This is a genomic window from Vibrio sp. Y51_MX_L26 (genome assembly GCF_024181935.1).
GTDB classification, from domain to species: domain Bacteria; phylum Pseudomonadota; class Gammaproteobacteria; order Enterobacterales; family Vibrionaceae; genus Vibrio; species Vibrio diabolicus.
Window position 1 is genome coordinate 1,284,155 of sequence record NZ_JAMZAS010000001.1, and the last position, 57,671, is coordinate 1,341,825.

At 44.7% G+C, this 57,671-nt stretch carries 60 protein-coding genes (2 of these 60 running past the window's edge); 29 read left to right on the plus strand and 31 right to left on the minus strand.

Features of this window, described 5'->3' with window-relative positions; genetic code table 11:
• The 6 genes in view from flgG to flgB are tightly spaced (at most 27 nt apart) and all read right to left on the minus strand, a layout consistent with a single transcriptional unit that may run on beyond the window.
• Window positions 1–518, minus strand: partial view of a flagellar basal-body rod protein FlgG gene (flgG, locus tag NL645_RS05580; RefSeq protein ID WP_005395297.1) — the 5' portion only. Its footprint begins 268 nt before the window's first position; only the first 518 of its 786 coding nucleotides appear in the window; the start codon lies at window positions 516–518; its stop codon lies beyond the left edge, outside the window.
• 27 nt (window positions 519–545) lie between these two features.
• Entirely contained in the window at window positions 546–1,277 is a 732-nt protein-coding gene (gene flgF / locus NL645_RS05585) for a flagellar basal-body rod protein FlgF (protein ID WP_253651367.1), read from the minus strand.
• Between the two features lie 12 nt (window positions 1,278–1,289).
• Entirely contained in the window at window positions 1,290–2,486 is a 1,197-nt protein-coding gene (gene flgE, locus NL645_RS05590; RefSeq protein ID WP_046873843.1) for a flagellar hook protein FlgE, read from the minus strand.
• 27 nt (window positions 2,487–2,513) lie between these two features.
• Window positions 2,514–3,197, minus strand: coding sequence for a flagellar hook assembly protein FlgD (gene flgD, locus NL645_RS05595; protein ID WP_005395303.1), 684 nt, complete (start codon window positions 3,195–3,197; stop codon window positions 2,514–2,516).
• Entirely contained in the window at window positions 3,197–3,631 is a 435-nt protein-coding gene (flgC, locus tag NL645_RS05600) for a flagellar basal body rod protein FlgC (protein ID WP_005395305.1), read from the minus strand. The genes flgD and flgC overlap by 1 nt, the downstream gene beginning before the upstream one ends.
• 2 nt (window positions 3,632–3,633) lie before the next feature.
• Window positions 3,634–3,996 carry a flagellar basal body rod protein FlgB gene (gene flgB, locus NL645_RS05605; protein ID WP_005395306.1) on the minus strand — a complete coding sequence of 121 codons (363 nt, stop codon included), beginning with the start codon at window positions 3,994–3,996 and terminating at the stop codon, window positions 3,634–3,636.
• A 77-nt stretch (window positions 3,997–4,073) separates the two neighbouring features.
• Between flgB and flgA the strand changes: the two genes are divergently transcribed.
• From flgA to NL645_RS05625, 4 genes are all read left to right on the plus strand, one after another.
• Complete coding sequence (gene flgA, locus NL645_RS05610; protein ID WP_006741306.1) at window positions 4,074–4,871, plus strand: flagellar basal body P-ring formation chaperone FlgA; 798 nt, start codon at window positions 4,074–4,076, stop codon at window positions 4,869–4,871.
• 135 nt (window positions 4,872–5,006) lie between these two features.
• A complete protein-coding gene (gene flgM / locus NL645_RS05615) occupies window positions 5,007–5,288 on the plus strand; it encodes a flagellar biosynthesis anti-sigma factor FlgM (protein ID WP_134645399.1) in 282 nt (93 codons plus the stop codon).
• A gap of 20 nt (window positions 5,289–5,308) precedes the next feature.
• Window positions 5,309–5,746: a flagellar export chaperone FlgN gene (gene flgN, locus NL645_RS05620; protein ID WP_006741304.1), complete on the plus strand. Its 438-nt coding sequence runs from the start codon at window positions 5,309–5,311 to the stop codon at window positions 5,744–5,746.
• Window positions 5,727–6,473, plus strand: a complete 747-nt coding sequence (locus NL645_RS05625; protein ID WP_104970254.1) for a lytic transglycosylase domain-containing protein — start codon at window positions 5,727–5,729, stop codon at window positions 6,471–6,473. The genes flgN and NL645_RS05625 overlap by 20 nt, the downstream gene beginning before the upstream one ends.
• A 436-nt stretch (window positions 6,474–6,909) precedes the next feature.
• On the opposite strand, the gene NL645_RS05630 is transcribed toward NL645_RS05625, so the two are convergent.
• Complete coding sequence (locus NL645_RS05630) at window positions 6,910–7,428, minus strand: NUDIX hydrolase (RefSeq protein WP_005395311.1); 519 nt, start codon at window positions 7,426–7,428, stop codon at window positions 6,910–6,912.
• A 278-nt stretch (window positions 7,429–7,706) separates the two neighbouring features.
• Between NL645_RS05630 and NL645_RS05635 the strand changes: the two genes are divergently transcribed.
• Window positions 7,707–7,973, plus strand: a complete 267-nt coding sequence (locus NL645_RS05635; RefSeq protein WP_005395313.1) for a DUF333 domain-containing protein — start codon at window positions 7,707–7,709, stop codon at window positions 7,971–7,973.
• A gap of 249 nt (window positions 7,974–8,222) precedes the next feature.
• Entirely contained in the window at window positions 8,223–8,879 is a 657-nt protein-coding gene (locus NL645_RS05640; protein ID WP_048624711.1) for a hypothetical protein, read from the plus strand.
• Here the strand turns inward: NL645_RS05640 and NL645_RS05645 are convergent.
• Window positions 8,869–9,711 (minus strand): YdcF family protein, encoded by an 843-nt coding sequence (locus NL645_RS05645; protein ID WP_253651368.1) that lies wholly within the window; start codon window positions 9,709–9,711, stop codon window positions 8,869–8,871. The two genes, NL645_RS05640 and NL645_RS05645, sit on opposite strands and share 11 nt — an antisense overlap.
• 131 nt (window positions 9,712–9,842) lie before the next feature.
• Between NL645_RS05645 and NL645_RS05650 the strand changes: the two genes are divergently transcribed.
• On the plus strand, window positions 9,843–11,213 hold the full coding sequence (locus NL645_RS05650; RefSeq protein WP_005395319.1) for an L-serine ammonia-lyase: 1,371 nt from the start codon (window positions 9,843–9,845) through the stop codon (window positions 11,211–11,213).
• A 332-nt stretch (window positions 11,214–11,545) separates the two neighbouring features.
• The gene (locus NL645_RS05655; RefSeq protein WP_005395321.1) at window positions 11,546–13,042 is read left to right on the plus strand and encodes a peptide MFS transporter; all 1,497 of its coding nucleotides are present in this window, start codon (window positions 11,546–11,548) and stop codon (window positions 13,040–13,042) included.
• A 77-nt stretch (window positions 13,043–13,119) separates the two neighbouring features.
• Here NL645_RS05655 and NL645_RS05660 read toward each other — a convergent pair whose 3' ends face one another.
• Window positions 13,120–13,356, minus strand: a complete 237-nt coding sequence (locus NL645_RS05660) for a hypothetical protein (RefSeq protein WP_005395322.1) — start codon at window positions 13,354–13,356, stop codon at window positions 13,120–13,122.
• Between the two features lie 256 nt (window positions 13,357–13,612).
• Between NL645_RS05660 and NL645_RS05665 the strand changes: the two genes are divergently transcribed.
• Window positions 13,613–14,488 (plus strand): LysR family transcriptional regulator, encoded by an 876-nt coding sequence (locus tag NL645_RS05665; RefSeq protein WP_167427235.1) that lies wholly within the window; start codon window positions 13,613–13,615, stop codon window positions 14,486–14,488.
• Here the strand turns inward: NL645_RS05665 and NL645_RS05670 are convergent.
• The 6 genes from NL645_RS05670 to NL645_RS05695 all read right to left on the minus strand — a co-directional run bounded on the left by NL645_RS05670 (window position 14,485) and on the right by NL645_RS05695 (window position 21,079).
• Window positions 14,485–15,258 (minus strand): phosphotransferase enzyme family protein, encoded by a 774-nt coding sequence (locus NL645_RS05670; RefSeq protein ID WP_253651369.1) that lies wholly within the window; start codon window positions 15,256–15,258, stop codon window positions 14,485–14,487. The two genes, NL645_RS05665 and NL645_RS05670, sit on opposite strands and share 4 nt — an antisense overlap.
• Window positions 15,259–15,419: 161 nt before the next feature.
• Window positions 15,420–16,289, minus strand: a complete 870-nt coding sequence (locus tag NL645_RS05675) for a LysR substrate-binding domain-containing protein (RefSeq protein WP_109168868.1) — start codon at window positions 16,287–16,289, stop codon at window positions 15,420–15,422.
• Window positions 16,290–16,425: 136 nt separating this feature from the next.
• On the minus strand, window positions 16,426–17,406 hold the full coding sequence (locus NL645_RS05680) for an OmpA family protein (protein WP_253651370.1): 981 nt from the start codon (window positions 17,404–17,406) through the stop codon (window positions 16,426–16,428).
• 457 nt (window positions 17,407–17,863) lie between these two features.
• Complete coding sequence (locus tag NL645_RS05685; RefSeq protein WP_005395332.1) at window positions 17,864–18,988, minus strand: M14-type cytosolic carboxypeptidase; 1,125 nt, start codon at window positions 18,986–18,988, stop codon at window positions 17,864–17,866.
• A gap of 113 nt (window positions 18,989–19,101) precedes the next feature.
• Window positions 19,102–20,502, minus strand: a complete 1,401-nt coding sequence (locus NL645_RS05690; RefSeq protein WP_253651371.1) for an FAD-dependent oxidoreductase — start codon at window positions 20,500–20,502, stop codon at window positions 19,102–19,104.
• 217 nt (window positions 20,503–20,719) lie between these two features.
• The gene (locus tag NL645_RS05695; RefSeq protein ID WP_005395335.1) at window positions 20,720–21,079 is read right to left on the minus strand and encodes a DUF3316 domain-containing protein; all 360 of its coding nucleotides are present in this window, start codon (window positions 21,077–21,079) and stop codon (window positions 20,720–20,722) included.
• Between the two features lie 423 nt (window positions 21,080–21,502).
• Between NL645_RS05695 and NL645_RS05700 the strand changes: the two genes are divergently transcribed.
• Both NL645_RS05700 and NL645_RS05705 read left to right on the plus strand, forming a co-directional pair.
• Window positions 21,503–22,411 carry a VirK/YbjX family protein gene (locus NL645_RS05700; RefSeq protein WP_253651372.1) on the plus strand — a complete coding sequence of 303 codons (909 nt, stop codon included), beginning with the start codon at window positions 21,503–21,505 and terminating at the stop codon, window positions 22,409–22,411.
• A 51-nt stretch (window positions 22,412–22,462) separates the two neighbouring features.
• The gene (locus tag NL645_RS05705; RefSeq protein ID WP_047008000.1) at window positions 22,463–23,014 is read left to right on the plus strand and encodes a porin family protein; all 552 of its coding nucleotides are present in this window, start codon (window positions 22,463–22,465) and stop codon (window positions 23,012–23,014) included.
• Window positions 23,015–23,061: 47 nt separating this feature from the next.
• Here the strand turns inward: NL645_RS05705 and NL645_RS05710 are convergent, their stop codons facing one another.
• The 5 genes from NL645_RS05710 to NL645_RS05730 form a co-directional block, all read right to left on the minus strand.
• Complete coding sequence (locus NL645_RS05710) at window positions 23,062–23,970, minus strand: EamA family transporter (protein ID WP_253651373.1); 909 nt, start codon at window positions 23,968–23,970, stop codon at window positions 23,062–23,064.
• Between the two features lie 131 nt (window positions 23,971–24,101).
• Complete coding sequence (gene phnR / locus NL645_RS05715; RefSeq protein ID WP_053808131.1) at window positions 24,102–24,803, minus strand: phosphonate utilization transcriptional regulator PhnR; 702 nt, start codon at window positions 24,801–24,803, stop codon at window positions 24,102–24,104.
• 9 nt (window positions 24,804–24,812) lie between these two features.
• Window positions 24,813–26,537 (minus strand): putative 2-aminoethylphosphonate ABC transporter permease subunit, encoded by a 1,725-nt coding sequence (locus NL645_RS05720; RefSeq protein WP_253651374.1) that lies wholly within the window; start codon window positions 26,535–26,537, stop codon window positions 24,813–24,815.
• Between the two features lie 8 nt (window positions 26,538–26,545).
• Complete coding sequence (locus NL645_RS05725; RefSeq protein WP_237309356.1) at window positions 26,546–27,652, minus strand: putative 2-aminoethylphosphonate ABC transporter ATP-binding protein; 1,107 nt, start codon at window positions 27,650–27,652, stop codon at window positions 26,546–26,548.
• Window positions 27,653–27,978: 326 nt separating this feature from the next.
• Complete coding sequence (locus NL645_RS05730; protein ID WP_253651375.1) at window positions 27,979–28,989, minus strand: putative 2-aminoethylphosphonate ABC transporter substrate-binding protein; 1,011 nt, start codon at window positions 28,987–28,989, stop codon at window positions 27,979–27,981.
• 266 nt (window positions 28,990–29,255) lie between these two features.
• Between NL645_RS05730 and phnW the strand changes: the two genes are divergently transcribed.
• From phnW to phnX, 3 genes are all read left to right on the plus strand, one after another.
• Window positions 29,256–30,359 (plus strand): 2-aminoethylphosphonate--pyruvate transaminase, encoded by a 1,104-nt coding sequence (gene phnW / locus NL645_RS05735; RefSeq protein ID WP_182034448.1) that lies wholly within the window; start codon window positions 29,256–29,258, stop codon window positions 30,357–30,359.
• Between the two features lie 26 nt (window positions 30,360–30,385).
• A complete protein-coding gene (locus NL645_RS05740) occupies window positions 30,386–31,765 on the plus strand; it encodes an aspartate aminotransferase family protein (protein ID WP_152164059.1) in 1,380 nt (459 codons plus the stop codon).
• Between the two features lie 80 nt (window positions 31,766–31,845).
• The gene (gene phnX, locus NL645_RS05745; RefSeq protein WP_152164058.1) at window positions 31,846–32,661 is read left to right on the plus strand and encodes a phosphonoacetaldehyde hydrolase; all 816 of its coding nucleotides are present in this window, start codon (window positions 31,846–31,848) and stop codon (window positions 32,659–32,661) included.
• A gap of 72 nt (window positions 32,662–32,733) precedes the next feature.
• On the opposite strand, the gene NL645_RS05750 is transcribed toward phnX, so the two are convergent.
• A complete protein-coding gene (locus NL645_RS05750) occupies window positions 32,734–33,081 on the minus strand; it encodes an ATPase (protein ID WP_253651376.1) in 348 nt (115 codons plus the stop codon).
• Between the two features lie 9 nt (window positions 33,082–33,090).
• Window positions 33,091–35,124, minus strand: a complete 2,034-nt coding sequence (locus tag NL645_RS05755) for a S8 family serine peptidase (protein WP_046873865.1) — start codon at window positions 35,122–35,124, stop codon at window positions 33,091–33,093.
• Window positions 35,125–35,590: 466 nt separating this feature from the next.
• On the opposite strand from NL645_RS05755, the gene NL645_RS05760 reads away from it, so the two are divergent.
• From NL645_RS05760 to NL645_RS05780, 5 genes are all read left to right on the plus strand, one after another.
• Window positions 35,591–36,847 (plus strand): type 2 secretion system lipase, encoded by a 1,257-nt coding sequence (locus NL645_RS05760; protein WP_145534286.1) that lies wholly within the window; start codon window positions 35,591–35,593, stop codon window positions 36,845–36,847.
• A 717-nt stretch (window positions 36,848–37,564) separates the two neighbouring features.
• Entirely contained in the window at window positions 37,565–38,908 is a 1,344-nt protein-coding gene (locus NL645_RS05765; RefSeq protein WP_253651377.1) for an OmpP1/FadL family transporter, read from the plus strand.
• Window positions 38,909–38,986: 78 nt separating this feature from the next.
• Window positions 38,987–39,706 (plus strand): carbonic anhydrase, encoded by a 720-nt coding sequence (locus tag NL645_RS05770; RefSeq protein WP_253651378.1) that lies wholly within the window; start codon window positions 38,987–38,989, stop codon window positions 39,704–39,706.
• A gap of 79 nt (window positions 39,707–39,785) precedes the next feature.
• Window positions 39,786–40,337, plus strand: a complete 552-nt coding sequence (locus NL645_RS05775; protein WP_253651379.1) for a YtfJ family protein — start codon at window positions 39,786–39,788, stop codon at window positions 40,335–40,337.
• Between the two features lie 20 nt (window positions 40,338–40,357).
• Window positions 40,358–40,792: a hypothetical protein gene (locus tag NL645_RS05780; RefSeq protein WP_253651380.1), complete on the plus strand. Its 435-nt coding sequence runs from the start codon at window positions 40,358–40,360 to the stop codon at window positions 40,790–40,792.
• Window positions 40,793–40,871: 79 nt separating this feature from the next.
• Here the strand turns inward: NL645_RS05780 and NL645_RS05785 are convergent, their stop codons facing one another.
• Entirely contained in the window at window positions 40,872–41,411 is a 540-nt protein-coding gene (locus tag NL645_RS05785; protein ID WP_020834877.1) for an NUDIX hydrolase, read from the minus strand.
• Between the two features lie 51 nt (window positions 41,412–41,462).
• Entirely contained in the window at window positions 41,463–42,137 is a 675-nt protein-coding gene (gene yjjG, locus NL645_RS05790; RefSeq protein ID WP_029800868.1) for a pyrimidine 5'-nucleotidase, read from the minus strand.
• Between the two features lie 138 nt (window positions 42,138–42,275).
• Here yjjG and NL645_RS05795 point away from each other — a divergent pair, with 138 nt between their 5' ends.
• From NL645_RS05795 to NL645_RS05820, 6 genes are all read left to right on the plus strand, one after another.
• The gene (locus NL645_RS05795; protein ID WP_025500680.1) at window positions 42,276–43,199 is read left to right on the plus strand and encodes a LysR family transcriptional regulator; all 924 of its coding nucleotides are present in this window, start codon (window positions 42,276–42,278) and stop codon (window positions 43,197–43,199) included.
• A gap of 115 nt (window positions 43,200–43,314) precedes the next feature.
• Complete coding sequence (locus tag NL645_RS05800) at window positions 43,315–43,629, plus strand: hypothetical protein (protein ID WP_021452372.1); 315 nt, start codon at window positions 43,315–43,317, stop codon at window positions 43,627–43,629.
• A gap of 47 nt (window positions 43,630–43,676) precedes the next feature.
• Window positions 43,677–44,363 carry a YafY family protein gene (locus tag NL645_RS05805; RefSeq protein ID WP_253651381.1) on the plus strand — a complete coding sequence of 229 codons (687 nt, stop codon included), beginning with the start codon at window positions 43,677–43,679 and terminating at the stop codon, window positions 44,361–44,363.
• 164 nt (window positions 44,364–44,527) lie between these two features.
• On the plus strand, window positions 44,528–44,710 hold the full coding sequence (locus tag NL645_RS05810; RefSeq protein ID WP_047008158.1) for a hypothetical protein: 183 nt from the start codon (window positions 44,528–44,530) through the stop codon (window positions 44,708–44,710).
• Window positions 44,711–45,577: 867 nt separating this feature from the next.
• On the plus strand, window positions 45,578–46,639 hold the full coding sequence (locus NL645_RS05815) for a glycine zipper family protein (RefSeq protein ID WP_253651382.1): 1,062 nt from the start codon (window positions 45,578–45,580) through the stop codon (window positions 46,637–46,639).
• Complete coding sequence (locus NL645_RS05820; protein WP_047008157.1) at window positions 46,627–47,007, plus strand: hypothetical protein; 381 nt, start codon at window positions 46,627–46,629, stop codon at window positions 47,005–47,007. Before NL645_RS05815 ends, NL645_RS05820 begins: the two co-directional genes overlap by 13 nt.
• Window positions 47,008–47,093: 86 nt before the next feature.
• Here NL645_RS05820 and NL645_RS05825 read toward each other — a convergent pair whose 3' ends face one another.
• A complete protein-coding gene (locus NL645_RS05825; protein ID WP_005393677.1) occupies window positions 47,094–47,648 on the minus strand; it encodes a sugar O-acetyltransferase in 555 nt (184 codons plus the stop codon).
• A 129-nt stretch (window positions 47,649–47,777) separates the two neighbouring features.
• Entirely contained in the window at window positions 47,778–48,176 is a 399-nt protein-coding gene (locus tag NL645_RS05830; protein ID WP_005393675.1) for an OsmC family protein, read from the minus strand.
• A 203-nt stretch (window positions 48,177–48,379) separates the two neighbouring features.
• Here NL645_RS05830 and msrB point away from each other — a divergent pair, with 203 nt between their 5' ends.
• Both msrB and NL645_RS05840 read left to right on the plus strand, forming a co-directional pair.
• Window positions 48,380–49,522 carry a peptide-methionine (R)-S-oxide reductase MsrB gene (gene msrB / locus NL645_RS05835; protein ID WP_253651383.1) on the plus strand — a complete coding sequence of 381 codons (1,143 nt, stop codon included), beginning with the start codon at window positions 48,380–48,382 and terminating at the stop codon, window positions 49,520–49,522.
• A 51-nt stretch (window positions 49,523–49,573) separates the two neighbouring features.
• Window positions 49,574–49,720, plus strand: a complete 147-nt coding sequence (locus NL645_RS05840; protein ID WP_074189751.1) for a DUF2256 domain-containing protein — start codon at window positions 49,574–49,576, stop codon at window positions 49,718–49,720.
• Between the two features lie 71 nt (window positions 49,721–49,791).
• Here the strand turns inward: NL645_RS05840 and NL645_RS05845 are convergent, their stop codons facing one another.
• Genes NL645_RS05845 through NL645_RS05855 form a run of 3 tightly spaced genes read right to left on the minus strand, consistent with a single transcriptional unit; the run spans window position 49,792 to window position 53,381 of the window.
• Entirely contained in the window at window positions 49,792–50,499 is a 708-nt protein-coding gene (locus tag NL645_RS05845) for an SDR family oxidoreductase (protein ID WP_253651384.1), read from the minus strand.
• Window positions 50,499–52,043 carry a cryptochrome/photolyase family protein gene (locus NL645_RS05850; RefSeq protein WP_253651385.1) on the minus strand — a complete coding sequence of 515 codons (1,545 nt, stop codon included), beginning with the start codon at window positions 52,041–52,043 and terminating at the stop codon, window positions 50,499–50,501. Before NL645_RS05850 ends, NL645_RS05845 begins: the two co-directional genes overlap by 1 nt.
• A 3-nt stretch (window positions 52,044–52,046) precedes the next feature.
• A complete protein-coding gene (locus tag NL645_RS05855) occupies window positions 52,047–53,381 on the minus strand; it encodes a DASH family cryptochrome (RefSeq protein WP_253651386.1) in 1,335 nt (444 codons plus the stop codon).
• 366 nt (window positions 53,382–53,747) lie between these two features.
• Here NL645_RS05855 and NL645_RS05860 point away from each other — a divergent pair, with 366 nt between their 5' ends.
• A complete protein-coding gene (locus NL645_RS05860) occupies window positions 53,748–54,761 on the plus strand; it encodes a GGDEF domain-containing protein (RefSeq protein WP_005393654.1) in 1,014 nt (337 codons plus the stop codon).
• Between the two features lie 104 nt (window positions 54,762–54,865).
• Here NL645_RS05860 and NL645_RS05865 read toward each other — a convergent pair whose 3' ends face one another.
• Window positions 54,866–55,444 (minus strand): malate synthase, encoded by a 579-nt coding sequence (locus tag NL645_RS05865; protein WP_005393653.1) that lies wholly within the window; start codon window positions 55,442–55,444, stop codon window positions 54,866–54,868.
• Between the two features lie 175 nt (window positions 55,445–55,619).
• On the opposite strand from NL645_RS05865, the gene NL645_RS05870 reads away from it, so the two are divergent.
• Complete coding sequence (locus NL645_RS05870; RefSeq protein ID WP_104973366.1) at window positions 55,620–57,176, plus strand: DUF3612 domain-containing protein; 1,557 nt, start codon at window positions 55,620–55,622, stop codon at window positions 57,174–57,176.
• A 388-nt stretch (window positions 57,177–57,564) separates the two neighbouring features.
• Here NL645_RS05870 and NL645_RS05875 read toward each other — a convergent pair whose 3' ends face one another.
• A protein-coding gene (locus NL645_RS05875; RefSeq protein ID WP_006741266.1) for a diguanylate cyclase crosses the window boundary here: on the minus strand, window positions 57,565–57,671 show its 3' end. The gene runs 1,249 nt beyond the window's last position; only the last 107 of its 1,356 coding nucleotides appear in the window; the start codon falls outside the window, past its right edge — the gene reads right to left on this strand; its stop codon occupies window positions 57,565–57,567.

Sequence of the window (57,671 nt, forward strand, 5' to 3'; positions counted from 1 at the left end):
ATTTGACCAAGCTGCTGTGGCGTTGGATCGTCCGCCGTCGTTGTTGTTACCGTGCCATCAACACCAACAGAGAATGAAGAGGCATTATCTGGGATCTGAATTTGTGGCTCTAACGGCAAGCCTTGGCTGTTAACCATCAAGCCTTCAGAGTTGACATGGAACTGACCATTACGTGTGTACATGATCTGTCCATCCGAGTTTTCGATTTGAAAGAAACCCTGTCCCATAACGGCAAGGTCCAACTCTTGTGTTGTATTTTGAGTGTTACCTTGCGTAAACACTTTTTGCGTGCCAACTACGCGAACACCGCTACCTAGCTGAATACCACTTGGCAACTCGTTAACTTGGTCTACTTGAGCACCAGGTTGACGCTGAATGCTGTAGAAAAGGTCTTCGAATACAACTCGGTCACGCTTAAAGCCAACTGTATTTACGTTCGCTAGGTTGTTAGAAATGGCAGTCATCTTCGTGTCCTGCGCTGCCATGCCTGTTTTACTTACCCATAATGCTGAATGCATTTTTTATTACTCCTTGCGGGGCGAGACTTATCTCGCCGCCATTAATTTATTACCAGCTTGTGCCAACGTCTCGGCCGTTTTCATCATGCGAACTTGCATCTCGAAGTTACGCGTTAACGACATCACGCTAATCAACTCATCAATGGCAGATACGTTACTGCCCTCAATGTGCTCAGGAGAAAGTTGCACGGTTTCATCGGCAGCGAATGGCACGCCATCTACACTGTGCAGTAGGCTGTCACTCTCTTTTTGAAGTTGGTTCATTTCTGGTTTAACCAACTTCAACGTTCCCGCGACGATTTCTGCGCTACCACCTGGCGGAATCACGGATACTTGACCACGCTCGCTGATTTCAATCTTTTGATAATCAGGCACAACCAAAGGCCCATTTTCACCAAGAACAGGAAAACCGTTGATGGTCATGGCACCAAAAGTGTCGACTTGGATATTGCCCGCTCGCGTGTACGCTTCGTTACCCGCAGGAGTTTCAACAGCAAGATAACCCTCACCCATGATGGCGACATCCAACGGGCGTCCCGTTTTCATAATGTCGCCAGAATCAAAACGCGTTGAGGCAGAGTTGGTCACAACCATAGTGCGACCATCAAAACCTGGGCCTTGCATTTCTACACTGCGCACGCGCTCCATATCCGCTCGAAAGCCAGCAGTATCAGCGTTTGATAAGTTGTTTGAACGCACGTGCTGAGCCTTAAGAACTCGACTCGCACCTGACGTTGCAGTAAATAACAAGCTATCCATGCAAAACTCCCATTACACCGCGTTAAACAAAGCTTGAGTTAGCTTGTCGCTGGTAGAGATGGTTTTCGCGTTTGCTTGGTAGTTACGCTGTGCGGTCATAAGCGCCACAAGCTCACTGGTTAGGTCAACGTTAGAACCTTCTAGCGCACCTGGGGTTAAATCACCCAACGTACCTGAACCAGGGACACCCATGATCGGCGCACCAGAGCTAAAGCTTTGAGTCCACGCCGTACCACTCACTTTTGCTAAACCTTGTGTGTTGGCGAAGTCTGCAAGTACAACTTGACCTTGCAGCTGTGATTGGCCGTTAGTGTAGGTCGCGTAAACCATGCCATTACCTTCAACGCGTACACCTGCAAGCTCACCGGATGTGTAACCATTCGGGCTGTTAGTACTTACGCCGAATTTCGCACCAAACTGCGTGCTGCCTTTCAAGTTAATGTCGACACTCATCGCGTTTGCGCCTGCCGCAGGGAATGAAACATTAAACGGAGCCGTCGGTGAAGAAAGCGAACCGTCTTTGTCAAACGTTACTGGTACCGTTGTCACTGGTGTTGCGCCACCATCCACTTGAACATTCACTTCCCAAGAGTTAGAAGCGGTCTTAGTGAAGTACTGGGTTACCGTGTGCGAGTTACCCAGCGAGTCATAGACTTTTGTGGTGTAAGACGAATTGAATGAGTTTGGATCGTCCGGATTAAACGGCGTTACCGTTTTATCAATGGCAGACGCACTTGCATCAAAGTTTGCAACAAAATCAAGACCGTCTGTCGCTTTTGCATTCAGTGATGACGTAGATACTTGGATATTGCCCACAGAGCCTGTCATCAGGTTGTTGTTGCTATCCACACTGTAACCTTGCAGTTTTGCGCCACTGTTAGCGGTAACAAAGTTATCTTTATCTGTCGCGAATACACCTGAACGCGTGTATAGCGTTTGACCCATATTGTCTTTAGTGACAAAGAATCCGCCACCGTTGATCGCCAAGTCCATCGCACGGCCAGTTCCTGAGATACTGCCGTCTTTGTCGAAGTTCTGTGAAATTGACGCGACTTCTACACCACCAGGTTGCATGCCGTTATATACTGCGGAGAATTCTGTGCGGCCACCTTTAAAACCATACGTTGATGCGTTGGCAATGTTGTGACTGATTGTGTTTAGCTCTGTGTTGGTCGCGTCCAGACCACTTAGTGCGATGTTAAAACTCATAAAAAGACCTCTGATTTCCCTATTTGGTTAAGCACCAAACTGAGTGATTTGATAGAAAGGAACGTTGCCAACGCCATGGACATTGACTAATGCTGCGCCGCCAGTATTTGGAATACGCACTTGCTCAACAGTGCCAGCCATGAGCACATTTGGACTTGCTTGCCCTTCTTGCACTTCTACTGCCACTGAGTATTTGCCTGGTTTAAGACCAAGTTCTTCAGGATTAATTGAAAAGTCGACGTCACCTTTGCCGTGAGCACCTAATGGCACTTTAGTGGATTGACCAAACTCATCTTTCACAACTAACGTCACTTGGTTTGAGCTATGAGCGAGTTCGATTTTTCCGTTCTGTACGCCTTCACCAAGCTCAAATTCTTTGGAGTTGACGTAAACAGTTTGTCCGACGAGCCCCGCTGTCGATAGCACTTGCATGTTGTCAAGGAGAATCATGCTCTGTTGCATTGTCTTGGACATATTCTCGGTACTTTGAACTTGAGAGAATTGAGCCAACTGACCAACGTATTCCGTGCCATCAAGTGGGTTAAGTGGATCTTGGTTTTGGATCTGCGCCACCATCAAAGAAATGAATTCGTTCTCTAATGAAGAAGCACTGTTCATATCTTTAGGATTTGGTGCAATGCCATTGTTCTCTTTTGCTTTAGTGCTCACAGGAGCATCAGACGATAAAGGTGTATATTGTGCGAGACTCATTAACTGCCCTGCCCTAATCTAAGCAGACCTTGCTGCATACTTTTCACATTTGATAACACTTCAACATTGGTTTCGAAGCTACGTGTCGCTGACATCATGTCTGCCATTTCAGCCACGACATCGATATCTGGGTAATACACATAACCTTCACCATTGGCCAACGGGTTGTTTGGCTCAAAGCGTTTCTCGGCTTCTCCCGCATTTTTCACAACGTCAACAATGCGAACTTCAGCATTGGGATAAACCCCGTTTTCCGTTGTCAGCTGCGCTTTTTGGTACACAGTCGCGAATACGGGCTTCAGCGCTTTATAAGCGTCATCTGGATTTGCAGACACCGCGTCCGCGTTAGCTAAGTTACTGGCGACCGTGTTAAGACGCACAGTTTGTGCTGTCATCGCGGATCCAGTGATCGAGTAAATATCAGTGAATGACATAATTAACGTCCCTCAATCGCTTTCGTTAAGCCATTAAATTTCATGTTGAGAAACGTCAGGCTAGTTTGAAAGTCCATGTTGTTTTGCGTGAATTTCGCTTGTTCAACACCCAGTTCTACAGTGTTGCCATCTTTGCTGTTCTGGTAAGGCACCGAGTATTGGGCCTGAACCTGAAACTTAGGCACTGGTTTGTTCACACCGCCTGCAGCCACCTGGTTCATTACGGTGGTGAAACTTAGGTCTTTCGCCAAATACCCAGGGGTGTCAACATTTGCTAGGTTACTGGCAAGGACTTTGGTACGCTGAACGCGAAAATTAAGTGCCTCTGGATGTACACCTAAAGCATTTTCAAATGTGATCGCCATGCATCTTCCTTACAGTTGGCTCGAATACGCCAACATACAAACAAGATGCGTGCCATAAAAAATAGCCATATATATCAATGATTTACAAACAAGGATGGAAGCCAAACTTCCGGCTCACGGAAAGCATTAAAAGCAAGGGGAAAGTGCTTACTTCCTCAACATTAATGCTAACTCTGCTTGCTCTAATACCAGGACAAACTTTCGCCAACACCTCTGGCAGAACCCTAAGCGTTGAGGAGATAAAATCCGTTGTAGCAGAGCATTTCAAACAAGAAGTGGCCCAAAATGCTCACTCTAACCAGTGGGGAGAATACCAACTGGATTTCGACATGTGGGTACCAGGCTCGGCGAATCACCTACCTGAGTGTGAGTCGCCTCTGGTCATCACTGGTCGCGACAATCAAGCGTTGCCAGTTGGAAACCTTAAGCGCTCAGTAAGTTGCGATGACATCGCTTCACCCTGGCGAATTAACGTCACGATAAAATCTTCTCTGACACTGCCTGTCTTGGTTGCCACAACCACGGTCGGTCGAAATGAAGTTGTGACTGCCAAGCACGTTAAACTGGAAACGCGCACCATCTCGCGACAAGACGATTTTTATACTCGCCCAGGACAAGCAATAGGCTTAGAAACCTCTCGCCGTTTACGTGCAGGGCAAGTGGTCAACCCATCCAATTTATCGGCTCCACCTTTAATCGAAAAAGGCAATGAAGTCATAGTGATTGCGAGCAAAAATGGATTTAGCGCCAGCACGAAAGGAGTCGCCTTAGAAGATGGTGCGAAAGGGCAACAAATTGAAGTAGAAAACCTAAGTTCTGGCAAGGTCATTAGAGCTGTCGTAACCGGGTTAAACCAGGTTCATACTCAATTTTGATTTTGGACTCAGAGTAACATTTTTTAATTTTGGCTCTCGTCAGTAACGCTGAATTTCGAGTACAAAAAAAATATTTAATGTTTATCACATCCTAACCGCCTACTTAATTTAGAACATGATGATGAGGACCACAGCATGAAAATCGACAAAGTCGCGGGCGGTCATGTCCCACAAACAAAATTACAGCAAGCAAGCAAACAGCCTGTCGACGTCGTCGAACAGAGCAAAGTACACGAGCCTGCATTTCAAGCGAATACCGTAGCGATAGATCGCGCTCAAGCTGAAATGGCATCACTACCTGATGTTGATATGGACAAAGTAGAACAAGTACGTAACGCATTAGCGCGTGGCGAACTTAGCCTAGATACAAAAGCACTATCAAAGGCGATCATGCAATTCCATACAGGTCACGAGTAATAACACACTAGGAAGAGATCATGGCAAGCGCAGTATCGCAGCGAATTCAACAATTTATTCGCTCAATACCTGAGGATATCAAGCTCTATCAACAACTTATCCCTTTGCTTCAACAGCAAAAAACGTTGTACTTAAAGTTTGATGGTGAGGCACTGAGCAACAATGTTCAGAAACAAATGCCAATACTCAATAAACTTAGCCGCTCAGCCAGTGATAGAAGCCAGTGTATGCGAGAGCTGGGGTTAGCGTGTAATGACGCCAGCGTAAAACGAATTTTCAATGCTTTGCCTGCCCAAATAGGTATGCAAGCTAGAAAACAATGGGCGCTATTGGAAACGTTGGTAAGTCAGTGCCAACAATACAATCAGAGCAATGGCCACAGCTCTGCGGCGTTCCATGAGTTGGTCAGTCAACTCAAACAACCTGTGCAACACACTTATGAAGATAAATCGTTCTAAACGATGTTCGTCTTGCCTACAGATTCAGTCGCCATCTCGGCTGAGTACTGTAGGCCTTTTTATTTTTATCGCCTTACTATCCTGCCTTTCAATCACCAGTCAGGCGAAACCAAGCCCAGCTGATATTCAAACGCAATATCAAGTTTTAGCCCCATACAAGCCACAAATTGCCAAACGTCTCGATTCATCCAGCCTGGTAATTCATCACATTTTCAAACAACTGCAAAGCCACTCTTTACCAAAGAGTCTAGCCTTAGTGCCAATGTTGGAATCCTCTTACAACCCCAAAGCCGTTTCTCATGCCAACGCCGCCGGACTTTGGCAACTGATACCAGCAACAGCTCAACGATTCGGGTTGACTGTAGATACAAAACAAGACGATCGCTTTGATACAGAAGCAAGCACAGCTGCAGCACTCAAGTATCTGACGTTTTTATACAACAAATTCGATCAAAACATGGCGCTGACATTAGCGGCCTACAATGCAGGCGAAGGGCGTGTCGCACGCGCTATTCAGCGAGCAGGCAGTAACGACTTTCAGAAGCTCACACTACCTAAAGAGACTCGCCAATACGTTAGTCGATTCTTCGCGCTGGAAAAGTTGATAGATATCGGTCAGTTACAATCCTCATCATTTCAACCTTTACTCTTATTTGCTTCAGATGCTCCGATGGTTTCGCAACCGCTGATCGACTTTAGTCCACTACCTCCGTTGGTCAATTTGTGATAAAAATCACGACAAAATCCAATGTCAGAAAAACGTAAAATTACAAGATCGTGTTCGGCCAATTTGAAAACTCGTGATCTCTATGCAAACGTGTGCAAAAAAGTTGAGGTAAGGTATCTCAAAGATAAGAAAGAGTAGTGGTTTATTAAAAGGTACCCAAATTGCGCTTGCCAATTGGGTAGATATGCGTCACATTGCGTTTGCAAAAAACATGAAAACCAATGGTTGGACCTAATAATTATTTACACACTAAATGTAAAACAGCTATTGTTTTCATAGTTCGAAACAAATTTAAAATATCAAGATGACGCTTCGCTTGCGCGTCTGGAATAAGTCCGGGTTCCGGGGGGGAGTCCGGACTTTTTTTATCGATTTAAAAGCTGACCTATCAACAGAACAATGAGTGGGTAAGTCACTATGAGGCAAGCTAAGTTATTTATAGTAATTCTTTAGAAATCAACTGAAGCAAAAACGTTTCGCGCTCGATGCTCATGCCTTTTTTCGGGCTTTCTGCCATGGTCTTTTCATTGTGCGCTATCGCTTCGTGAATGTTCATCCATACTGGACGCATTCCATTTTTAACTTCATAGTCTTCATAAGCCGTTTCGCCTAGCTCACGATCAATTTTACATGTATAGCAATACGACACCATGTGCATTACGTCAGCGTCGTCTTTGTACCAAGGACGAAATTCCTCAAAGATTCCGAAAGGCTTAATACCATGGATATTCTGCGCGCCGGTTTCCTCTTCTAGTTCACGAACTAGTCCAGCAATCACATCTTCACCATCATCAATACCACCACCTGGCAAAGTGTAGTCATGGTAACGCTCTGTATAGAGCAACAACACATCTTCACCATCTAGTACGATGGCGCGTGCCGCATTGCGCTGGAAAATAATTTTGTCGTCCAAGTGCTCAATGTCCGGATGAACGGTCGATTTTAAGTGTCTCATCGAAAATACCACTGTCATGTTTTGCGCGCATATTACCGAACTTCACGCTTTAAATCATCGTTGTCGGTCCAAATGCGTTCAAGACATTGGTTTGAACGAAACGGTTCTAACCTTCGTAACAATCCGCAACAAATAGAAGTGTGACGTGATAACCAGTAAAAGATGAGAATATCTAAATTCTTATACGTCCCTCTTACTTTTAACATCGATAAGACAATAATCTCTGAAAGTTGCCTATAATCAATATAATACTCGCCCACCCCATGCGGAGATAAAGAATGAAAAAGACAAATTTAATGATGGCTATGGCTGCAACGTTGGTACTGGCTGGTTGTTCAACTTACGAAGGTGCCACTCGCTCGACTGAGTATACCTCCGTCGCAAATCCTGCAGCCGTTTACTGTGTTCAGCAAGGTGGTGAGTTGGATACCGTTTCGGAAAATGGCGAACGTGTGACTTACTGCGTGCTGTCTGACGATAATCGTGTCGAGCAATGGGAATACTATCGCGACAATCATAAAGAAAGTGAGAGTGGCGACTACTAAATTTTTTTGTCGACACGTCAGATTCCCTCTATCACTTAGGAGCCTTTAGGCTCCTTTTTTATTTGATTTATCAAAACTTTCTCACTTCATTTTTACATACCTCTGACTTTACCGCACATCGATACTATATCGAACAGTGTTCTATTCTTGACATTCCTCTGACATAACTTTCCACTTGGACAATAAAATCCCAAACACAGATCACACTAATTCACATTTCTTCCACATTTTCTGGAACAGGTGAGCAAGATGAAAACACAAATAGTAAAAGAAGCCGAGTCAGCCCCAAGCAACGTTGTTACTGAAGAGTCAAAGCGCATCATTTATAAATCGAGTTTAAGCGCATTGATGATTGTCGCTATCAGTATTCTCGTTAACCTCAGTCTTCGCCTTGATTATGTCGTGTTGGGTTCAAGCCTTGGTGAGCTTTCCATAACAGAAACACTCCAGCTTGTGATGCTCGCGATTGCATCGTGGTCATTTTTTAGCCTATCTAAACAACAGCCTCAGCTAAAGCATGCGGCCATTTTGATTGCCGGCTTTTTCGCGGTGCTCATTATTCGTGAAACAGACTATTGGACAGACATGATTCGTCATGGTTCTTGGGTTTTCCCTGCGCTCGCTGTCACCGCACTGGCTTGCGCCAAAGCTTACCAAGGTGGTAAAGGTACCATGAACGAAATGGCGACCATCTTAACGGTGCCCCACATGAAACTGTTAATTGGTGCCGTGATGCTATTGTTGGTCTTCTCTCGCTTGTATGGCATGGGCAGTTTTTGGCAACAAGTGATGGACGAGAACTACATCCGTGATGTTAAAAATATTTCGGAAGAAGGCATGGAACTCCTTTGCTACTGTTTGATCGCATTGAGCGCAGTCCGCACAAAACGCGAACTTAATGAATAGACTCAGGATCCAAGCGGCGGTTCAATGCAGTTAATATCGGATGAACGATCCTTAACGCTTGTTCCGCAGCTCCTACAGATTCATCCAAGGCCGTCATTTCGATGGCCTTTTTCATATCTTCAATCTGTTGCAAACTATCTTTATCGAGTGGTAAAGCGAGCAATTGCTGAATGGCATGTCTCGCGATCATAAGCGGCTTCTTTCGGACAACCGATAAGTCTCGTAAAAATGCTCCCTGCTTGACCCCTTCTAAATAAACTCGGTAAGTCGTGAGTTCATCCAGTAATAAAAATGCCGCTGCCATAGGCCCTTTATGTGGGTATGGTACGCTGATATGTTTGTTGATATCTAATGGTAAGTTGAGAGTAACGCCCATGGATGCGCACTCAGATTTTAGTACTCGTAATAGTCCCTGCTCATCCATCAAGGTTTGGATTTCTATGATTCGCTCAAGGTGGTAGTCATTCGACAACAAGGTGACCTCAACCGGACGCGCTGACCATAACTGGAACAAACCACTATCACACAAAACACGAGAAGCGTAACGCATGTTCTGAAACGTATTCAAAGAGCGATTTTCTAAAAGTACTTGATGTTCAGGGAACGGATGCACAGCGACCGCATTTAGAGATTTAAAATAACTGTACATTGCATCTGCTTCAGAAATGCGTTGACCTTGCGTTAATCCACCACAAAAAATAATCGCCGTTCGCTCTGTCGGCAATGACGCAATCGCATTAGATAACGCTTCGACTCTTGTTACCCCTTCAACGGTCAATCTGCTATTGACGAGGCGTTTACCTAAAACAATGACCACATTGTCTAACTTCATTTCAAAATCTCGCGCTTAGTTGGCAGTGTTACAAAAATCTTCTTTCACTCCCGGCCTACAGGCTTTAACATCTAGTTAACAACACTGTTCTAGAGACCTTTATAAAGGTTCACTGCTAAAGGAAGTCAATTATGCTGTCGATTTTCGATATATTTAAGATTGGTGTCGGGCCTTCTAGCTCCCACACTAATGGTCCTATGCTTGCCGGATTCCATTTCACTCAACTAGTTAGCGACTCTATGGCGAAAGTGCATCGGGTGCAAGTGGACCTTTATGGCTCATTATCGCTCACTGGTAGAGGGCACCACACAGACCGAGCCACTGTCCTTGGTTTGATGGGAAATAAACCCGATACCATCAAAATGAGTAGCGCTAAAAGTGCGCTACAAAATACTATAGACAACAACACGCTGCTGCTCGCTGGTACGCACCAGATTGAGTTTAGCTACGATCATGACATCGTCTTTCATAGTGACAACCTTCCCCTGCATGAAAACGGAATGACGATTACCGCACTAGACGCTGCGGGAGACCAAGTGGCGTTTGAAATTTATTATTCCATCGGAGGCGGATTCATCGCCACCGCTGACGAACTAGAAAACGGCACGCAACAAGATGAAGTCGCGGTACCATTTCCTTTCACATCAGCGGATGAGATGCTGGAAAAAGCCGAGACTAACGGTTTTAGTTTGGGAGGTATGATTCTACAAAACGAACTGGCATTCCGCTCAGATGAAGAAATTAGCCAAAGAGCAGAACAAATTTGGAAAGTGATGTCGCTCTGCATGCAACGTGGTTTCGATACGGAAGGGATTTTAGAAGGTGGTCTCAATGTCACTCGTCGTGCACCAAACCTTTTGAAAAAGCTCGAAGCCAACGCTGCAGTTGAGAATGATCCAATGGAGATCATGGATTGGATTAATCTCTTTGCCTTTGCGGTTAGCGAAGAAAATGCAGCTGGAGGACAAGTCGTTACTTCTCCAACTAATGGCGCTGCTGGGGTGATTCCGGCAGTATTGATGTACTACCATCGCTTCATCAAAGAGCTTGATATTAAACAACTGAAAGACTTTCTCGCAGTCGCTGGCGCTATCGGCATCTTATATAAAACTAACGCGTCAATTTCCGGCGCCGAAGTGGGTTGTCAGGGAGAGGTCGGGGTTTCTTCATCCATGGCAGCCGCTGGTTTAACGGCACTCAGAGGCGGCAGTAACGAGCAGATTTGTATTGCTGCGGAAATTGCGATGGAGCATTCATTAGGAATGACTTGTGACCCGATCGGCGGCTTGGTTCAAGTACCTTGCATTGAAAGAAATGCCATGGGCGCAATGAAAGCCATTAATGCCTCACGTATGGCATTAAAGCGCACGAGCAAATGCCTTATTTCATTAGATAAAGTTATCGAAACCATGTATCAAACTGGTAAAGATATGAACAAAAAATACCGTGAAACTTCCTTAGGTGGCTTGGCCGTCATTCATATGGCACCGCCATGCGAATAGTCAAATAAGCCCGCTATATCATTGCTGGCGATGCACTTCGTCAGCAATTTCCTTTCTCGCAAGACCTCTTTTTATTTGCCGTAATCCTATAAAACCCCATTAGCTCCAATCAGTAACAAATACAACAAAATTAAACAAAAATAGAATTAAGCACTGCTTTATTAAAATTGATCTAGAACAACACATTAGCATTAAGCTGCCTAAGCATTAGAAAATATAGTGCAGCATTTCCACGTTATACGACAATTATTTCAATACTCAATCTTTCGTTTCATTACTATTTAATAGAAATAACAATACCTACCTTTCTCCGCTAATGTGAGTACAAAATTATGTGGAATAAACTCAATAAATCCATGATGTTCTGCCAAATGATGTTTGGCTTATCATTTTACGGTGTATTAGTAAGTCTAACTCGATTTTTTCTAGAGGATCTAAATTACAACGAAGCCGATACGATGATGATCGTTGGTGCTTTTTCGGCGATCGGGCCACTTTTCGCGATTGCGGGCGGCTTTATTGCAGATAAGTTTTTAGGAGCTTATCGCTCACTTTCTATCGCATATTTCGCTTTTGCATCCGGTTACGTATTACTCGTGTTGGGGGCTTCTGCTTCTAACGTTCCACTTTCAATGTGTGGTATTGCGCTCGCCAGTTACGGCCGCGGCCTGATGTCACCCTCTTACCCTAGCCTCTATAAACGAACGTTCAAATCACAAGAAGATTTTGAAAAAGGATACCCAATCAATTATTCAGTGAATAATGTTGGCGCCTTTTTAGGTCAATATTTGTTCCCAATGATTGTCCTTGTGATCGGCTTTAATGGCGGTTTTACCATCTCTGCTGTTATGGCAGCAGCGGCATTGATCATGCTATTGGTATTCCGCAAAGATCTTGTTGGCGTAGCCTCTGAGCTTGATCAAAAAACCGTAAGTTTAAAAAACTGGGTACTTTTTGCATTGATTTCATTGGCAATGATCGCGTTGGTATTTTTCATGTTTTCAAACATGGATATTGGCCAAAATATCGTATACGCCATCGGAGGGGCGGCGATCGCATACTTCATATCTCTGATGCTTAAAGCAAGCAAAGCTGAGTCTTTGAAGATGGGGACCATCTTAATTGTGACCTTGCTGACAACCTGTTTCTTTGTTTACTACGGACAAATGATGACCTCGATGAACATGGTTGCTATCAACACATTAAAAGGCTCTCTATTTGGTTTTATTCCGCTCGAACCAGAAGCAGCAATGGCAATGAACCCGCTTTGGTGTATGGTTGGTGGTCCTATCGTAGCTGGCTTTTTTGGGTTGTTGGAAAAGCGCGATATCTACCTCTCTACCGCGACAAAAATCGCCTTGGCATTTGTACTGACCGCGATAGCGTTTGGTATCTTGACGTTTGCCGTGACTACCGTGGGTGAAGATGTCGTGATCATGCCAGAAATCTTTCTCGCTATTCACTTCTTCCAGGCGATTGCAGAAGTCATCGTGGGTTCGATGGTCGTAGCGTTTATTCTTTCCGTCGCGCCGAAGCACATCGAAAACTTCTCTGTTAGCCTATTTTCTGTGGCAATCGCATTGAGCGGTATTATTGGTGCTGCATTTTCAACCTCTATCGCGTTAGAGAAAGGACAGACCATCACACAAGACATTGTACAAAACGTATATGGTGATTATTTCCAATTACTCACTGTCCTTGCTGTCGTGATGGTCGCTATCGCAATGGCAGCGTCACTCATTATTCGCAAGATGCTTGATGCGGCGAAAGAAAGCGATACTCAAGCGCAACCAGTCGAGATCGAAGCTGGGGTTGAAGTTCAAAGCTGAGTTTGATGATTTACCTATCTCAAAATATAAAAAATGCCGCGATATTCGCGGCATTTTCTTAACAACAACATGTTCGATTAATCACGTCGACCACGAAGTTCAATTTTTTGTGTAGCAGCATCCGTTTGGATGATTACCCCGCCATAAGCCGTTTCATTTCGACCTTTCAGCGTCAGTTGAGAATCTGCGCGCTCGACGTCGACCTGATTTTTCGTAGCCATCGTCATATCAATCGTGCCCGTGTATGACCCATCGCCAGCTAATGCTATGTTTGTTGAGCAAACCATCAAACCAAGTGCGATTAATTTTTTCATACGTCACCTCTGTTTTTGTTCTTACTTTCTTTCGATGAAAAAACTGTAACAACAGAAACATGTTCATACGAGGAAAGTCATCATTTACCAAATGGAAATCCAAACCACTAAATTGATATGACCAAGCCTATTTGCTGTCCACCGTCGCCTTCAATAAACCATAAGATACGACAGCATGCTTAAATTGACCGAACGTTGTCTTTTATTCAGAAATTCAGAGATATGATTTCTCGGCAGAAGATAAATGAGACGATGTATGAGCATTAATCTGGACATTCAAAACGTATTGGTACTAAAACGGATGTATGAGTTACGTAGCGTCCGATTGGTGGCAGATTCACTCGGAAAGACATCCGGATCAATCAGCAAAAACCTGACAAAAATGAAAGCGCAGCTCGATGATCCTTTGTTCATTCAGACTAAAAATGGCTTTGAACCGACCGCTTTTGTCGAAGCGAACATGCCACATTTTGAACAAATCCTCACCAGTATTGATTCCATCAAACCACAGAGTTTTTCACCCGCTCATTTTGACGGCTCGATCACTATTTATGCGAATACATTGTTTTGGGATTACTTTGGTGACAAGTTTTACTTAGAATTACTAAAACACGCCCCAAAAGCAAAGTTCGCTTGTTTACGTTGGGGGAGCGACGCGAAAAAGCGATTAACTGAGGGTGAAAACGCTATTGCGATTCATTATTTTGATGAGGATCTTCCGCAATCAATTATTCAAAACGAACTAGGTCGAGGAAAAGCAGTATTTTTTGTTCGAGATAAGCATCCCGCTCAACATTTCCAAGAGCTAGAAAACTACCCCTTTTTACTTTTCAAAACGCCGGGATGGAACGACTACCGATACCCGTTGTTGGAAAGGCTCAATCATATGGGGTTCAGAACCACACCTAAGGTAGAAATTGAACACCCAGCGATGATTCAAAAAGTGCTCCTACAAACGGATCATTTTGGTATAACCATGAGTGGACATGTGCCTAAGGGCTGCCGAAGTATCGCGCTTCCTGGCGGGTTAGAGCTTGATGTTCGCTACGTGATGAGCTGTCGTCGATCACAACAGCAAGCCCCGATAAACCAGTGGCTATTCAATGTCATTAAAGATATCACCCAGCCCTAACCTAAAAGTCCTAGGGTGATGACTTGTCTATGTTTTCTTAGGTACTCGATATCGTTGAGGTAAGCGGTATGATGGCAATCTTCTAGGTTCGCTTGAAACCTATCATCACCTTGAGCTGCGACCCCTCTCATATAATCAACTAACGCGGAGAGTCGATGTGTCATCACCTCCACCAGCTCTTCCCGTTCCAATCTCGAACACCCATAAGCGTCACAGAAGAGTTTTGCACGCTGAATTTGTTGCTCCAAACAGCCCATTTTATCGTGCTCATCGGTTTTAAATGGTGCCCAACCATAGACCGAAAAAGCGACATCCCAAACTCTTGGTGCCGGATGCGCCGTATCAAAATCAAACACACCAACGACAAACTCTCCATGGAGTGCCACGTTATATGGCATGAAATCACCATGACAAATCACCTCTTGTGGTGTTCGTGGTGGCAGCATCCAGTGCAGCGTTTCATTTTGATATTGCTTAAGGAAACCCTCAGATGCATCGTGCATATCGCGTAACATTTTTGCCGCAGATTGGAGCGCGGAAACAGAAGCAATGTTGCCAATCAATGGATAGTTGTAAGTCTCTCCTTCGACATAGCTAACCCACTCTTTTCCTTTTTCAATACCAACCGCTTTAGGGCATGCCGTAAAGCCTCGTGAATGAAGATAGGTAAGTAGCTGATGGATAGTCATCGTCCAATAACTGGCAGGACGAGATATCAAATTCCCTTTTCGATAGATGGCATTTTCTCTACCGCCTTGCATTGTTTCCATAACAGTATCCTGTGTGGATTAAGCGCGCATCAGATAACGTAAAGTTAGATCATCATACACTCAAAGCTTTTAGAGAAGGTTGACTGACCCTATAAGAAACCGCGCATTTTGTTAGGTAAATCGCAAGAATAAGTACCGCTGTAAAAATAGACCGTAAAACATCAAAGGCTTTGTATTAACCATTGGGCAAAGGTGTTTACGTGTGACTTTTCTGATGCTCTAACCATCATATAGTGTGCGCCGGAGCTGGGCATACCCCAATCTCCGATTTGCACTAATATCCCCTGTTGCAGCTCATCCTCAACAAGAAAGTCTCTCACCAGCAAGACACCAAGTTGATTGGTTGCAGCTTGAATAGCAAGCAATGAATGTTCAAATTCGGCTATCACTTTGCTCACCTTGCCTTGATAACCTTGGTACGCAAACCATACCTGCCAAGATTCATGATAACCCCCGGTGCAAATTTTAGGTGTTTGAGACAACTTCGTGAGGTCATCAATCGGATTTAACTGAATAAAGCCGGGGCTTGCTACAACGATCCAGTTTTCTAGGGTAAGCTGAATAGCTTGTTGCTCTTGCCAATCGCCATCTCCGTTAATAATTTCTATATCTGCAATCGCACTGGCGTTTGGAACCGTATTCGCGGTTGTCGAGATCTTAAAGGAAACATCTGGAAATTGACGCTGAAAATCGGCCAGCCTTGGCATTAGCCATTGCGAGCAAAAACTGTGGGCGACATGTAAGGTAATTTGCTTGTTCTGTGGGCGAGTAAATAAATGATGGGTAGAGGTTGATAAGGTTTGAAGCACATGGTTAACCACCGGCCAGTATTCTTTTGCTGAGCTGGTCAGCGTAAGGTGCGTACCCTTGCGCTCGAATAATGTTGCATTTAACTGCAGTTCTAGCGATTTCACCTGCTGACTGACGGCCGCACGGGTCACATTTAGCTCCTCTGCGGCTTTAGTGAAGCTCTGTAATCGCGCCGTGGCTTCAAACGCTCGGAGCAAATTAAGCGGCGGTAAACTTTGCATAACACTCTCCCAAATACTCAGTAGCCATGGTATGAACTGGTGATGACAAATTGATGAAAGTGCTGAGTTTGTTAAGCGGGATCAAAAAAGCCAGCGTGATACACGCTGGCTTTTGGAACTGTCTCTTAAGCAGGAATTATTCTGCTTTCTCAGTGGTTTGGTATTCAAACGCAGGGACAACTACTTCAACACGACGGTTCATTTGACGACCTTGACGTGTTTCGTTGCTTGCTACTGGGTTAGCTTCACCCATGCCTTTCACTGTCATACGCTCAGCCGCAATACCTTTTGCTTGGAACTCGTCAGCAACGGCTTTCGCGCGTTTTTCTGTAAGTTGCTGGTTGTACGCAGCAGAACCCGTCGTATCACTGTAACCCGTGATCTCAACTTGAGCTTGTGGGTAAGTGTTCATCAGATCAACGGTACCAGAAAGAGTCGATACATCTTTCACTTCTGCACTTTCTAGGTCGAATTGTACTGTCGCTGTTGTTTGAGCAGGGTAAACATGCTCAACAATACGTGTTGCAGGGCGTGTTTCTACTACTTCCTCAACCACTTCTTCTTGAACTACTGGCTCAGAGCCGAACTTGTAGTTAAAACCAATACCGAAGAAATCTGAATCCATATCTTCAATCACGTCATCAGACATATCTTGGTAACGTTGGTATTCAGCACGTAGGCTCCAGTTGTAGTTGATTTTGTACTCAGCACCTAGAGAGCCTGTTGGTACGAAATCTTTTTCGTCACCTGCCATCATGTATGCAGCACCAACTTTCGCGAATAGATTCCAAGAATCCGTTAGCGGTAGGTTGAATTTAGGAGCAAGAGTCAACGCCCAAAGATCACCGTCAACGGTGTTTAGGCCCGGCTTTTTGAAGTTTGCAGTGAAGTCACCAAGGTAATCAACACCGTACTCTGCTGCAACGTACTCGTTGAAGCTGTAGCCCAGGTGCATAGATGCTGCAAAACTGTCGTCGTCACAAGGTTCGTTTAGGTAACACGCATCATTTAGAGAGTTGTAACCTACTTTACCGCCCATGTAAGTGTCAGCAAGTGCAACGTTTGAGATCACACCACCAGCAAGTACAGTAGCCACTGCTATAGCGATTTTTTTCATTATTCTTTTCCTTTTTCTTGTACACAAAGCAACACATCGAGGCAGCATACTGCCGTAAAATATGAAGCCGTAACTTTCTCTTTTCTTCGAACAGAAATAGCTAAATAGCGTAGGAAAGAATCAAAAAATGATATTCAAACGCCAATGACGTAAAACGGAGAAAGATAACCTCAAGACCATCTATTCATGAGCTTCATCCGCATACCCAACCGAGAAATAAAGTCTCGTTGCGTTGGTTTAGCCATAGTCAATTCGTTGCGGAGAATATCACAAAACAGCCAGTTTTCTGTGACGCAAATCACCATAAAAAGCCACTTTCTCAAATTTAAGAATCGACATTTAAGCCTGTGAATGGCAAAAAATTTTTACAGGAGAGAATGGATATCGAAGGCATAAAAAAACAGCTCATTTAAAATGAGCTGTTTTCGAAATAATGAACAGACGTTAAGTTATCGAACTAGATTTTATCCGCCACGGTAAGCGTTGCAGCTAAGACATCTTGCCCAAATAATACACTGCGTTCTGGTGACCAACCATAAAGCGGATCTGGGTGATTGTTGTTGTCTTTAAATGGCATCTCGATCGTGTACGACAGGCATTTGAACTGCTCCGCGACCCAGTTTGAGCCTACCGTCAAATTCGCTTTACCCGGCTCATCTTTATCATAACCAATCTCATCTTGGAACTCAGGTGTAATAGTCAGTAACGCTTGCTTAAATGATGCCTCTAAAGCGGCAAGATTTTCATCGTAAGAAGGAATACCTTCTGAGCCAGCGACGAAGTTATACGGTATCGCTTCATCACCATGGATATCTAAAAACATGTCAACACCCGTTTCCAGCATGCGCTGACGCACAAGGTAGACTTCTGGGCTCTTTTCCATTGATGGCGTTTGCCATTCACGATTCAAGTTCACGCCTACCGCGTTCGTACGCAAGTGGCCGCGAATACCACCGTCTGGGTTCATGTTTGGTACCACGTAAAGCACTGCTTTTTCCAGTAATGCACGCGCAACCGTGTCATTTTCGTCCAGTAGACGTTGGATCATGCCTTCCATGAACCATTCAGCCATGGTTTCACCCGGATGTTGGCGTGCAATCATCCAGATTTTCTTTTTGCCTTCTTCCGGCTCACCAAACGTTAGCAAGCTCATGTCATTGCCGTCTAATGTGTGGCCTAATGTTTCTAGTTGGCAGTGGTGCGCGCTTTGTGCCATGTGTAACAAGTCTAAATGACGATCGTATGTGTAAGGCGCAAAGTACGCGAAGTAAATTGAGCTACGCTCAGGGATAACAGTGAAAGTCAGCGTGTCGCCATCGAACTCTGCTGGTATACGGAACCATTCTTCACGGTCGTAAGACGCTACGACATCATAACCTTGCCACCCTTCTGGATAAGCCGACTTAGCCAAATCAAGCAGTTTGATCGTGTGCGACTGCTCGGCTTCGGTTTCTAGACGGAAATGGAACCACTGGTAGAATTCCGACATATTGTCATTAGGGATTTTAAGTTGGATGTCATTTTTGTCGTCCGCTTTCACTACGTGAATGCTGCCGCTATCGAAGTTGCTGAATACTTTCATTATATTACTCACCTTTTAAATCTGAGCTTGAAAGACAGAGGCTAACACAAGGCTACATCGCCCCCCAATGACTTTTACTGCAAACTGTCTCGTTTGTGGCTAAAGTCTTCAGTTTAGTCGAGCTTATCCGCTTTGCCTGCTGGTCCTGCGAGTTTCGCTAGCCATTTATCCCAAACAAACGGATGTTTCTCATTGTCTTCCGCTTCCTCTTTTCGGCGAACAGCATTTCGTACCATCATTGCTCCCAGCCAACGTATTGGTTCTGGTGGAAAATACCCAAGCGGTCCTTGCGCTAAACCACCTCGCGTCCACTCGTTATCTAGCCCTAACACCAACGACGATAAAATCTTTCCACCCATTCGAGTTTGGGCAACGCCGTTACCTGAATAACCAAACCCGTAAAAGACATTACTTTGCTCATCCAATTGGCCAAAAAAAGGAAACCCAGTTGCGGAACGATCCGAACCGCCAGTCCAAGAGTACTCAAATTCAGTCCCTTTTAAGCGAGGAAAAAGGTTGTCGAATGATTTTTTTAGTAGCGTTTGATAACGCGTCGGCTTGTTAAACATCGCATCAACTTGGTTGTTGAAAGAGAACTGATTACCGCCTTTACCTAGCATCAAACGGCCATCTGGCGTATCTCGGTAATAATGTACGAAGATGCGTGAGTCCAAGACACTCGAACCCGCTTGCCAACCAGATTGAGACAAAGTATCACCAAGCGGTTTGGTAATAACCATATCCGAAGACACCACCACGATACTGTTTTTGAACTGCTTAAATTGCTCCACCATCCATGCATTTAATGCCAACACCACCTGCTGCGCTTGAATGTTTCCTTTAGGTGTACAGACGGTGGCAGGTTTTCCATAATCTAGACGCGTCATTGGCGTGTTCTCATAAACTTCTACACCCAGATCAATAGCAATACGGCGTAACCCTCGCGCAAGTAAGGCGGGTTGTACGTTAGCAGCAACCGGAGAGTGGTAGCCTTCAATATGGCGAGGTGAACCCGCATTGGCACGCAGTTCCTCCACCGAGCAACGACGCCAACTGTTCACATCTAGCCGTTGTAACTCGTCGACAACTGGCTGCATTCCACCTTTCTGAGCCTGATTGGTTGCGGTGTAATAAACCCCTTTTAACGATAATTGCGCATCGATATTGTATTGCTGACAAAAGTCGTCAATCTCCAACACCGCTTGTTCCGACTCTTTTACCAACCAAACAGCATGTTCTTCACCGAATAACCGTTTCAACGTCGGGAACTTGGTAGACCATGTCAGCATACAGCCGCCATTCGCGCCAGATGCCCCACTGCCACACAAGCCCTTTTCGATAACAACCACCTGTTTTTCAGGAGATTGCTGCTTAATCATAATCGCTGTCCAAAGTCCGGTGTAGCCACCACCGACAATAGCAACATCGGTATCAATATTTTGATGTAATGGTTGCGGCGTTTCTGGCTGTTCAGCTTCAATGGCCTGCTTGAACCAGTATGAACTGTGTGTCATCGGGTATCCTCGTTAGTGCGTTACATCCATTTCCGCAAACACTTTACAAACGATGAGCACAATCAACGAGCAAGAATATCTAACGCTGAGCGATAGCAAATGTTGCGCTGAGAGAGTGGAAGTTTCTGCTATCAATGAATACAAAAATGGGGAGCAGCGCTCCCCAAAACAAACAGCAAGGATATAAATTATCGGAAAATCGAGGCCGTCTTACTGGTTAGTATTTACCGGTTTCACGCATGCGGTACTCGTATTGAACATTGAGAATAGGCTGGTATACAACTTGCCCGTCACTTTGCAAGAACTCATTCACCATGACTTTTGAGTCGGTGATAGAAAACGACTGGCGATCAACATACTCTGTAAGGCTTGTAAACTCGTCACGAAGCTGACCTGGTGATTTGCTTTGATAGTTCTGAATCATGTCACGACCCATTTCATAAGCCGCTTGTTTGCTATCCATAACATCACCATGGATCGTTTCGGTATCGTTTGTCCACTGATAGCCACCAGCAAAAACAACAGAAGGTGCAGCAGTCAGAGCAATCATACTTGCTAAAGTCATTAAGCGTTTCATAAACCTCTCCTTACTTACCTTTATATCGGGCCTAAATTGGCTCGATATTTATAAGGTACGTATAAAGACCAGAAACACGTCAAAATAATTTCAAATAACGTTCAATTCTTGTTCAACTCATTTCACTTTAACTTAGCAACACGGCATCATACTCTGCCAACACGAGCATTTTTCCACCTCGTAATCACAACGTTCAAAGTGGCTTCCAAACTGACATTTCCTTACCAACCCATACAATACCTAAGGTCAATTTTCTCTTAGAATCCCAACAAAAGAACAGTGTTCAAAACCTTATATAAACGTCGGACACAGCAAAACCTCCCCTTTTAGTAGTGCTTTGTATTTCCCCTTTTTCGGGTTCTTCGCTGCTCGTCCGTCGGTTCTTAATTGTGGCTGTTGAGCACACGTTAATCTGGAGTGAAAATGACCGCGAACAAATCCATTTTTTACCATAGCAAATCAATTTACTCAGATGATTATGCTGATGTCTATAAGCCAATTTGGACCTACAGAGCTAAGTTCATCTTGCGCGCACTTTACTACAAACGAGCGTTTAAGCACCTGTCAGATAATATTGAATCGTCATTGCTAGAGATGCTTTGTGCACGTACGCACCGATTTTTAGAAAAACCATTTCGTCCCTACATCATCAAAAATAACTCAGCGTTCGATCGTTCAAACCTAGTGGTTGATCACTACAAAACCATTTCAGAGCTGTTTTCTAAACAGACCATTGAAGAGATCTATACCGATTCGACTGGCTTAACATTAACATCATTTGAAATCGACGAGACATTGTACTCTGTGCGATTGGTGTACGAAGCGCGCTACCAAAAAGAAGGCGACATGAGCCTAGTGCTACACAGCGCGGAGGATGGTAACTTCTATACGCTCTCATTTACTCTCGGCCACATAGAATCTGGACGCAGCATTATGATTGGCGGCTTGCAAGGGCCACGCAGCAGTGAAGAGAACAACGCGAAAATTAAAAAGTTAACTCGTAAACTTTACGGGCAAAGACCAAAAAGCTTGATGGTGAGTTTGCTTACTTTACTCGCGCAAATTTGGGAAGTGAATACGATTCTAGCGGTAAAAACACAATCCCATACTTATGCTGCACGACGCTACAGTAAAGGACGAATCAAAACGGACTACGATGCACTCTGGCAAGAATTGGGCGGCACCGAATACAACCGTCATTTCTACTCACTCGATGTGAATGCCCCGCGTCGTGATATCGAAGGCATGTCGCGTTCTAAGCGTTCGATGTATCGACGTCGTTACGAATGGTTAGACAATACCAAAGCGGAGTTCATAACAAGGCTACGTTAACCCAACGCAGCACATGACGCTTTGTTTTTCATTTTATGATTCGGAGTTTTTATGTCTTACAAGTACGCCGTTGCATGCTTACTGTCCGCACTTTCCTTAACGGCTCATGCACAACCAACCCAACATGTTGTTGGAGCAAATTTAGGCTACGGTAATGTTAGTTACGATGTGAACAATAGCCATGATGAAGGTGACATGTTCCTTGGTGATGTATATTACCGTTACATGTTCGATCACAACTTTGGTATTGAAGCCGGCTATAAGGGCGCATTTAACGGCATTGGCTCCGTACTTATCAGTCCCTTAACAGAAATCACCGATGTCAGTTATGGCGGGCCTCGACTCAGCGGTTACGCAAGTTACCCTCTGGGAGCTGGCTTTGAGCTTTACGGGAAAGGTGGTATCACTTACTACACGTTAAGTTACACGCTTAAAAACAATGGTCAGAATAAAGAATATGACGAGTCTAGTCTTGGCGGAGAAGCCGCTGCTGGTGTCGCTTGGGCCTATAAACACTTTGGTTTGAACTTAGAGTACAACTACGCCAAGAATAGCGATTTTGATTCTGGCGGTGTGATGTTTGGTGCACAATTGCGATTTTAAAAATTTAGCTGTGCCAAGGCACCGAATCGACATCGGTGCCTTATACCTCAAGCAGAGCTCAATGACATAATGATTCCGCTCAGGATCAACAGCACCCCGACGCCTCGCGTGAAATACCATTTTTCAGCCAACAACCACACGCCCATTAATAAACCAAATACAATGCTGATTTGTCGCAAAGCCACAACAAGGCTGACGTTATCAGTCATAGTCATCGCAAACAGCACCAAGCCGTAGGTGGATGCCATCATGATGCCAGCCATGCTCGCACTTTTGCGAATCATCCAAGCGGTTTGTAGTTCTTGCTGACTCCCCGAAACAATACACCACAATAAAACCGGTACTCCCATAACCCAAAACTGCACGCCTAGATAAAAAATCGCGCTATAGTGGTCGTTAAGAATGGTCGATGTTTGTTGAGTTAGCAGATTCAGTGCTTGCTTGTCCACAACGGAGTAACCCGTCGTGCCAAACGCCGCAATCAAGGCCCAAAACACACCAACATTCAGGTACTCCCCAAGAGTAATTTGACGAAAACTGGTCACTGGAACTAGGACACAACCTAAAGTAATAAGCAGGAAACCCAACCACTGCTGAGCATTCAACTCATAACCTAAGGCGACGGTGAGTGCGCCCACCATCATTACAGGAAGTGCTCTCGCAATCGGATAAATCACTCCCACATCGGCGTGCTTGTAGGCCACGATCAAACCAACCAAATAGACGATTTGAGATAAACCACTGATAAACAGCATTCCCCAAAACACGCTGGGCAACGTCGTCCAGCCAATGTTAAAGAGATACCAAATAAGATAAGGCGTGAGCAGAAGGCATGCAGATAAACTTGCCGCCATCGTAAACGCGAGCCCTGAACCAGCATTGCTTTTACCAAGAATATTCCAGCCAGCATGCATAACTGCAGACAATACAACGAGTGCGATTGCCAAGAGATCCATTCCGTTTTCCTGTTTATGATATTTAGATGCCCTCAAGGTGCTTGGGTACAACAAAGGCCCCAATATGGAGCCTTTGAATTTGAGATATAAATTGCTCGCCGCCAACTAGACAGATGCCCAGCAAACAGAGATTAATTCAGCTCCGCGACAGACTCGATGCTGATGGCATCATGACGCCAGTATTCGATGTCACAGTCAATCAACTCGCCATGTTGGTTGTAGTTGATACGTTCAACCACCATTGCAGGCGTACCAGAAGTCGCGCGCAATGCCTGTGCCACCTCACCCAACAAAGTACTAGTCGAAATTCGGTAACGAATTTTTTGATACGTCACACCGTAGTGTTCACGATAAATGTCGGTTAACGAGTTTGATAAATCATAAGACAATAAGTTGGGAAATATGTCTGGTCGAATGTAGTTCGTAACATAAACCACCGGACGCTCTTCTAGGTAACGAACGCGGTCGACACGAAATACGTCTGAAAACGGCTGAAGGTCCAACAAACGAGCGGCCAATTTATTAGCCAAGGTGCCTTTTGCGGCTATCACTTCTGTTTTTGGCACGCGATTTTGCGCTTTCGCCATGTTCGGGAAGTTTAGCGTTTGGGTAGGGTCGTAACGCAATGGCTCAGGTGAGATAAACCAACCTCGGCGATCTTCGCGATAGATTCGACCTTCCGCTTCGAGCAGTGATAAAGCTTCACGCAGAGTGACACGTGTAGTATCGAACGACTCCGCCAACTTACGCTCTGCTGGCAGTTTTTGACGCGGCGATAGCATGCCCGCTTCAATCTGTTCAACAATCGAATCTTTAATTTTTACGTATTGCACGAAGTGTCCTTATCTTTTGCGCCAAGCTTGTGTGCGATTCTCTAACAATTTACCCAAAGTCATCTGAACAATCTTCGCAATTGCGGCAGCAATCATGATCATCACAGCCATTGCCGCTGCAGCGCCAGTTTGACCTGCATCGTCCATATTCAGAATCGAGACCGAAGCCGGAATCGTATCGGTTGAGTAAAGGAATACTACCGCAGAAGTGGTGGTCAATGCATTAACAAACAAGTAAGTCGCAATGTCCAAAATCGCAGGTAAACACACAGGTAATGTCACTTTAAAGAACAACTTGTATTGAGGAAGCTTCACCGATGCTGCTGTGGCTTCAATCTCCGATGGCAACTGCTTTAGCGCTGTCAGTGCAGTCATGTGACCCACGGTATAGTAATGGACTACCGTATTAATCACCAAGAATGCCATGGTGCCATAAAGCACGTTCAAAGGATTGTTCGCATCATTGAAGTAAAAGATGTAACCCAAGCCAAGCACCATACCCGGAACCGCCATTGGCACCACGCTAAGCATTTGCATCACTTGGCGAATTGGACCAAACGCACGCCCTTTCTCAATGCAGTAAGCACCGACAAAGATGATGGCTGTACCAATAACCGCTGTCCAACCTGCCAGCGTTAGCGAGTTGAAGAATGGGCTCCAACCGTAGGTGCTCATTTCGGCAAAGTTGTAGTTGTTTAGCGTCAGCGCTTTGTTCCAAGGCCAGAACGTAACTAACGAGCCATACACTGCCATGCCAAGCACAGCCAACACTGCGATAGAAATGATGCTGCAGTAAACCAAACAAATGCTGTCGCGCGCTTTGTTAGGTTCTGGCTGATAAGGCACCGAGCGTGTGTCGAACAAGCTCTTCTGCTTTTTCTGTACCCAGCGGTCTGCGCCGAATGCCATTACCGCAGGGAATAACAACATAATGCTGGTCACTGCACCCATAGCAAAGTTTTGTTGTCCCACAACTTGTTTGAAGATGTCAGTCGCCAGAACGTTGTAGCTGCCACCAATCACTTTCGGCACACCAAAGTCCGTGATAACCAGTGTAAAGACCACGATAAGCGTACTGATCAAACCGTATTTCGCCGCAGGTAACGTCACCATAAAGAAGGTTTTGATTGGTGAAGTTTTCAGTGCGCGGGCTGCTTCATACAAGCGGGCATCTGAAGTACGCAGTGAAGTGGTCAAAATCATCAATGCATGAGGGAAAGTCCAGAAAATCAATCCCATCGAGATACCAATCACGCCGTAAATCGAGTTTCCCAACAGCATCTCTTTAGCAATGCCTTGATTACCGAAAAGGAAAATCAAACTGATCGCTGGCAGTAACGAAGGCGCGAGGATCGGCGCGGTACCTAGGATTTGAAACAAACCTTTAAACGGTATGCATGAACGAGTCAGCGCGTAGGCATAACCAAACGCAAGCACGCCTACTACCGAGGTCACTATCACGCCCAAAGTGAAGGTGTTGCCCACCGACACCCACAAGCTTGAAGAGGAAAAGTACGTCGCAAAGTTTGCCAATCCGACAAATTCGCCATTGGCATTTTGCACACTCTTGGTCAACATTGCCCAAAGCGGCATTAAGATGAACAGCACCATCATGGTCGACAAACCAGCGAGCAAACCAAACAACACAAGGTTATCGCGGCTAACACGTCCGAGTAGGGATTTTGCTTTGTCTTGCGTGGTTAGGCTATTCATCGTCATTGTCTTCGCATCCATGTTTACACCTACGCTGCTAGCGCTTTATCAACCGAGGGCACGGCGTAACCATGCAGCCCTTCTTCAGCAAACTGGATGTAACGTACATCGCCCGCCTTGATATTGAGTTTTTGAACCGTTTCCACAGGCACATCCACTACGATGGTTTTCGTTGAGCTGTCGTTTTGCAATACGCAATCAATACGGAAAAACGCCCCCAGAAACTCGGTTGCGGTAACTCGCACAGGTAAAGAGTTGTTGTAGTTTTCAACGAACTTGATGCTTTCAGGACGCACCGCAAGGTCGAAGCGGTCACCACGTTGGATCTTACGATTGCTCAAGCTTGGTGCTGGCATCAGGGTTTCTGCAATGCGTACTTGGGAGTCGGTTGCGACTGAGGTTTCAATAAAGTTCATGCTGCCGACAAACTCAGCAACAAAGCGCGTTGCTGGTTGTTGGTAGATCTCTTGAGGAGTGCCGACTTGCTCAATCACACCATGGTTCATTACCACAATACGATCCGCCATCGACAGCGCTTCGTCCTGATCGTGCGTAACCATGATGGTGGTGATGCCAAGCTTGCGTTGCAGCTTACAAATCTCATCACGTAAGTGAACACGTACTTTTGCATCCAGCGCCGATAATGGCTCATCCAATAACAGTAGACCCGGTGACAACGCCAATGCACGAGCCAAAGCAACACGCTGCTGCTGACCACCAGAAAGTTGGTTAGGGAATTTCTCACCAGAGGTTGGAAGACCAATGGTTTCTAGCCAGTAATCCACCTTCTCTAATGCTTCTTTGGTCGACATGCCTTGGTTCTTCAAACCCACCGCAATGTTCTCTTGCACAGTTAGGTTCGGAAACAAAGCATAAGATTGGAATACGATGCCGAAATCGCGCTTCTCTGGTGGTAGGAATGTGGTCTCTTGACCGTTTTGAAAAATCGCACCAGATGTTGGCAAGTCTAAACCTGCAATAGCACGTAATAGAGTGGTTTTACCGCAGCCAGAAGGGCCAAGAAAACAAACGAACTCGCCCTTTTCAATCGCTAGCGAGATTTTCTTTAATGCAGTGAACTGTCCGAATTGCTTCACTACATTTTCGATATTTAGGTAATGTTGGTTAGTTGACATAACACATGCTCCAAATGGTATATACCAACTTTAGTTTTGGAGTGTTACGTTCCAATGACAAATTTATAGCCAGAAGATGACAAATAGATGAAGGGAGATGAGGTTTGTTCAAGTGGTAATTAGATATTCCCGACTCACTCCTTCGTCGCTCTCGAGAATGACGTTGTGAGTGCGGATAGAAGCTCCCAACTTTCTTAAGTCCGTCATTCCAGCGAACCTAGGTGAGACTAGGAATCTACTTTCAACAAACTCTGAAATAGAAAGAGAAAACAAAAAATCCACCTCAACCGAGGTGGATTTCAGCATTCAACTCAAAGCAAATTCAATTAAGACTTTGGTTCTGATTTCGCGTCAAACTTCTCAGACCAAGCCGCTAGAATCTCTGCACGCTTGCTACCCATTTGCGCGAAGTCCATCTTCGCCATGTTCTCTTGAACGTTCGGGAAGTTAGAAACGGTCGCTTTCACTTCTTTATGTGCAACCACTGGGTACATTTCTACGTAAAGCTCGTTTGCTGCTTTAGAGATTGACCAGTCGACAACACGCTTCGCTGCATCAGACTCTTTTACTAGACCAACGGCTTCTGATTCCCAGCCGATGCCTTTTGGTGTGATAACCGCTAGTGGTGCACCTTGTGTTTTCAGCTTCGCGCCGCGGCTTGCCATTGAAATACCGATAGCCACTTCACCCATACCCGCTTGAACACATGGCTTAGAGCCAGAGTGCGTGTAGTGTGCAATGTTCTTGTCTAAGTCACGCATGTAGTTCCATGCCTGATCTTCACCCATGTTTTGTAACCAAGCAGAAACCTGCATGTAGCCAGTGCCTGAAGACGCTGGGTTCGGCATTGCAATGTGACCTTTGTAAACCGGCTTTGTTAGGTCTTCCCAAGACGTTGGCTTAGGCAGGTTAAGTTGTTTCGCTACCACTTCGTTGAAACAAACTGCGTTAAAGAACGCATCGTTACCAAACCAAGCTTGGTTTGATTGAGGGTCGTTTAGGTTCGCGTGAAGCTCTTCCAAACCTTTTGGTGTGTAAGGCTTAAGAAGACCTTCATCTTTAAGCAGTGCCATTGACGAGCCAGCAAGACCCCAAACCACTTCCGCTTGAGGGTTGTTCTTTTCTGCCAGCAATTTCGCCGTCATGATACCGGTGGAATCGCGAACCCACTTAATCTTGATATCTGGGTTATCTTTCTCAAACGCAGACTTGTATTTCGCAAGAATGTCAGTTTCGAAAGCGGTGTAAACCGTGACTTCCTGTGCTGCCATTGCATTCGTAGCTAGCAGAGAGACAAGTGCAGCCAGCGATCCTTTCATCAAACGGTTTTTCATCATTTTCTCCAGTTAATTTGGCTAAGTTTTCATTTGGTCTGTACCAGTTGACGATATACACCCTACTGAGCCTTTGTGACGAAATCATGACCATTAAATGGCAGTTTTACGAAAACTTGCGATGAATAATCGTTCAATTGATCCGCCATTTTCTGGATATTAAAGTTTTATGAAATTGGAGATTCGCCTATTTACTGCCCTTTTCTTCCTCGTTAGAGTGAACTCTAAATTTGGTGTAGACCAATTAGCCTATTCTGATGGAAATCGAGATGAAAAACGAATACCTACTACTGACTCCAGGTCCTCTATCTACTTCTGAAACGGTACGTGAAGCCATGCTTAAAGACTGGTGTACTTGGGATGATGAATACAACAAAGACATTGTAGAAGTGATCCGCACTAAGCTTGTAAAACTGGCAACTCAACAAGACGGCTACACCAGCGTACTAATGCAAGGTAGCGGCACCGCATCAGTAGAAGCGACGATTGGCAGCGCCATTGGCAAAGATGGAAAATTGTTGGTTGTCGACAACGGTGCTTACGGTGCGCGTATCGCTCAGATCGCTGATTACCTAAATATTCCATGCCATGTAGTTTCCCCAGGCGAAACATCACAGCCACACTTGAACGAGGTGGAAACTGCATTGGCATCGGATCCTACAATCACACACGTGGCGATTGTTCACTGCGAGACAACCACTGGCATGCTTAACCCAATTGAAGAATTTGCTTCTGCAGCAAAAGCGCACGGCAAAGTGGTGATTCTGGATGCCATGTCGAGCTTTGGTGGCATTCCTATCGATATCGCTGAGCTAGGCATCGATTTTATGATCAGCTCTGCAAACAAATGTATTCAAGGCGTACCGGGCTTTGGCTTTGTGATTGCAAAACAAACTGAGCTCGAAAAGTGCAAAGGTCAGGCACGTTCTTTGAGCCTTGATCTTTACGACCAATGGCACTGCATGGAAGTGAATCACGGCAAATGGCGTTTCACGTCTCCTACGCACACGGTGCGCGCTTTCTACCAAGCATTGCTAGAGCTAGAACAAGAAGGCGGCATTGAGGCTCGTCATAACCGTTACCAAACTAACCAGAAAACACTGGTTGCAGGTATGCGTTCTCTAGGTTTCGAGCCACTACTAAGTGATGATCTTCACTCGCCAATCATCACTTCTTTCTACTCTCCGACGCACAGTGATTACCAATTCAAAGCGTTCTACACACGTTTGAAAGAGCAAGGTTTTGTGATTTATCCGGGTAAGGTATCGAATGCAGATTGCTTCCGTATCGGCAACATTGGTGAAGTTTACCCAGCAGATATCGAGCGCTTAATCGGTGCGATTGAAAAAGCGATGTACTGGCAAGTTGCTTAAAGCAGCCTTCTGATTGAGAGAGCGCTATGACTCAGAATATCAAACCGACCCATTTCCGCAGCGAAGGTGATGTCAACACAACACCGGCACGCCAAGCTTGGAATGCATCGATGGACGACAAACGCACGCAAGCATTGCTGAAGCGTGATTCGGAGGTCTTTCTTCATCAAGCCATGTCAACGCCTTGCTTAGATACCTTGGAAGCAGCAGAAGGCATCTACATCCAAGATGCTACCGGCAAAAAGTACATGGACTTCCATGGCAATAACGTCCACCAGTTGGGCTATGGTCATCCGCATGTGATGAAACGTGTGCAAGAGCAAATTGCCAAACTGCCGTTTTCACCACGTCGTTTTACCAACGAGACCGCGATTGAATGTGCCGAAAAACTCACCCAAATCTGTGGCGGCGAATTGAACCGCGTGTTGTTTGCTCCGGGTGGCACATCTGCGGTTGGCATGGCACTTAAACTAGCGCGCCACATCACGGGCAACTACAAGGTGGTGTCTCTGTGGGATTCCTTCCACGGCGCATCGTTGGATGCCATCTCAGTAGGTGGCGAAGCGTGTTTCCGTCAAGGCATGGGACCATTAATGGCAGGTGTTGAACGCATTCCACCAGCAGTGTCTTACCGAGGAGCTTTTCCAGTCGCGGACGGCAGCGACGTACATTACGCCGACTACCTTGAGTACGTGATTGAGAAAGAAGGTGGCGTGGGCGCGTTTATCGCAGAAGCGGTTCGCAACACGGATGTACAAGTGCCGAGCAAAGCCTACTGGAAACGCATCCGTGAAATCTGTGACAAACACAATGTCATGTTGATCATCGACGACATCCCTAACGGCATGGGTCGCAGCGGTGAATGGTTTACCTACCAAGCCTACGATATCGAGCCAGATATGCTGTGCATCGGTAAAGGCTTGGGTGGTGGCTTAGTGCCTATCGCAGCCATGGTCACCAAAGACAAATACAACACCGCCGAGCAAATCTCCATGGGTCATTACACTCATGAGAAAAGCCCTATTGGTTGCGCAGCAGCGCTAGCCACAATGGAAGCCATTGAGCAAGAAGGCTTGCTAGAGAAAGCTAAAGCCGACAGCCAGTTCATGCGTGAAAAGCTGCTAGAGATGAAAGCCAAATACCCAGTGATTGGTGATGTTCGTGGCATCGGCATGTTGTGGGGCATTGAATTGGTCACTGACCACGAAAGCAAATCGCGCGCGTATGACGAAGCGGAAGCTGTGCTGTACCAATGCCTCAACAATGGCGTGAGCTTCAAGGTATCGCAAGGCAATGTGATTCAACTCAGCCCACCGCTGATCATCACTCGCGAACAACTGACAGAAGCGTTGGCGATCTTCGAAGAAGCGATCGCCAAAGTGTGTAAAGACTTTAACGACTTCTAACCTCAACAAAAACCAATTTATCCTGAGCGCGGTTCCAACGTGTAGGCAAGCGCTCTGGCAAGCAAGAAAAAGGATTGAACATGAGCAACTCACCAATTCAAGCAGTGATCTTTGACTGGGCTGGCACTATCGTCGATTTCGGCTCTTTTGCGCCAACTAGCATCTTTGTAGAAGCATTCAAACAAGGCTTTGATTTTGAAATCGACCTTGAAGAAGCGCGCGAACCAATGGGTCTTGGCAAGTGGGATCACATCCAAGCTGTGGGTCGTATTCCTGCAGTTGATAAGCGTTGGAATGAGAAGTTTGGTCGCTCAATGACCAGCGAAGACATCGACGCTATCTACGCAGCATTCATGCCGCTACAAAAAGCAAAAGTGGCTGACCACGCAGAGCCAATCCTTAATGCGATTGAAGTTGTGAACGCTCTGAAAGACAAAGGCATCAAGATCGGTTCTTGTTCTGGTTACCCTCGCGAAGTGATGGATGTGCTGATTCCAGTGGCAGCGGATTACGGCTACAAACCAGATTACGTAGTAGCAACGGATGACCTGCCACAAGGTGGTCGCCCTGCACCATTTATGGCACTGAAGAACGTGATTGAGCTGAATGTTACCAACGTTAATGCGTGCATCAAAGTGGATGACGCCGCACCGGGCATCGATGAAGGTCACAACGCCGGTATGTGGACCGTTGGTTTGCTGCTGTCTGGTAACGAAGCAGGTCTAACGTTTGAAGAATACCAAGCTGCGGACGAAGCAACGCTTAATGCTGCTCGTGAAAAAGCGCGTGCAAAATTGCTAAAGAGCTCGCCGCATTATCTCATCGACACCATTGCTGACTTCCCAGAAGTGGTTGCAGATATCGAACGTCGCCTAGCAGCAGGTGAACGTCCGTAATCTTCATCTTCCACCAATAAGTGAAAACAAAACGCCCCTCACGTGAGGGGCGTTTTTCATATTGAGGCTATCTTATTGAGACAACAACTTTCTCGTTGGTTCTTGCTCGGTGTATTCAACGGATTCGTTACCAGATAGCTTATCGACGTCAGCTTGTTCGCCGCTCACCACCAGTACCTGTTGCTTCACCAACGCATCAACCACTTTAAGGTTATGTTGACGAAGAAGCGCTCTCACTTCGCTCTCTTTCCCTTTGTGATACTTAACAAAGTAACGCGTAGGTTGTTGCTCAGCTTGTTCAGAACGTTCATCCACGAGCGGAAATCCTTGATTGTTCGCCAAGCTGGCCGAGCTTAGTCCGATTGCCAATAGTGCGGTAGCACTCACCGCAGACAAAGAAAGTAAGGTCCACTTCTTCATAACCACTCCTTATTGAAAAGTCAGAGTCCAACTGTTGATTGTGCCCGTGTCTCTTCTGGCACTGTCTACCGCTTTTAGTTCCCAAGAACCTTGTGATTCAAAACCAGAGAAATCCGCTTGGAAAGTGGCTTTGATATCGTTAGCACTGCCGCCAGTATTATCGTGAAGCACGACTTCTCCACCAGTCGGTGAAGTTAGCGTCACTCGTAGGTCACCGATGTAAGTGTGGCTAATATCAACGTCAATACTTACTGTACCTGAATCACCAGAGCGATCGACATCTACAGCGCTGATTGCACCAGAAGATTTGTTGTCAGGAATCGCAACAGGGCTGGTGTTTGAGAAGCTAGAGTCCGAAGAGCTACCGCCACCGTCAGGACCGTTACAGCCCGCATCCAAGAACAGTTTCGCCGCTTCCGCATTCACTAGGCCGTGACCTGTGCGGTTGTCTCGTCCAGCGACATCAATGTCTGTTGCCGTTTGAACTAGGGCATTACGTACTTGCGCTGCTGTACACGTTGGGTGGTAACTCCACACCAAGCCTGCTACGCCAGTTACATGAGGTGTTGCCATCGATGTACCATTGTAGTATTCGTAATCTTCACCAGAGGTGGTTGAAACCGTAATTTCTTGACCAACATACCCCAACAGCTCTTGACCAAATGCACGATCAACCGTTACCGAAACCATACGATAAGCGTTGTTTGTGTCTACCAAGAATGGGTTTTGTAAACCAGGTAGTTCAGAGTTGCTGTATACGATTGCCGCTCGTGCACCTGCATTGTAACAAGCTTGAACCGCATCCACTTCTGGGTAGTTACCTGAAGACTGGTTGCCAATACGTTCAGTCAAACAAATTTTGCCTGACATATCACCACAGTTAAAGTTACCGCCAGATACATCACAGCTATCTAGCATTGCTGTTACTGAACCAGCGATTGGATCTGGCACATACGAAGAGCCGTTATTAATCAAACGATTGTGAGGGACAATACCGCGATCAAATTGGCTTACGCCATTCAAGGTAATATCAGAAAGTTTACCTTCGCCTACCGTAACCGTTGATAAGATCGCCACACCTGGGCCAGAGATCTCAACTTGATCAGTAGATTGCGAGAACGCCGCATGATCATTTTGGTTATCGACAGCAGCAACAGACATAACTGAATCGTAAGAAGCTGGGTAGCTGTGTGCAGTGTTTCCGTCATTACCAGCTGCGGCGATTAGCAGAACGCCTTGATCGTAAATGTTTTGCAGTGCATTTTGCTCAGTTCGGCTTGATTGACTACCACCAAGACTCATGTTCACAACGTTGGCACCATTATCTGCACACGTTTGGATCGCTTTAACAAGTCCAGATGAGTAACCCCAACCTGATTCGTTAAATACTTTCACGATGTGCAAATTCACATTCTGGTTTGGCATCACACCCTTCACACCTTCGGTGTTGGCAATCGCTGCGATAGTACCTGCAACGTGAGTACCGTGGGCGTTATTGTTACCCGGATCGCTCCATGATCCTGTACCACTATCGTTGGTACCTGCAACACGGTTACCGCTTAGGTCGTTGTGCGAGATGTCGTACCCTGAATCGATAATACATACAGTGCGATTACCAGCATTGAAGTCGTCTAACTGTTGAGCATTAACCGCTTCATAACCCCACGGGGTAGTTTCGCTGAGCAAATAGCGAGGCGGATCGACTTCGACATATTCCACATCACTGCGATTACGAAGTGGTTCTAAGTCATCACCATCCAACTCAACGCTGTAAATGGCGCGATTACCTAGTTTTTCCACCTTACGTGCCTTCACCTGTTGTAAAACAGACTCCTGCGCGATTCGTGGTCCCCAAAATGAGTTACCACCCATTGAAGATCGGCTGACTGCATCTTCTTTGAATTTGACGATGTACTTCGTCGGTAACTTAGATTCATCAAATCCCATTGGTGGAGCCGCAAACGCTGACATAGAAGTGGTCAGTGCTATCGCTACGGCAGACAACGAAAATAAGCCTTGTTTTTTACTTGTTGTGTAGTGCATTTGCCCTATTCCTTATTTGAGCTAATTTTTATTCACTATATTCTCATGAAAAGTCATCACCATGATGTTCACATGAGAGCTTCAGCTATAGTTTATAGGCCAAAAATGCCAAACAATTTGTTTCATGAATATACAACTTTGTACAAAAGATCATTCAATAAACATTTTTAGTTAACATCAAAAAGTATAAACAAAACCTTATAAAGCAATCACTTAATTAACAAAAAGTGCATGTTAAATTAATGTTAGTGAGTAATTATTCTAAATAATACACATTTAATCGATTGCTATGCTGAATGGATTTTTTGACCGTGGTGCCAAAACTGAAATATTGAATATTTAGTTGTTGACTGTCTTGAGTATTTACTCAGAATTAGAAGGTTTAGTGAGAAAAATTCTCATCTAAATACTGTTATAGCCGAGCGTATTCACGTATTCGGAACCATAACCATTACAAGAAGAGTGAATGATGAAAAAAACAATCACACTATTAACTGCATTACTTCCGCTTGCCTCTGCCGTTGCAGAGGAGCCAACATTATCACCAGAAATGGTTTCTGCGTCTGAAGTGGTCAGCACGCAAGAAAATCAAACCTATACTTACGTTCGCTGCTGGTATCGTACGAGCCACTCTAAGGATGATGCGGCTACCGACTGGAAATGGGCGAAAAACGAAGATGGTAGTGACTTCACTATCGACGGTTATTGGTGGAGCTCTGTTTCATTTAAAAACATGTTCTACACCAACACCTCACAAAACGTGATTCGCCAGCGCTGTGAAGAAACACTAGATCTGGCGAACGAGAACGCAGACATTACGTTTTTTGCTGCTGACAATCGCTATTCTTATAACCACACGATCTGGAGCAATGATGCTGCAATGCAACCAGATCAAATCAACAAAGTAGTGGCTTTGGGCGACAGCTTGTCTGATACAGGCAACATCTTTAACGCTTCCCAATGGCGCTTCCCTAACCCAAACAGCTGGTTCTTAGGTCACTTCTCGAACGGTTTTGTTTGGACGGAATACGTTGCTAAAGCCAAAAACTTACCGCTTTATAACTGGGCAGTTGGCGGCGCAGCAGGTGAGAACCAATACATTGCGCTAACAGGTGTCGGCGAACAAGTTTCTTCTTACTTGACCTACACAAAACTGGCGAAAAACTACAACCCAGCAAACACATTGTTTACGTTGGAGTTTGGTTTAAATGATTTCATGAACTACAACCGTAGCGTGCCGGAAGTAAAAGCGGATTACGCTGAAGCTCTGATTCGTCTAACAGACGCGGGCGCGAAGAACTTCATGTTGATGACACTGCCAGACGCAACCAAAGCACCACAGTTCAAATACTCAACGCAGGAAGAAATTGAAACGATTCGCGCGAAAGTATTGAAAATGAACGAGTTCATCAAAGCACAAGCGATGTACTATAAAGCTCAAGGTTACAACATTTCATTGTTTGATACGCACGCGCTGTTTGAGACGTTAACCTCGGCACCAGAAGAACACGGGTTCGTGAATGCAAGTGATCCTTGTCTGGACATCAACCGCTCATCTTCTGTGGATTACATGTACACCCATTCATTACGCTCTGAGTGTGCGGCATCTGGCGCAGATAAGTTTGTGTTCTGGGATGTGACTCACCCAACCACAGCCACGCATCGTTATGTTGCTGAAAAAATGTTGGAAAGCAGCAATAACTTAGAAGAGTTTCGCTTTTAATAAGACTTTCTTATAGGTTAAACTCTTAATCATCATAAATACGTTGATGATTAAAAATGGCCACGATATTTCGTGGCCATTTTGTTTTCATATACATGAGTCTAATTTATATTTAAATATAGATGAACAATAATTGAAATACAAAATTTCAAGTTATAAGTATTATAAACAAAACTTTTAAATACCAACAAACCAGTAAAATCTAAACTTATTCAACATGCAATCCATTTAAATTTCATCATGGTAATTTTTTATTATTGAATTTCAAGAGGAGTTAAGTGACAAGTTAAATAAAAAATACCCACATAACACAGGTAAGACCGAGAGGAGTGTGTCATGTGGGTTTAAAACGATAGTTCTCTTGCTGATTCGAACTACCAACGTTGGGATGCAATGGAAATACAAATGACTCAGAGTTTCCATCACGAACACTTTATCGCTGGATTTCCCTCTATTTGTTAGGGAACAGTCAGCACAATAAAAATAGAGAAGTAATACCGCAAAAATAAAAATAGAGGTTCAGGATTTAATTTACACGTAAAATAACTACTATATTCACGCCATGAAGCATTAATAAATTCAACAATAAATATTTATTAAGTTAAATTTAATTATTGTCAGCACACTGTTAGTTTTACTCCTAAATACACTGGTCAGATTTGTTTATTTTACTGATTTTCGTTGCAATACAACTTCTAATTAATTCATGAGAAAAACATGCAGCGACAATTAACTCTTTCATCGATTTATTTATTAATCGGGTTAGCCTCCTCGACGGCGTATGCCGGTGGTTTTCAAATTAACGAACATTCTGCGACGGGTCTTGGTCGTGCTTTTGCTGGTGATGCCGTCATTGGTGATAATGCGTCTGTAGTCAGCCGCAACGCCGCAGCAATGACGCTGTTTAAACAAAATGCCTTATCGTTCGGTGTCACTTACGTTAAACCTGACGTTACCGTTAAAAATGCGCAATATCATCGAGCTAATATTAATGCGGATGTCAATGTTGGTATGGGCGGTTTTCCTCCGTCCCCTCAAGTTGACATTACCCCGTCCTTCTCTCAAACCGTGACAGACATTGATGACGTCGATGGCGTTGGTCAACCAGCCGTTGTACCCAATTTTTACTTTATTCACCCTATCAACGACGACTGGTATCTAGGCTTATCGGCATACTCCAACTTCGGAACCGACATGAAGTTTAAACCAAACTATGGCGCACCTGTTTTTGGCGGTGTCACCAGCGTAGCGAGTGTCAACCTTGGCGCAAGCTTGGCATACAAGGTGAACGACCGTTTTAGTATCGGTGGTGGTATTGATGTGATTTACGGCTCTGGTGAGCTGTACCGCGATATGGACGTGGGTGTTTGCGTTGGTGGGAACATACTTGGAAACGAACTAGAACAACGCTGTGGATCCGTAAAAGGCAACGCACTTGATGTGGAAGCTGGCGGCATTGGGCTTGGTGCGAATATTGGCATGATGTACGAGTTTAACGAACGTCATCGCTTAGGTTTAAGCTACAAGCACAGCCCTAACATTGATGCCAAGGGCGACATCCACTTTGCTGGCGAATCGTACGACTCGCTTGCTATGCCGCTACCGGATATTGCGGAGTTTTCCGGTTATCACCGCGTCTTACCTAAATTTGCCCTGCACTATTCTGTGCAGTGGATTGGTTGGTCAGCATTTGACAGCTTGAAAGCTGATGATCAGTTGCTAAAAGATTTTCAGTGGCAAGACTCCGCACACTACTCCATCGGTGCGACTTGGTACGCCAATGAACGTTGGACACTTCGCACGGGTTACACGTTCGACAAAACACCTGTCGATGAGCTGACTTCGCTTTCTATCCCAGATTCGAACCGTCACTGGTTATCTGCGGGCGCATCTTACCAATGGTCTTCAGATACCACGGTTGACATCGGCATGACGTACTTGATTGGTGAAGATGTCAACGTAGGAGAGTACGCGTATGAAGGTGTTCCTGCACCTATGGTGACGGGCGTGACCCATTCAAATGCGTTCCTAATTGGTGCCCAACTCAGCCACCGTTTCTAATTTGTCAGGCAGTGATCAAACCTCTAGATCATTGCCTTGTAACAACGCTTATCGAAGCGACCGAACAGAGACATTATTATGAACAAAACACTACTTGCTTTTTCACTCTCACTTCTCACTCTAAACGCGGCTCAGGCTTCGGAATGGGGCTATGGCAATGACAAACACGGGCCAGAGCACTGGGGAGAAATCGCCAAAGACTGTGCTACCACAAAAAACCAAAGCCCAATCAACATCGACAACCCTGCCGATGCAAAACTGGAAGCATTGAACCTTTCGTACACTGGTCAGATCATTGGTTTAACCAACAATGGTCATACGCTGCAAGCGCAAGTGAACGGACGTAACAGCTTCACCATCGATGGCGAGACGTTCGAGCTGCAACAGTTCCATTTCCACACACCTTCAGAAAACCAAATCAAAGGCCGCCAATATCCACTTGAAGCGCACTTTGTACACGCCAACGCAGACGGCGAGTTGGCGGTAATTTCGGTGATGTTTGATGCAGGCGATCAAAACGCAGCGCTGTCTAAACTGATCAACGCAATCCCACAAGAGAATCAAACCACGTTCTTTAAAGATACTTTTGAGATTAACGACTTACTGCCAAAAACTGCAAACTACTATCGATTTAACGGATCTTTAACCACACCACCATGTTCAGAAGGTGTGCGCTGGTTTGTGCTTAAAGACACTCAAACCTTATCCAAAGATCAAGCCGCGAAACTCATGGAAGTCATGGGACAAAACAATCGTCCGCTGCAACCGCTAAATGCGCGCGTTGTACTTTCTAACTAATCGCCACATTCGATAAGGGGCATCGTATTTGCCCCTTGATTTAATTCGCTCTAACCTCACTTCGTTACAGGAACCCCCAATGAAAACTCCATCTGTTCTGTCACTCTTACTCGCACTCGCCCCGACACTCGCCTTCCCTCATAACCTTTCTGTCGGTCAAACCACCCCTTCCGTCAGCATTGATACCTATGGCGAAATGACGCTGCGAGGAGACGATGTGGCTTATCAACCTTGGGCAACTCAGCAGATGTTAGGCAAAGTCCGTGTGATACAAGCTATTGCAGGTCGTAGTAAAGCTAAAGAGATGAACGCGCCGCTGATGTCAGCAATCACTGCCGCTCACTTTCCTGAAGATCAGTATCAGACCACAACCGTGATCAACCAGGAAGACGCCATATGGGGAACCGGTACATTTGTGAAATCGTCGGCAGAGGACAGCAAAAAGACATTCTCTTGGTCTTCCATGGTGTTAGACAAAAATGGCGTATTAGCAACAACTTGGGATCTACAGCAAGAAAGTTCTGCGATTATCGTACAAAATAAACAAGGCGAAATTTTATTCGTGAAAGAAGGGGCTTTAACTCAAGACGAAGTCACACACGTCATCGAACTGATTAAACAGAATATCTAAACCTAAGGTAAGGAAAAGCTATGAAACTGTTCAACACCATCGGACTCTGTCTTTTAGCGGCTGTAGCCTCTTTCCAATCGGTTGCTGGAGACAACGATTGGGACAAGATTGCAGATAAAACCGTCAGTTTTAAATCGGAAACCGACACAGTCAATCCACTGTCACCATTTGCTAACGCTCGTTTCAGCCACATCAAAATCAAATGTACGCAAGGTACGGTCGATCTGAAAAGCGTTAAAGTCATCATGAAAGATGGTCAGGAAAAGACGTTCGACAGTTTAGGTGTTCTGACTAAAGGCATGTCATCAAGAAGCTTAAGCCTACCAACAAAAGATAACGCGAAGTTAGACAAAATCGAGTTGAACTATGAATCGGTTGGCAGCACTGCGCTGCAAGTCGCGGGGGTGACCAAAAAAGCGCAAGTGGAAATCTTAGGTAAGAAAATCGACGAGTAAGCAATGGCTCAACGAGCTCACCCAAACTAAAAACAGCGGCACTAGGCCGCTGTTTTCATTAAAAAATCATCATGGATAACTAAATGAATTTCTTCAGCTTCGCCAAACCATAAGCAGCGATGGTGACACAATCTTTAATCGTACCGTCGATCATCATCTGTTCGAACTCCTCAACCGAAAAAGCACGAGTGATCAAATCCTCTTCTTCACTGTCGAGTTGATTGCCCACGTCCGTTAAATCACTGGCGAAGTAGACGTGACATGTCTGATTCAAAAAGCCGTATGCGATAAACTGCGCGCCGACATACGCCATGGCGCTCGCCTGCATGCCCGTTTCTTCACGCAGCTCGCCTTTGGCAAGCTCAAGATGATCCGCATCTGGGTTTGATTCCCACGCCCCTTGTGGGATCTCCCAACAACGTTGACCTACGGTGTAACGGTACTGCTGAACCAAGTGAATCATCCCGTTATCGATAGCCAGAATCGCAGCACAATCAGGTTTGTCGACCACACCATAGATGCCCTCTGCGCCGCTCGGACGTAAAATTTTGTCCTCACGCACCGTCATCCACTTGTTCTGGTAAACGACTTTGCTGTCTAACTGTTTGATGTCTGACATGGTTATTCCTTGATTTTTCTGAGGGTTACTGCGGAATAATACCCGATTCGGTTACGCCACCAAAATGTTCTTTAGTTCACTCAAAGACTCAACGGTATAATTTGGTGCGATACGCTCATCGACGCTTGCGCCTGTGGTATTTAACCAGCAAGTTTCAATACCAAAATTATTACCACCCAGAATATCGGAATGCAGGTTGTCCCCCACCATCAGTACGCGCGTTTTGCATGGGTTGCCCATTTGCTGCATCGCGTATTCAAAAATACCTAAGTCCGGTTTTGCTACGCCCACTTGTTCAGAGATCACCACTTTATCGAAGTACTCAGTCATCCCTGTGCGCTCAAGGCGAATCGCTTGCAACTCTGTAAAACCGTTGGTGATGATGCCCATTTTAGCTTTGCCTTGCAGCGCTTCCATCAGCTCTTTTGCACCTGGCAACAAGCTGCAAATATCGGCCATTGCTTCTAAAAATGCGCTATTGAGGTCTGCTGTTGTGGTATTCAACTTCTCAGCCCACTCTGTAAAACGGTTATGTTTTAGCTCATCTGCCGTTACTTTGCCATCTTGGTAATCCACCCAAAGCGGTTTGTTTACGGTTTGGTAATGAGCAAAATCTTGTTCAGTAAAATCTACGCCTTTGCGAGAAAACATAAGCTGCAAACCTTTGAAAGCATCAAAGTGGAATAAGGTTTCGTCAGCGTCAAACAGGATCCAATCGTACTTCATTTTCTTCTTCCCAAAATCAAGGTCGTAATACTGGTGCATAGTCTAGATTGTTTTCTTCTTGAAGATAATCTCTATAATTGGAAATTAATTGTATCCTTGTGCTCAACAATAAATGCTTCACGATGATAGGAGATTGATGTGAACGCGATTGCCTCCCTGCCCGTTTTTGTTGCTGTTGTCGAATGCGGCAGCTTTTCCCTTGCGGCCAAACAGCTGAATCTGACGAAATCGGCGATCAGCAAACGCATCAACCAACTAGAAGACGATTTGGGCATTCGTCTCCTTAATCGAACTACGCGTAAGCTGAGCCTGACCGAAGCAGGAGAGCGCTATTTTGAGTACGCCTCTCAAGCGCTCAACCTAGCCCAGCAAGGCGTGGACGCGGTATCGGAGCTGCAAGGTTCTCCACAAGGTCGGCTCAAAATTACCGTGCCGATGTCTTTCGGTGTGCTGCATATCGCGCCTTTGATCAGCGAGTTTCTCGCTCGTTACCCGAAAATTGAAGTGGATTTAAACCTCGAAGACAAAATGGTCGATTTGGTTAAAGACGGTTTTGATTTGGGGATCCGTATTGGCGAACTCACCTCTTCCAATCTAATCGCAAAACGTCTCGCCCCTTGTAAAAGTGTGCTTTGTGCCTCGCCAGATTACTTAGCGGAGTTTGGAACACCACACAAACCAAGTGATTTAGTCAGTCACAACTGCCTGCGCTATTCCTATTTCCGTGGCGGCGTCGAATGGATGTTCATCAACAATGGCAGCGAATACAAGGTGCTTCCAAAAGGAAACTTTATCGTCAATAACAGCGAAGCCATTCGCCAGTTGCTGTTGAGAGGTTCGGGCATTGCGCAACTGCCGACGTTTATTGCAGGAAGAGACTTTGCCGCAGGAAATCTAAAACCAGTGATGGAAGAGTATTCTCTACCAGAACACGCCATTTATGCGGTGTTCCCTGAGCGCAAACACATGCCGTTGAAAGTAAGAGCCTTTATCGATTTTATCAGCGAAAAACTCGGCACAGATTTACCTTACTGGGATCGTTACAACAGCCCAGAAAAATAACCATATTGATGATAAGTGAGTGAGATTTCACTACTGACATGTTCTGACATTCCATCCGCGTAACCTTATTTGGAACTCAACAGGCAATCCGCCAAAACCAATAAGGAATCACAATATGGAAACCGTTATCGAAACTGTGCAATTTCGTCTAACCGCAGGCACAACAGAGCAAGACGTGATCGCCGCTGCCAAACAGTCACAAACGTTTGTGAAGAATCTGCCGGGCTTTTTGTATCGCTCACTCAGTCACGAAGCGACGGACGATGTGTGGACAGACATCATTTACTGGCGTTCAATGGACGATGCAAAACAGGCGGGAAAACAGATTAAGCAAGCCGCTGAATTTCAGCCTCTGTTATCAATGATTGACTGCGAAAGCTTCGAGCTTAAACATCACAACTTAAAAATGTGCAGTGAGCTAGAGAAGTAATCAGCCACACTACCACTAACAACCAGTAGGTCTAGATAAGGAACATCATGAGCAAATCAGAACGACTGTTTGAGCTACTGACGCTTCTGCGCGCAAAGCGTTACGCCGTGACAGCGAAAGAGCTCGCAGAAAGAATGGAAGTCAGCGAACGTACGATTTATCGCGATATTCAGTCGTTGCTTAGTTCTGGTGTTCCTATTCAAGGTGAAGCAGGTGTCGGCTACCTGTTGCAAGCGGGCTCTCATCTGCCGCCTTTGATGTTCTCAGAAAAAGAGATGATGGCGCTTGAACTGGGTATGCGGATGGTTCGAGCCTGGTCGGATGCCGAACTCGCCGAAGCGTCTCATTCTGCGTCCGCCAAAATACTTTCGGTATTGCCCGATAAGCTCAAACAACAAGTGGAAGATTGTCCGCTGATTGTGCCCGATTATCACACCCAATCCGAAACGGCCAAACGAGGGCAGCTTCTGCGCCACGCGATTGATCATCAGTTTAAGGTCAGTTTGGATTATCAAGATGAAAACGGACAGGTGACCGAGAGAAAAATCCAACCGTTAGGCCAGTTCTTTTGGGGCAAAGTCTGGACGCTGGTCGCCTGGTGCGAATTGCGCGATGACTACCGCCAGTTCCGCCTCGACCGTATCCAAGCACTGCGTATGCACGATGAAGAGTTTCAGAGTGCGGAAACCAAATCTCTCAAACATTATATTGCGCAGTATGAATCGAAAGATTGAGTGTTTTTCATCCCTTCATCACAAGGATTCTAAATTGCTCTGCTCAATGCGCGATATTTGGAAAGACACATTTGGTTAAACTAATGTTTCATTTTTAACAGATGCACAACAAACCTAAGATCGTTAACTTAAGTAGCACGTCAACCACACCGGAGCGTGAAGCTATGAAAGTACTGATTCAATACACCCAAGCAGGGAAATATCGAGATCAAGCGTGGGAGTCTTTAACTCTTCGATCTAAAGGTGATATGCAGGCCGTTACCCCTTCTTATGCTGCTCAACTTATCGAACAAAGCAAAGCGACACTTGTGATGACAGAGGATCAACAAATCGTTATTCATCCATAACCGACTATTAGCCTTGTTTAACCAACCTTTGTTAGTTACGCAAGGCTTACACCTCGCCATTACACGTTATCAATTTTATATACGACCACCTATATTTACAAAAAACCAATAAGATAGTTCTTATTTTCATTCTCGACATTCTTCTAAAACGCCCTTCCATTCATAGCTAAGATATAGGCTATCTGTTAGTCTCTTTATTTCTTCATGATAAATATTAGGATATTGATATCCTATAAATAGGATAAACCTTGAAAAAGCATCGGTTTATTATAAGGATAGGTGTAATATGCAATTGATCTGGAACATTATTGGATACTTAATGTTCTCTGGTGTATTAGTTATTTTTTTCCAGACATTCTTTATAGGTATCATGCACCTTTTAATGCCAAAAGACATTGTCAATAGCTACTTTAAAGAACCTTATTTTAACACTTTCGAACTAGCTCTATTTACAGGTTGGCCTTACGCATTTTTCCGAACATTGATGTTTGTTCGTTTAATCGTTCAACCTAACTCAGGTGAAAAACGAAAGTTACCCGATGTATCCCAAGAGGTGCCTAGATGGTACCGTCTATTATCCTTCATATTAATATGGGTAATTATGATAAACTCTACAATGTTAACGCTTGTATTTTTTATCGCAGGTTTCTTAGCACTAGCGGATCATTTATGATATTGACTTATCCAGTTAAATCCAACATCACAATTTAAATGTAAATAACGACACTAACTATTGCACGTAAATGACAAATACATCATCCAATTTGGATATTTTTAAAATGAAAGTCTAGAATGTAAAAAATAAACTTCCTAAATATAGTTTTTTGTTAGTATCTGAGCAAATTAATTATTAGCTAGAGGCGCTCTATGTCGGGATTATTTGAGTATAGAATAAAAACTCATGATAACTTATCATCAATTATATTAAACATGTATGGTGCTCCATATGGTAGCAAGGACTATCAGAGAGTGCTGACTCATATAATGACATTGAACAAGCATATTTCAGATCCTAACCGCATTAAAGCAGGCGATATCATTTGGTTATCAGCTCTACCCAAATCAAGCACCCAACTTAACACTCAACGTAACAATGCTTTACCTCCTAAAAGTATCGCGAAGCTAGGGACTTACCCAGCGTCTAAACCTCAAATATCTAGTTCTCCGCCCCATAAAGTTTTGCCTCCCAATATTCTCAGCTACAATCAACCTCCAAAATCGATCTCAAATCAAGTTCCACCACAACATGCTGATATGTTTTGGGCGTTAGCATGGTTAGAAAACAACGCCAATATGATTACTATTCCAGGAGGTACCTTGATGGGTGCTACAGGAAACTTGATGAGTAAAGGAAATATTAAGCTCATTGAGAATATCAACGACCTTTACGCAAACTATAAAAACGGAGTAATAAGTAAAGGACAATATGATGGTCGACGTAAGAAACATCTAGACCTACTAAAGAAAAATGTTGGCCCTATGGAAAAGCTGTTGTTTGGCAACAAAACGACTCACCAGTCTATTCGTATTGCTCGAAGTGGAGGATTACCAGCTAATGCTCATATAGTTAAGCAGGCCGAAAAACTGAATAAAATAGCTCAGGCATCTAAAGTTGGCGGACATGTTTTAGTAGGTGTTGGTCTAACGGCTTCCTGTATTCAGATCGCGAATACACAAGACCAACATGAGAAGAATGAAATTTTTGTTGAGTCAATAACTAGCACAGCTGTAGGAATGGGTACCAGCGCGTTAGTCGGTCTATTTTTAGTATCAAATCCTATTGGTTGGGGGACTGCTATTGTACTCGCTGCAGGTTCAACGGCTGTAGGCTACGCTTCCGGCAAAGTGGCAAAAGGCTTTTATAATTCAAGTGAAAGCAAGCCAAACTTAGTCGCTAGTACTGGAATAGAAGCTATATGCAGCAAGTAATCACATTTCTTTTTTACACTTTAATGACTGGTGTGGTTATTATTTTCTTACAAACCATTTTTATCGGTGTCATGCACTTTCTGATGCCAAAGAAGATTGTTGGGAACTATTTTAAAAAACCATATTTTAATGAATTTGAGCTTTCTCTATTCACGGGGTGGCCTTACGCATTTTTCCGGACATTGATGTTTGTTCGTTTAATCGTCCAACCTAGCTCAGGTAAAAAGCGAAAATTACCTAATATTTCTGGAGAAGTACCAAAATGGTATCGTTATTTGTCGATTCTATTACTAGTTATTATCATTGTTAACTCTGTTGTCGTTGCCCTGACTTTATCAATTGGGGCCGTTCTTTTAGCAATTGAGTGAGGAATTAACACTTAAATATAACGATGTACTCGACGAAGAGAGTTCAGGAAGAACTCTCTAATCGCCAGTGTTTTGCCAACAGCTCTCTACTCTTCTTCGTTGAGACGACGAATCAACTTAGCTGGTGTGCCTCCATATAGACAATCTGGCGGCACATCATGGTTAACGACTGAATTCGCCGCAATGACTGAGCGAGCACCTATCGTCACACCTTGGTTAATGACGGAGTTACCGCCAATCCACACATCATCTTCAATCGTGATAGGTTTACAAAACGTCTCCCAACGTCGGCGACTTCGGTAATCAACAGAATGAGAAGCCGTATACAATTGCACGCTTGGACCGATTAGCACGTGGTTCCCGATGGTAATTTTAGCGCCATCAAGCATGACCACATTCATGTTGATAAAGGTTTCTTCGCCGATTTCGATGGTTTTACCGAACTCGCAATGGAAAGGTGCTTGAACAATGCAAAGACCCGCTTTGCCAAACAGCTGTTTTTGTAATTCGTCGCGCTGACTTTCGTCGGTATTGTTATTGAGCGCTCTAAGTGCTTGAAGAGCATGACTTCTAATTGCGTCAATTTCTTTGTCCATGCCATCAAAGATTTGACCAGACATCATTTTTTCGAGTTCTGTCACTGGGAGACTCCTAAAACCTGCAATTACTACTTTCAGATTAATCACACGGTACGTGAATTGCGGAATAAAAAAAGAGAAAAGCCTGCACTTTTCTCTTTCCTGTTTTTATATTTTGTGGAGTCTGTCGACTTACACGATTTCCCAGCTGTGGGTCATCTCAACACCTTCACCTAGCATTAAGCAAACCGAGCAGTATTTTTCTAGCGAGTCAGCCGCCACTTTTGCTACGACTTCTGGGTCAAGCTCGTCACCTGAAACTTCAAAGTGGATATTCACTTGCGTAAAGATACGTGGTGCGGTTTCACGACGCTCTGTAGTTAGCTTGGCATTAACAGACAAGACCTTTTGTCCTGCCGTTTTCAAACCGTCGACAACATCGACAGAGCTACAGCCCCCAGCGGCCATTAGTACCATTTCCATTGGGCTTGGTGCCGTTGCACCGCCATTGCCATCCATCACTACGGAGTGACCCGACTGAGATTGCCCAAGGAATTTAAAATCTTCTACCCATTTAACTTCTGCTTGCATGATTTACCTCATTTAGCATCGCTCGTTGAAGACATCGTTGCCCTATCAAGCGGTGTATTTCGTGTCGATACTTTAGCTTTCTCGCATAAAAGGGCAACGGAATTTTCAACATTGCTGTAATTTTTTCGCTCGGTTGCCTTTCTCTATACGTAACACTTTTTATTTCAGTCACACTTTCTACGGAAAACAACGTTGAGGTAGCTATGAAGAATATATCTAAGTTATTGGTCGGATTCTCTTTCGCACTTCCTGTCTTGTTTCTACTTTTGAGTAAAGCAGGCACCGCCGATACGATGGATAAGATGAAGACTTCAGAGAATGCAGAAATCGCCATACTGGCTGGCGGCTGTTTCTGGTGTACAGAATCTGATTTGGAACAGTTAACTGGCGTAGTCGATGTCGTATCAGGCTATTCTGGTGGTCATGTTGAAAACCCAACTTATCGCCAAGTTTCATCAGGTAAATCAGGTCACATAGAAGTGATCGAAGTTAAGTACGATCCTAAAGTGGTTAGTTACGAGCAAGTGTTGGACTACTTTTTCCGTCATATCGATCCTACTGACGATAAAGGCTCTTTTGTCGACCGTGGCCCACAGTATCGCCCTGCTATTTTCTATCATAACGCTGAACAAAAGCAGATCGCAGAACAGTTTATAATGGAAATCGACAAGGCGATGATCTATCCAAAACCGTTGAAAACAGAATTGATCGAGTTTGAAAAGTTTTATCCCGCAGAAGAGTATCACCAAGACTATTACAAAAAGAGCAGCTTAAAGTATAAGTATTATCGCTATGCGTCTGGTCGAGATAAATACTTGGATGAAGTATTTGGTGATGATCGTAAAGAGACCCCAAAAACGCTTCGTCAGTTGATCGAAGAAAAAAAGTTGCTATCAAAAGTGAAAGAGTACAGTAAGCCTGCTAAGTCCGAGATCAAATCAAACTTAACGGAGTTGCAATACTACGTAACACAAGAAGAAGGCACCGAGCGTCCGTTCGACAACGAATATTGGGACAACAAAGAAGCGGGGATTTACGTTGATATCGTAACTGGTGAGCCGTTGTTTTCTTCTACCGATAAATACAAATCGGGGACGGGTTGGCCAAGTTTCACTAAGCCAATCAACCCAGGTTACATCGTTGAAAAAACCGATTACAAACTGATTTATCCAAGAACGGAAGTTCGCAGTAAGTTTGGCGATTCTCACCTTGGTCATGTTTTTAAAGACGGTCCGAAGCCAACAGGATTACGCTACTGCATGAACTCTGCGGCAATGAAATTTGTACCTGTAAGTGAAATGAAAACGCAGGGGTATGAAGAGTATCTGTATCTCTTTGATAAATAGTTCGTATTCATTCAACTTCAAGGGCATACGATGGCGAATGGGGAGGACCAGATGAAAGGTTTTAAAACACAATTACCAACCAAAATCTGCTCTGTTTGCCATCGCCCATTTTCTTGGAGAAAGAAATGGGCAAGAAATTGGGACGAAGTCGTTTACTGTTCTGAGCGCTGCCGAAGAAACAAATCAGTCAAAAGTTAGAACCACAAAAACTTTATGCCGCACTGCTAGCCTTATTTTCCAAGGTTACTTTGCCCAGACCAAGCTGCGCTTCACCAAGGTAACAAGGCACCATCATAAGCCCAAAATGCCCCGCTATCCTGCGGGGTTGCTTTGTCAATCAATCCCCATAAGTCTCGCGCGACACGCTCTGGGCTAAACAGCTTTCCTTCAGGTACATTCGCTTGAAAAGGTGCCGACAAAGCCGTATCTGTTGTGCCTGGGTGAAGAGCGAGTACAGTCCCGTGTTTGACCATTCTCCGCCATTCAATCGACATGGTTTTGAGGAACATATTTAACGCGGCTTTCGATGCACGATAGCTGTACCAACCGCCTAAGTGATTATCACTAATACTGCCAACTTTGGCCGAAATGGTCGCAAACTTGGGGTTGGTACTGCGTTTTAACTTGGGCGTGAAGTATTTCGCCAACAGTAAACTCGGCAAAGTATTAACCATGATGGTTTGCTGAAAAAAGTCTGCGTCGAGCGAGCTAAGATTTTTCTCAGGACCTTTATCTTGGGTGTGCAACATACCAACGCAGTTCACCAACCAATCAACATGTTCAATTTGTTCACTGAACGCTTTCACCTGCTCGTCCTGCGATACATCCACTTGATGCCAAAATACATTTGGGTGTTGCCAATCTGGTTGGTGATTACGATAAGTGGCATGCACGCGAGCTTGGGGAAAGCGAACTAGCGCTTGTTGAACCATCGCCAATCCAATGCCGCCATTTCCACCAACGATCAGTATGTCCATTACAAGCTCTCCAAGTTTTCCATATAGTGCTCTGCGGTATCTAATATCGCTTGGCGTTGCTGCTCTTCCATATTGTCCCAAGATCGGAAAATCATCCCTATACGTGGATTCGTTGCTAAGCGTTTGTCGTGTTTGTTCATAAAGCGCCAATACAAGCTGTTAAACGGACACGATCCTTCCCCGCACCTCGCCTTATTGTCGTAATGGCAACCCTTACAGTAGTCGCTCATTTTGTTGATGTAAGAACCACTCGCCGCGTAAGGTTTGGTGCCAACAATGCCGCCATCCGCAAACAATGCCATGCCACGTGTGTTCGGCATTTCGACCCATTCAATCGCATCAACATAGATACCGAGATACCACTCATCCACTTGGTCTGGATCTATCTCGGTTAGCAAACAAAAGTTACCAGTGACCATCAAACGCTGAATGTGGTGCGCGTAAGCGTAATCAAGAGACTGGCCAATCGCGTTTCGCATACAGGCCATTTTGGTTTCGCCGTTCCAGAAGAAGTCTGGCAGCTTTCTACTCGCTTCCAGTTCATTCTTTTTCGGGTAATGAGGCATGTTCGCCCAATAAACGCCTCGGATGTACTCTCGCCACCCCAAGATCTGACGAATAAAACCTTCTACCTGAGAAATATCGATGTCGGCATTGGCATGAAATGCCTTAAGTGAAGCGTCAATCACCTCTCGCGGATTCAGCAGCTTGCTGTTCAGCGAGAACGAAATCCGGCTGTGATACAAGCTCCATTTAGCCTCGTGCTGACCTGTCATGGCGTCTTGAAAACGACCAAACAGTGGCAAACAGACCTGACAAAAATGCGCGAGTAAAGACAAGCTTTGAGAGCGACTTACTGGCCAGAGTAAATCACCATTTAATTTACCTATGGTTTGAATGTTATGCCGACCTAAGCGCTCGACAATATCACTGACGTCGTGACTGAACATTAATGGCTTTGGCAGCTGTTCAATGTCTTTTGCTTTAAGTTTATTTCGGTTATTGGCGTCGTAGTTCCACTTTCCCCCCATAGGCTTACCGTCTTGCATCAAGATGTCGAAGCGCTTACGCATCCGGCGGTAAAAGTGCTCCATCATGATGTGTTTACCTTGAGGAAACTGCGATTCTATTTCCTCAAACGGTAACAAAAAGTGTTCCGAATCGACGCTGCGCATCACGACCCCATCAAGCTTTAGTTTGGCTAACTGCTCTAGTAAACGGTATTCGTCGGGGCGTTGATATTCAAACTTACTTGCACCAACTTCACTCACGTAGTGTTGTAAGACTTGCGCAAGATCCTCGAAAGATTGTGTGTCATCCAACGTAAGGTGCAAAACTTGATGCCCTTCTTCCTGCAGCTCGTTGGCAAAATTCGCCATCGCAGAGAAAAAAGCACACACCTTTTGAATGTGATGCGTAACGTAAGTATTTTCTTGTTTCAACTCAGCGACAAGGTAAAGCACCGAGTCGTCTACACGTTGAAACCACGAATGCTCGCTATTAAGTTGGTCACCAAGAATGAGCCGAACCGTCTCGTAATGCATTGGTTATCTCCCGCTCTCTTTTTTTGGCGCAATCGGCCAATCCACCATATCGACACTATCAAGATGTACGCCTACGCATCTCCCCTGCCATTTGTCGATAAATGAGAAATCTGGATCATAAGTTTGTGTCTGCTTTTCTAGATTAAACTGACGTGAGCCACGTGGGTCAGCGCCAACACCAGCCAAATACTGCCAGTTGCCCCAATTAGAGCCGACATCGTAATCAATCAACTGAGTTTCAAAATAAGCAGCACCGTAGCGCCAGTCGAGTCCGAGTTCATGAACCAGACAGCTCGCGACCAGTTGGCGCCCTCGGTTAGACATATAACCCGTTTTATTAAGCTGATGCATACATGCGTTAACGATTGGAAAAGGTGTCTCGCCTTTCTTCCACTGCTTAAAGCGTTGCGCATAAAAACTGGTCAGTGGTGGCTGGTTGGCGATACCGCCAAATCGAAACAACTTCTGTTGATACTTTCTCGCGTACCAATAAAAGTATTCCCGCCACAACAACTCGAAATAGATCCAATAGGTTGAATCATTTGCTCCGTTCTTCCGCTCATATTGTTTGAGCATGGCATAAATGATTGTAGGAGAGACGCAACCATGAGCTAACCAAGGTGAAAATTTAGTTGAATACTCCACCCCATCAAGCCCATTGCGCGTCTGTTTATATTCACTCGCTAAACTTGAAGCAAAATAGCGTCGACAATGTTCAAGACCGCTCAGTTCTCCGCCATCAAATGCTGGTTTGGTGTCAAAGTAATATGTCGTGGCGGTAGGAAAATTCATACCTGAAGGTTCTGGCGGTAAAGCATGAACGCTCTCGTAAGGTTGAGAGAGGTCTAAACCTTCGACCTGCTTTCTAAATTTCGTGAAGGTCGCAGGCAGTTGCCTTAATTCAAATGGCAACTGTTCTTCGCACAACAAAGTGCGGATCGCTTGCTGTTTGATGTTCACATGGGGAGTGCCTTCAATTGCACGCTCTAGAGCCTGTTGCTCATCCGAACCAGCAAACGCATCAGCATAAATATGAGTGATACCGAAATGACTGATGGCATATTTGATCGCTTGATAAGGTGTCAGTTCAACCGTCCATAATCGTTGCCCCAATTTAGCTAAAGATTGATTAAGTTCATTAAGCGATGCCTCGAGAAACTGCAATTTCGCACGCCCTAAAGAGGTCTCATGCGCAAAATGCTGCAAGTAAGGTGTCACCGAGGGGCGACAATACAAACAAATTAACTCATCCATTTCTGCACAAGCGTCTATCAACAGCGGGTTGTCATGCAAACGCAGGTCATTAGTGAACCAATACAGTCCTATTTTCTTATCCAAGTCGCACCCTCTTTTTGTAAACTCGTTTTTTGTAAACTCGGAGTCCCGCGTTCTTGTTGCAAATAGCCTAAGCGCTAAGTCTTTTATTCCACTCGTTGTTGTACGGGCAATAGGGCTTTACGATCATTAGGTTACTGACAATCTCACTAACCCAATTGGCTGGTCATCTTAGAGCCCTTAACACCAAAACATCGTTTGCACATGTTTCATACTAAGATTTTATAAAATTAAAATTTGGCGATATTGATAACGGTCTTAATCACTCATTTTTTATATAAACCATGCAAAAATGATAAAAATTAAAGCGATATTGGTTAATATCCGTTAATCTAAGTCCAATTCCATTTTGCTAGTACCATCGCAGAAATGACCGACGAGTTTAAAAAATCGACCGCTAATTTGAAAAAAGCGGTCCCACTAATGATCAAAAATCATGTTGCTGCCACGCCAGCCAACTATGCGCTTTGGTATACCTACGTTGACAAGACCATTCCTGAACTCAACTTTGAGTTAGATACGGTGTTAGAAAACTACGGTATCTGCCCGCCTGCAACCAATAAACAGCTTTATAACAACTATGTTGCCAGTAAAGCAGAAACTAGCCTTGAAGATCTTAGAACCAATGTAGAAGTTCTGCTGCATGAAGTGTCCAGCTCGATGAGCGATACACTTTCAGATACTTCTTCCTTTTCTGAAATGGTAGACAAAAGTTTTAATAAGCTAGAAAAAGTTGAAGACAACAGCTTAAGTATTGAAGAAGTGATGGTGGTGATTCGTCAACTTGTCGCAGAGTCACACGAAATTCGTCACTCGACAAAGTTTTTGAATAGCCAATTAACTAATGCGAGTGAAGAAATTTCTCGCCTCAAAAATCAGCTGGCTGAAGTACAGCAAGACGCATTGTTTGATGGTCTATCCAACCTTTACAACCGTCGAGCTTTTGATAAAGATCTGTCTTCGCTTATCGCATCAAATCAAGCAATGACCTTGATCATGCTTGATATCGACCACTTCAAGTCATTTAACGACAATTATGGCCACCTTTTCGGCGATACGGTACTAAAAGCCATTGCCCGTCGACTACAACAAAGCTGTCGAGATGGAATATGCGCGTATCGTTTTGGTGGTGAAGAGTTCGCTTTAATTGTGCCCAATAAATCTCTGCGAATTGCTCGCCAATATGCAGACACCCTACGCCGCATGATAGAAAAACTGCGCATCAGAGATAAGCGTTCTGGTACACAAGTTCACAGCATTACCGCTTCTTTTGGGGTAGCAGAATATGAGGTGGGTGATACACCTGAAGCTCTGGTCAATAAAGCCGATAAGCAACTTTATGAGGCAAAACAACTCGGTCGTAACCGCGTAATGCCCATTTAAATCAACTTGTTATGTAAGCTTGGTTAATAGGACCGACTTTTTCGAAATAGAATAAAAAACCCGCACTATTGAGTGCGGGGTCTATTTATCTGGCGCTTCACATCTTAATCGACACTGTAGCAGTAGCTTAGAATATAGTCGTCACCGTTTTTCGCAGTGTATTCTTTATCTTCGCTGCATGCCATCGGCTTACCTTTTTTGTCGCCTTTGATTAGGCTGATCCAGTGGCGCATCGCCGTCGGCGCATTACCCGTTAGTTCAGGATTAAACGTAGTGCGGGTTTCCAGTTGAATGTCATCAATATCCATCAACTCCACACAACCGGTGCCTTTATGACAGCCAAATAGCACTTCTACGTGGTTACCTGAATCGTCTTTAAACAAGATCGATTTTGGATCTTCTTTCTCACCCGTATACGCCACAAAGTGTTTTGGGCTTTTCAGGCCGCTGTGTGTGCCGTCTTTGAAGTAAGCCAATACATGGCGGTAATCAATTACGTAACTTGATACATCTTGGTGCGACCCGTTCTCCAATGGGAACATGCGGTCTAGTAGTTGCTTCGCTTTTACTTGCTTCTCGCTCTGCTGCTCAGCACTTACCGCTTCGACGGCAAATACAGCTTCAGCGATAAATGGGCGTTGTTGTTGTTGCATCTCTTTTTTATCGAAGTTCAGCATATTCATCGTCATATCCTCGCACTTAAAAAACTCGTCCTAGAGTAAAAACTTAATTCCTTCGTTTAAGTTTCAGGCAATTCTGTGAAGTTGATGGTTAATTTCCTTGCCTGCTTATTATGTAGACTAACGAAATATTGACTACAATTTCACAACAAAAATTTTACAATGTGAATTTTACAAAATGTCTGTGTCAAAAAGCCTTATTCGTCAGTCCCATTTTCTAGGTACGAAAATTCGCAACCTAAGGAAAAACAACCATTTAACTATGGAGGATTTATCTGCACGCTGTGTAAGGATCAATCCTGAGTACGCACCGTCGGTATCTTACCTTTCGATGATAGAGCGCGGAAAACGCGTTCCGAGTATTGATATGCTCGAAGTAATCGCGGAAGTTTTTCAAAAAGATCCTGCGTGGTTTTTAGATGATGAACCGGAATTAGAAGCCATTACCCCCAACAAAGGGAATCGTGGCGGTATCAACGGTATGGCATTGGAGCCGAGCTTTTTGTTCTCCAATGATATTCTCCAAATCGCGATTCCAGAGATGTTGTCTCAAACAGGTATTACTGGACGTCAATTCGCCCACTTGTTGATCCGTGCGCACCAAGAAAACCATCAAAACCATTTTCCTGATTTAGAACGCGCAGCCGAAGAGGTCGGCTTGAAACGCCTGAATCTATCGGTAGAAGATCTGATAGATATTGCGAAAAGCATGGGGTTGGATATTCGCTGGGTAGACCGAGCACCACAGGATGTGATTGATGAACTGGGCGTCAGCGCCAAACAGTTGATTACGTCTTTCATGGAGCCACCTGGCACCATTTATCTCAATAAACGAATGCGTGACTACCCAACCCGATTGAAATATGACTTGGCGGTATACATCGGCCATCGCGTGCTCCATAGCAGTGATGCAATGAATAACGTTTTATCTATTGGGCATCAAAACAACTGGGAGCAAATGGACAGCCCAGTTTCCAACTCTGAGCTCAACTCGCAAGATATCCTACAAGCTTGGCGCGATTTTGAGTCCAGCTTTTTTGCTGGTGCCCTGCTTTGCCCCAAAGTACCATTTCGTCAGTTGCTTGACCGTTCCGGTTACGAAATTGATGTTCACAAAAAGGCCGGCGTTTCTCCTTCCGTTGCGATGCGTCGTATGACCGTGGTTTCTCCGTACCCTCATTGGCACTACTTTGATGCCTATGGTCCGGGCAAGTTGAAAGCGGTATATCGTGGAAATGGCATCCCGCTTCCTTGGGGCAATATGCGCAAAGTGAACGATCCTTGCCAACACTGGGCCGTATTTAGACGTCTAGCCCAACCTTTGGATACCAGTTCAGCGCAAATTTCGATTTTGAATGTGGGCGACGAGCCACGTATTTACTGTTGTGAATCAGTCAACGTATTTGACCCTGCGGGGAACAACCGAGTGTTGTGCGCGGGGATAGATTTAAACCCTGCGATTTCTGCACAAGGTGGTGATGCGGTTTCTATTGCGGAAGAGCTGAAGTCACTTTGTGTCGCTTCCGGCGGAAGTAGTGTCATTCCTCCCCACATCAAAAAAGACTTAACGACCATCGCTAAGATATTAAACATCAATTGGATAGAACGAGGTATTCAAACCCAAGCTAGGCTAATCTGCTCAAGAGGGGCCGTTTGTCCAAGGCAGCCTAGTTGTTACAGTAAGTGCGGAGAAGCCGATGAGACAGGTGACAACGTGAATATTATTGGTCTCTAGAAAGAAAAAACGCCAATCACAATAATCGTGATTGGCGGTATATACTTGTGAACAATGTGTATTCACTAACAACGTCAGTTGGCTAGGTGACCCTCGGCTTAATAAGGGTCACTCTAGATAAAGCACGATGCGTGCCAACTTTAAAAAGGCCGTTTTTTAATAGATCCAGATGCATATCGTTGCTTTATTAACCATAAATTTCGCAAACTGCATTTGCAAAATGCAACAACATGCAAATATGCCACTTCATGCACTGCTAATAATGACTCTCTCAGCAAAGAGTCTATTAACATGTAAAGTCATATATTCTTATACCCAAATGATGGTGAGATTTCGGATTCTTAACCTTACCACTGCTCCAAAGCCCTGATTGAAACTGGGCTCAGGTTCATCCGCCATGTTTTTGTTGATACATTCTCTCATCGGCTATTTTCATCATTTGCTCTGGAGATGACATGTCCGGATCAAATATCGCGTACCCAATGCTGGTTCTCA

Coding starts and splice junctions, on each gene's coding strand:
- NL645_RS05655 (WP_005395321.1), top strand. CDS start 11,546: ATGTGGAATAAACTCAATAAATCCATGATGTTCTGCCAAATGATGTTT.
- NL645_RS05800 (WP_021452372.1), top strand. CDS start 43,315: ATGGAAACCGTTATCGAAACTGTGCAATTTCGTCTAACCGCAGGCACA.
- NL645_RS05680 (WP_253651370.1), bottom strand. CDS start 17,406: ATGAAAAAAATCGCTATAGCAGTGGCTACTGTACTTGCTGGTGGTGTG.
- NL645_RS05650 (WP_005395319.1), top strand. CDS start 9,843: ATGCTGTCGATTTTCGATATATTTAAGATTGGTGTCGGGCCTTCTAGC.
- flgC (WP_005395305.1), bottom strand. CDS start 3,631: ATGTCATTCACTGATATTTACTCGATCACTGGATCCGCGATGACAGCA.
- NL645_RS05865 (WP_005393653.1), bottom strand. CDS start 55,444: ATGAATATGCTGAACTTCGATAAAAAAGAGATGCAACAACAACAACGC.
- NL645_RS05625 (WP_104970254.1), top strand. CDS start 5,727: ATGAAGATAAATCGTTCTAAACGATGTTCGTCTTGCCTACAGATTCAG.
- NL645_RS05675 (WP_109168868.1), bottom strand. CDS start 16,289: ATGCAAAGTTTACCGCCGCTTAATTTGCTCCGAGCGTTTGAAGCCACG.
- yjjG (WP_029800868.1), bottom strand. CDS start 42,137: ATGAAGTACGATTGGATCCTGTTTGACGCTGACGAAACCTTATTCCAC.
- NL645_RS05860 (WP_005393654.1), top strand. CDS start 53,748: ATGACCGACGAGTTTAAAAAATCGACCGCTAATTTGAAAAAAGCGGTC.
- NL645_RS05720 (WP_253651374.1), bottom strand. CDS start 26,537: ATGGATGCGAAGACAATGACGATGAATAGCCTAACCACGCAAGACAAA.
- NL645_RS05815 (WP_253651382.1), top strand. CDS start 45,578: ATGTCGGGATTATTTGAGTATAGAATAAAAACTCATGATAACTTATCA.
- NL645_RS05710 (WP_253651373.1), bottom strand. CDS start 23,970: ATGGATCTCTTGGCAATCGCACTCGTTGTATTGTCTGCAGTTATGCAT.
- flgD (WP_005395303.1), bottom strand. CDS start 3,197: ATGAGTCTCGCACAATATACACCTTTATCGTCTGATGCTCCTGTGAGC.
- flgN (WP_006741304.1), top strand. CDS start 5,309: ATGGCAAGCGCAGTATCGCAGCGAATTCAACAATTTATTCGCTCAATA.
- NL645_RS05755 (WP_046873865.1), bottom strand. CDS start 35,124: ATGCACTACACAACAAGTAAAAAACAAGGCTTATTTTCGTTGTCTGCC.
- NL645_RS05810 (WP_047008158.1), top strand. CDS start 44,528: ATGAAAGTACTGATTCAATACACCCAAGCAGGGAAATATCGAGATCAA.
- NL645_RS05765 (WP_253651377.1), top strand. CDS start 37,565: ATGCAGCGACAATTAACTCTTTCATCGATTTATTTATTAATCGGGTTA.
- NL645_RS05665 (WP_167427235.1), top strand. CDS start 13,613: ATGAGCATTAATCTGGACATTCAAAACGTATTGGTACTAAAACGGATG.
- NL645_RS05690 (WP_253651371.1), bottom strand. CDS start 20,502: ATGACACACAGTTCATACTGGTTCAAGCAGGCCATTGAAGCTGAACAG.
- NL645_RS05640 (WP_048624711.1), top strand. CDS start 8,223: ATGAAAACACAAATAGTAAAAGAAGCCGAGTCAGCCCCAAGCAACGTT.
- msrB (WP_253651383.1), top strand. CDS start 48,380: ATGAAGAATATATCTAAGTTATTGGTCGGATTCTCTTTCGCACTTCCT.
- flgB (WP_005395306.1), bottom strand. CDS start 3,996: ATGGCGATCACATTTGAAAATGCTTTAGGTGTACATCCAGAGGCACTT.
- NL645_RS05845 (WP_253651384.1), bottom strand. CDS start 50,499: ATGGACATACTGATCGTTGGTGGAAATGGCGGCATTGGATTGGCGATG.
- NL645_RS05760 (WP_145534286.1), top strand. CDS start 35,591: ATGATGAAAAAAACAATCACACTATTAACTGCATTACTTCCGCTTGCC.
- NL645_RS05695 (WP_005395335.1), bottom strand. CDS start 21,079: ATGAAACGCTTAATGACTTTAGCAAGTATGATTGCTCTGACTGCTGCA.
- NL645_RS05805 (WP_253651381.1), top strand. CDS start 43,677: ATGAGCAAATCAGAACGACTGTTTGAGCTACTGACGCTTCTGCGCGCA.
- flgE (WP_046873843.1), bottom strand. CDS start 2,486: ATGAGTTTTAACATCGCACTAAGTGGTCTGGACGCGACCAACACAGAG.
- NL645_RS05700 (WP_253651372.1), top strand. CDS start 21,503: ATGACCGCGAACAAATCCATTTTTTACCATAGCAAATCAATTTACTCA.
- flgF (WP_253651367.1), bottom strand. CDS start 1,277: ATGGATAGCTTGTTATTTACTGCAACGTCAGGTGCGAGTCGAGTTCTT.
- NL645_RS05820 (WP_047008157.1), top strand. CDS start 46,627: ATGCAGCAAGTAATCACATTTCTTTTTTACACTTTAATGACTGGTGTG.
- flgA (WP_006741306.1), top strand. CDS start 4,074: ATGATTTACAAACAAGGATGGAAGCCAAACTTCCGGCTCACGGAAAGC.
- NL645_RS05660 (WP_005395322.1), bottom strand. CDS start 13,356: ATGAAAAAATTAATCGCACTTGGTTTGATGGTTTGCTCAACAAACATA.
- NL645_RS05725 (WP_237309356.1), bottom strand. CDS start 27,652: ATGTCAACTAACCAACATTACCTAAATATCGAAAATGTAGTGAAGCAA.
- NL645_RS05740 (WP_152164059.1), top strand. CDS start 30,386: ATGACTCAGAATATCAAACCGACCCATTTCCGCAGCGAAGGTGATGTC.
- phnW (WP_182034448.1), top strand. CDS start 29,256: ATGAAAAACGAATACCTACTACTGACTCCAGGTCCTCTATCTACTTCT.
- NL645_RS05785 (WP_020834877.1), bottom strand. CDS start 41,411: ATGTCAGACATCAAACAGTTAGACAGCAAAGTCGTTTACCAGAACAAG.
- NL645_RS05830 (WP_005393675.1), bottom strand. CDS start 48,176: ATGCAAGCAGAAGTTAAATGGGTAGAAGATTTTAAATTCCTTGGGCAA.
- NL645_RS05775 (WP_253651379.1), top strand. CDS start 39,786: ATGAAAACTCCATCTGTTCTGTCACTCTTACTCGCACTCGCCCCGACA.
- NL645_RS05780 (WP_253651380.1), top strand. CDS start 40,358: ATGAAACTGTTCAACACCATCGGACTCTGTCTTTTAGCGGCTGTAGCC.
- NL645_RS05645 (WP_253651368.1), bottom strand. CDS start 9,711: ATGAAGTTAGACAATGTGGTCATTGTTTTAGGTAAACGCCTCGTCAAT.
- NL645_RS05850 (WP_253651385.1), bottom strand. CDS start 52,043: ATGCATTACGAGACGGTTCGGCTCATTCTTGGTGACCAACTTAATAGC.
- NL645_RS05770 (WP_253651378.1), top strand. CDS start 38,987: ATGAACAAAACACTACTTGCTTTTTCACTCTCACTTCTCACTCTAAAC.
- NL645_RS05635 (WP_005395313.1), top strand. CDS start 7,707: ATGAAAAAGACAAATTTAATGATGGCTATGGCTGCAACGTTGGTACTG.
- NL645_RS05730 (WP_253651375.1), bottom strand. CDS start 28,989: ATGATGAAAAACCGTTTGATGAAAGGATCGCTGGCTGCACTTGTCTCT.
- NL645_RS05870 (WP_104973366.1), top strand. CDS start 55,620: ATGTCTGTGTCAAAAAGCCTTATTCGTCAGTCCCATTTTCTAGGTACG.
- NL645_RS05685 (WP_005395332.1), bottom strand. CDS start 18,988: ATGAAAGTATTCAGCAACTTCGATAGCGGCAGCATTCACGTAGTGAAA.
- NL645_RS05630 (WP_005395311.1), bottom strand. CDS start 7,428: ATGAGACACTTAAAATCGACCGTTCATCCGGACATTGAGCACTTGGAC.
- NL645_RS05670 (WP_253651369.1), bottom strand. CDS start 15,258: ATGGAAACAATGCAAGGCGGTAGAGAAAATGCCATCTATCGAAAAGGG.
- NL645_RS05705 (WP_047008000.1), top strand. CDS start 22,463: ATGTCTTACAAGTACGCCGTTGCATGCTTACTGTCCGCACTTTCCTTA.
- phnX (WP_152164058.1), top strand. CDS start 31,846: ATGAGCAACTCACCAATTCAAGCAGTGATCTTTGACTGGGCTGGCACT.
- NL645_RS05750 (WP_253651376.1), bottom strand. CDS start 33,081: ATGAAGAAGTGGACCTTACTTTCTTTGTCTGCGGTGAGTGCTACCGCA.
- NL645_RS05840 (WP_074189751.1), top strand. CDS start 49,574: ATGAAAGGTTTTAAAACACAATTACCAACCAAAATCTGCTCTGTTTGC.
- flgM (WP_134645399.1), top strand. CDS start 5,007: ATGAAAATCGACAAAGTCGCGGGCGGTCATGTCCCACAAACAAAATTA.